The sequence below is a fragment of the Paraburkholderia sp. 32 genome (assembly GCF_050435345.1).
In the GTDB taxonomy this organism is placed as follows: domain Bacteria; phylum Pseudomonadota; class Gammaproteobacteria; order Burkholderiales; family Burkholderiaceae; genus Paraburkholderia; species Paraburkholderia tuberum.
Genome location: NZ_JBNDKD010000003.1, coordinates 1,601,566 through 1,659,236 on the forward strand (window position 1 = coordinate 1,601,566; position 57,671 = coordinate 1,659,236).

General features: G+C 64.8%; 50 protein-coding genes and 1 pseudogene (2 of these 51 only partly in view). 34 read left to right on the forward strand and 17 right to left on the reverse strand.

Features of this window, described 5'->3' with window-relative positions; all coding sequences use genetic code 11:
* From OKW26_RS30100 to purN, 3 genes and pseudogenes are all read right to left on the reverse strand, one after another.
* Positions 1-560, reverse strand: a pseudogene (locus OKW26_RS30100) (hypothetical protein); its annotated part reaches 164 nt to the left of the window's first position; the annotation flags it as partial.
* Between the two features lie 75 nt (positions 561-635).
* Positions 636-1,895 carry an RsmB/NOP family class I SAM-dependent RNA methyltransferase gene (locus tag OKW26_RS30105; protein WP_184058175.1) on the reverse strand — a complete coding sequence of 420 codons (1,260 nt, stop codon included), beginning with the start codon at positions 1,893-1,895 and terminating at the stop codon, positions 636-638.
* The gene (gene purN / locus OKW26_RS30110) at positions 1,892-2,545 is read right to left on the reverse strand and encodes a phosphoribosylglycinamide formyltransferase (protein WP_090801571.1); all 654 of its coding nucleotides are present in this window, start codon (positions 2,543-2,545) and stop codon (positions 1,892-1,894) included. The genes OKW26_RS30105 and purN overlap by 4 nt, the downstream gene beginning before the upstream one ends.
* A gap of 138 nt (positions 2,546-2,683) precedes the next feature.
* Here purN and OKW26_RS30115 point away from each other — a divergent pair, with 138 nt between their 5' ends.
* From OKW26_RS30115 to dut, 6 genes are all read left to right on the forward strand, one after another.
* Entirely contained in the window at positions 2,684-3,679 is a 996-nt protein-coding gene (locus OKW26_RS30115; RefSeq protein WP_187613343.1) for a bifunctional riboflavin kinase/FAD synthetase, read from the forward strand.
* 168 nt (positions 3,680-3,847) lie between these two features.
* The gene (gene ileS, locus OKW26_RS30120; RefSeq protein WP_429356048.1) at positions 3,848-6,685 is read left to right on the forward strand and encodes an isoleucine--tRNA ligase; all 2,838 of its coding nucleotides are present in this window, start codon (positions 3,848-3,850) and stop codon (positions 6,683-6,685) included.
* A complete protein-coding gene (gene lspA, locus OKW26_RS30125; RefSeq protein ID WP_090801573.1) occupies positions 6,685-7,191 on the forward strand; it encodes a signal peptidase II in 507 nt (168 codons plus the stop codon). The genes ileS and lspA overlap by 1 nt, the downstream gene beginning before the upstream one ends.
* Positions 7,192-7,315: 124 nt before the next feature.
* Positions 7,316-8,533 (forward strand): bifunctional phosphopantothenoylcysteine decarboxylase/phosphopantothenate--cysteine ligase CoaBC, encoded by a 1,218-nt coding sequence (gene coaBC, locus OKW26_RS30130; protein WP_187613345.1) that lies wholly within the window; start codon positions 7,316-7,318, stop codon positions 8,531-8,533.
* An 81-nt stretch (positions 8,534-8,614) separates the two neighbouring features.
* Positions 8,615-9,631, forward strand: a complete 1,017-nt coding sequence (locus tag OKW26_RS30135; protein ID WP_429356049.1) for an LLM class flavin-dependent oxidoreductase — start codon at positions 8,615-8,617, stop codon at positions 9,629-9,631.
* 66 nt (positions 9,632-9,697) lie between these two features.
* Complete coding sequence (dut, locus tag OKW26_RS30140) at positions 9,698-10,144, forward strand: dUTP diphosphatase (RefSeq protein WP_018421593.1); 447 nt, start codon at positions 9,698-9,700, stop codon at positions 10,142-10,144.
* A 143-nt stretch (positions 10,145-10,287) separates the two neighbouring features.
* Here dut and clpA read toward each other — a convergent pair whose 3' ends face one another.
* Positions 10,288-12,585 (reverse strand): ATP-dependent Clp protease ATP-binding subunit ClpA, encoded by a 2,298-nt coding sequence (gene clpA, locus OKW26_RS30145; protein ID WP_429356050.1) that lies wholly within the window; start codon positions 12,583-12,585, stop codon positions 10,288-10,290.
* Positions 12,582-12,896: an ATP-dependent Clp protease adapter ClpS gene (gene clpS, locus OKW26_RS30150; RefSeq protein WP_008919570.1), complete on the reverse strand. Its 315-nt coding sequence runs from the start codon at positions 12,894-12,896 to the stop codon at positions 12,582-12,584. Before clpS ends, clpA begins: the two co-directional genes overlap by 4 nt.
* Before the next feature lie 555 nt (positions 12,897-13,451).
* Here clpS and OKW26_RS30155 point away from each other — a divergent pair.
* Complete coding sequence (locus OKW26_RS30155) at positions 13,452-13,658, forward strand: cold-shock protein (protein WP_007180614.1); 207 nt, start codon at positions 13,452-13,454, stop codon at positions 13,656-13,658.
* Positions 13,659-13,840: 182 nt separating this feature from the next.
* Here OKW26_RS30155 and icd read toward each other — a convergent pair whose 3' ends face one another.
* Positions 13,841-15,097 (reverse strand): NADP-dependent isocitrate dehydrogenase, encoded by a 1,257-nt coding sequence (gene icd / locus OKW26_RS30160; RefSeq protein WP_429356051.1) that lies wholly within the window; start codon positions 15,095-15,097, stop codon positions 13,841-13,843.
* Positions 15,098-15,358: 261 nt separating this feature from the next.
* Here icd and OKW26_RS30165 point away from each other — a divergent pair, with 261 nt between their 5' ends.
* From OKW26_RS30165 to OKW26_RS30220, 12 genes are all read left to right on the forward strand, one after another.
* Positions 15,359-15,928: a pseudouridine synthase gene (locus tag OKW26_RS30165; protein ID WP_429356052.1), complete on the forward strand. Its 570-nt coding sequence runs from the start codon at positions 15,359-15,361 to the stop codon at positions 15,926-15,928.
* A gap of 495 nt (positions 15,929-16,423) precedes the next feature.
* Entirely contained in the window at positions 16,424-16,612 is a 189-nt protein-coding gene (locus OKW26_RS30170) for a hypothetical protein (protein ID WP_184058182.1), read from the forward strand.
* A gap of 144 nt (positions 16,613-16,756) precedes the next feature.
* On the forward strand, positions 16,757-17,272 hold the full coding sequence (locus OKW26_RS30175; RefSeq protein ID WP_176078905.1) for a DUF192 domain-containing protein: 516 nt from the start codon (positions 16,757-16,759) through the stop codon (positions 17,270-17,272).
* Positions 17,273-17,591: 319 nt separating this feature from the next.
* Positions 17,592-19,697, forward strand: a complete 2,106-nt coding sequence (fusA, locus tag OKW26_RS30180; RefSeq protein WP_429356053.1) for an elongation factor G — start codon at positions 17,592-17,594, stop codon at positions 19,695-19,697.
* A gap of 202 nt (positions 19,698-19,899) precedes the next feature.
* On the forward strand, positions 19,900-20,427 hold the full coding sequence (locus OKW26_RS30185; protein ID WP_090801585.1) for a cupin domain-containing protein: 528 nt from the start codon (positions 19,900-19,902) through the stop codon (positions 20,425-20,427).
* A 38-nt stretch (positions 20,428-20,465) separates the two neighbouring features.
* Positions 20,466-21,485, forward strand: coding sequence for a HoxN/HupN/NixA family nickel/cobalt transporter (locus OKW26_RS30190; RefSeq protein WP_429356054.1), 1,020 nt, complete (start codon positions 20,466-20,468; stop codon positions 21,483-21,485).
* 387 nt (positions 21,486-21,872) lie between these two features.
* A complete protein-coding gene (locus OKW26_RS30195) occupies positions 21,873-23,546 on the forward strand; it encodes an ABC transporter substrate-binding protein (protein ID WP_429356055.1) in 1,674 nt (557 codons plus the stop codon).
* Between the two features lie 41 nt (positions 23,547-23,587).
* Positions 23,588-24,616, forward strand: coding sequence for an ABC transporter permease (locus OKW26_RS30200; protein ID WP_184058192.1), 1,029 nt, complete (start codon positions 23,588-23,590; stop codon positions 24,614-24,616).
* Positions 24,613-25,509 carry an ABC transporter permease gene (locus tag OKW26_RS30205; RefSeq protein WP_429356056.1) on the forward strand — a complete coding sequence of 299 codons (897 nt, stop codon included), beginning with the start codon at positions 24,613-24,615 and terminating at the stop codon, positions 25,507-25,509. Before OKW26_RS30200 ends, OKW26_RS30205 begins: the two co-directional genes overlap by 4 nt.
* Positions 25,506-27,695, forward strand: a complete 2,190-nt coding sequence (locus tag OKW26_RS30210) for an ABC transporter ATP-binding protein (RefSeq protein WP_429356057.1) — start codon at positions 25,506-25,508, stop codon at positions 27,693-27,695. The genes OKW26_RS30205 and OKW26_RS30210 overlap by 4 nt, the downstream gene beginning before the upstream one ends.
* Positions 27,696-28,115: 420 nt before the next feature.
* On the forward strand, positions 28,116-28,940 hold the full coding sequence (locus OKW26_RS30215) for a hypothetical protein (RefSeq protein WP_429356058.1): 825 nt from the start codon (positions 28,116-28,118) through the stop codon (positions 28,938-28,940).
* Positions 28,941-29,268: 328 nt separating this feature from the next.
* Positions 29,269-29,730 (forward strand): Rap1a/Tai family immunity protein, encoded by a 462-nt coding sequence (locus OKW26_RS30220; protein ID WP_184023091.1) that lies wholly within the window; start codon positions 29,269-29,271, stop codon positions 29,728-29,730.
* Positions 29,731-29,823: 93 nt separating this feature from the next.
* Here OKW26_RS30220 and OKW26_RS30225 read toward each other — a convergent pair whose 3' ends face one another.
* On the reverse strand, positions 29,824-30,669 hold the full coding sequence (locus tag OKW26_RS30225; protein ID WP_429356059.1) for an aldo/keto reductase: 846 nt from the start codon (positions 30,667-30,669) through the stop codon (positions 29,824-29,826).
* 195 nt (positions 30,670-30,864) lie between these two features.
* Between OKW26_RS30225 and OKW26_RS30230 the strand changes: the two genes are divergently transcribed.
* Positions 30,865-31,611, forward strand: a complete 747-nt coding sequence (locus tag OKW26_RS30230) for a GntR family transcriptional regulator (protein WP_013090333.1) — start codon at positions 30,865-30,867, stop codon at positions 31,609-31,611.
* Positions 31,612-31,677: 66 nt separating this feature from the next.
* Here OKW26_RS30230 and OKW26_RS30235 read toward each other — a convergent pair whose 3' ends face one another.
* Complete coding sequence (locus OKW26_RS30235) at positions 31,678-33,087, reverse strand: CoA transferase (protein ID WP_184058199.1); 1,410 nt, start codon at positions 33,085-33,087, stop codon at positions 31,678-31,680.
* 126 nt (positions 33,088-33,213) lie between these two features.
* Between OKW26_RS30235 and OKW26_RS30240 the strand changes: the two genes are divergently transcribed.
* On the forward strand, positions 33,214-34,455 hold the full coding sequence (locus tag OKW26_RS30240) for a citrate/2-methylcitrate synthase (RefSeq protein WP_429356060.1): 1,242 nt from the start codon (positions 33,214-33,216) through the stop codon (positions 34,453-34,455).
* Between the two features lie 35 nt (positions 34,456-34,490).
* On the opposite strand, the gene OKW26_RS30245 is transcribed toward OKW26_RS30240, so the two are convergent.
* On the reverse strand, positions 34,491-34,796 hold the full coding sequence (locus OKW26_RS30245) for a DUF2917 domain-containing protein (RefSeq protein WP_429356061.1): 306 nt from the start codon (positions 34,794-34,796) through the stop codon (positions 34,491-34,493).
* Positions 34,797-34,979: 183 nt separating this feature from the next.
* On the opposite strand from OKW26_RS30245, the gene OKW26_RS30250 reads away from it, so the two are divergent.
* The 3 genes from OKW26_RS30250 to OKW26_RS30260 all read left to right on the forward strand — a co-directional run bounded on the left by OKW26_RS30250 (position 34,980) and on the right by OKW26_RS30260 (position 39,597).
* A complete protein-coding gene (locus OKW26_RS30250; RefSeq protein ID WP_184058205.1) occupies positions 34,980-36,398 on the forward strand; it encodes a PLP-dependent aminotransferase family protein in 1,419 nt (472 codons plus the stop codon).
* A 129-nt stretch (positions 36,399-36,527) separates the two neighbouring features.
* Positions 36,528-37,988: a multidrug transporter subunit MdtD gene (gene mdtD, locus OKW26_RS30255; protein WP_184058207.1), complete on the forward strand. Its 1,461-nt coding sequence runs from the start codon at positions 36,528-36,530 to the stop codon at positions 37,986-37,988.
* A 334-nt stretch (positions 37,989-38,322) separates the two neighbouring features.
* On the forward strand, positions 38,323-39,597 hold the full coding sequence (locus tag OKW26_RS30260; RefSeq protein ID WP_184058209.1) for an EAL domain-containing protein: 1,275 nt from the start codon (positions 38,323-38,325) through the stop codon (positions 39,595-39,597).
* Here OKW26_RS30260 and OKW26_RS30265 read toward each other — a convergent pair.
* Positions 39,553-40,608 carry a sigma-70 family RNA polymerase sigma factor gene (locus tag OKW26_RS30265; protein ID WP_429356062.1) on the reverse strand — a complete coding sequence of 352 codons (1,056 nt, stop codon included), beginning with the start codon at positions 40,606-40,608 and terminating at the stop codon, positions 39,553-39,555. The genes OKW26_RS30260 and OKW26_RS30265 overlap by 45 nt on opposite strands.
* 24 nt (positions 40,609-40,632) lie before the next feature.
* Between OKW26_RS30265 and OKW26_RS30270 the strand changes: the two genes are divergently transcribed.
* The 3 genes from OKW26_RS30270 to OKW26_RS30280 all read left to right on the forward strand — a co-directional run bounded on the left by OKW26_RS30270 (position 40,633) and on the right by OKW26_RS30280 (position 43,234).
* Positions 40,633-40,860: a hypothetical protein gene (locus tag OKW26_RS30270; RefSeq protein ID WP_429356063.1), complete on the forward strand. Its 228-nt coding sequence runs from the start codon at positions 40,633-40,635 to the stop codon at positions 40,858-40,860.
* Between the two features lie 11 nt (positions 40,861-40,871).
* Entirely contained in the window at positions 40,872-41,519 is a 648-nt protein-coding gene (gene clpP / locus OKW26_RS30275; RefSeq protein WP_429356064.1) for an ATP-dependent Clp endopeptidase proteolytic subunit ClpP, read from the forward strand.
* Between the two features lie 164 nt (positions 41,520-41,683).
* Positions 41,684-43,234, forward strand: coding sequence for an NYN domain-containing protein (locus OKW26_RS30280; protein ID WP_429356065.1), 1,551 nt, complete (start codon positions 41,684-41,686; stop codon positions 43,232-43,234).
* Between the two features lie 121 nt (positions 43,235-43,355).
* On the opposite strand, the gene OKW26_RS30285 is transcribed toward OKW26_RS30280, so the two are convergent.
* The 3 genes from OKW26_RS30285 to xseA form a co-directional block, all read right to left on the reverse strand.
* Complete coding sequence (locus OKW26_RS30285) at positions 43,356-43,907, reverse strand: glycine zipper family protein (protein ID WP_429356066.1); 552 nt, start codon at positions 43,905-43,907, stop codon at positions 43,356-43,358.
* Between the two features lie 610 nt (positions 43,908-44,517).
* Positions 44,518-45,096, reverse strand: coding sequence for a superoxide dismutase [Fe] (gene sodB, locus OKW26_RS30290; RefSeq protein ID WP_013090345.1), 579 nt, complete (start codon positions 45,094-45,096; stop codon positions 44,518-44,520).
* A gap of 227 nt (positions 45,097-45,323) precedes the next feature.
* On the reverse strand, positions 45,324-46,703 hold the full coding sequence (xseA, locus tag OKW26_RS30295; protein WP_187614157.1) for an exodeoxyribonuclease VII large subunit: 1,380 nt from the start codon (positions 46,701-46,703) through the stop codon (positions 45,324-45,326).
* A 548-nt stretch (positions 46,704-47,251) separates the two neighbouring features.
* Between xseA and lpxK the strand changes: the two genes are divergently transcribed.
* From lpxK to OKW26_RS30320, 5 genes are all read left to right on the forward strand, one after another.
* A complete protein-coding gene (gene lpxK, locus OKW26_RS30300) occupies positions 47,252-48,268 on the forward strand; it encodes a tetraacyldisaccharide 4'-kinase (RefSeq protein ID WP_429356067.1) in 1,017 nt (338 codons plus the stop codon).
* On the forward strand, positions 48,249-48,452 hold the full coding sequence (locus tag OKW26_RS30305; protein WP_007180583.1) for a Trm112 family protein: 204 nt from the start codon (positions 48,249-48,251) through the stop codon (positions 48,450-48,452). Before lpxK ends, OKW26_RS30305 begins: the two co-directional genes overlap by 20 nt.
* Before the next feature lie 206 nt (positions 48,453-48,658).
* Positions 48,659-49,453, forward strand: a complete 795-nt coding sequence (kdsB, locus tag OKW26_RS30310; RefSeq protein WP_090801617.1) for a 3-deoxy-manno-octulosonate cytidylyltransferase — start codon at positions 48,659-48,661, stop codon at positions 49,451-49,453.
* A gap of 211 nt (positions 49,454-49,664) precedes the next feature.
* Positions 49,665-50,330, forward strand: a complete 666-nt coding sequence (gene adk, locus OKW26_RS30315; RefSeq protein WP_090801619.1) for an adenylate kinase — start codon at positions 49,665-49,667, stop codon at positions 50,328-50,330.
* Between the two features lie 260 nt (positions 50,331-50,590).
* On the forward strand, positions 50,591-51,349 hold the full coding sequence (locus OKW26_RS30320) for a 3-hydroxyacyl-CoA dehydrogenase (RefSeq protein WP_090805443.1): 759 nt from the start codon (positions 50,591-50,593) through the stop codon (positions 51,347-51,349).
* A 127-nt stretch (positions 51,350-51,476) separates the two neighbouring features.
* Here the strand turns inward: OKW26_RS30320 and OKW26_RS30325 are convergent, their stop codons facing one another.
* Both OKW26_RS30325 and murJ read right to left on the reverse strand, forming a co-directional pair.
* On the reverse strand, positions 51,477-52,319 hold the full coding sequence (locus OKW26_RS30325) for a SirB1 family protein (RefSeq protein WP_184058608.1): 843 nt from the start codon (positions 52,317-52,319) through the stop codon (positions 51,477-51,479).
* A 5-nt stretch (positions 52,320-52,324) separates the two neighbouring features.
* Complete coding sequence (gene murJ, locus OKW26_RS30330) at positions 52,325-53,875, reverse strand: murein biosynthesis integral membrane protein MurJ (RefSeq protein ID WP_184023068.1); 1,551 nt, start codon at positions 53,873-53,875, stop codon at positions 52,325-52,327.
* Between the two features lie 508 nt (positions 53,876-54,383).
* On the opposite strand from murJ, the gene rpsT reads away from it, so the two are divergent.
* A complete protein-coding gene (gene rpsT, locus OKW26_RS30335) occupies positions 54,384-54,662 on the forward strand; it encodes a 30S ribosomal protein S20 (RefSeq protein WP_027198671.1) in 279 nt (92 codons plus the stop codon).
* 157 nt (positions 54,663-54,819) lie between these two features.
* On the opposite strand, the gene OKW26_RS30340 is transcribed toward rpsT, so the two are convergent.
* Complete coding sequence (locus OKW26_RS30340; RefSeq protein WP_008923011.1) at positions 54,820-55,167, reverse strand: DUF3579 domain-containing protein; 348 nt, start codon at positions 55,165-55,167, stop codon at positions 54,820-54,822.
* Between the two features lie 505 nt (positions 55,168-55,672).
* Between OKW26_RS30340 and argF the strand changes: the two genes are divergently transcribed.
* Entirely contained in the window at positions 55,673-56,602 is a 930-nt protein-coding gene (argF, locus tag OKW26_RS30345) for an ornithine carbamoyltransferase (protein ID WP_090801624.1), read from the forward strand.
* Positions 56,603-56,737: 135 nt separating this feature from the next.
* Here argF and murB read toward each other — a convergent pair whose 3' ends face one another.
* Positions 56,738-57,671, reverse strand: partial view of a UDP-N-acetylmuramate dehydrogenase gene (gene murB / locus OKW26_RS30350; RefSeq protein WP_429356068.1) — the 3' portion only. The gene runs 107 nt beyond the window's last position; 934 of the gene's 1,041 nt are visible here — the last part of the coding sequence; its start codon lies off the right edge, out of view; its stop codon occupies positions 56,738-56,740.

Here is a 57,671-nt window from a genome sequence, read left to right on the forward strand (position 1 = left end):
AAAAGAGACGCCAGATATTGCAGTTGACGGTCGAGAGCACGCCACGCGTGCCGCTCGCCGCATCTTCGATCCGGAAACCCAACTCGAAGATTAATGCCGTCCCGGCCCCGCCAGCACGAAGGCTGCTCGGCCGACGCGCGCGACCACGACCTTCAGATTCGCGTCGAGCGTCTTCGAGCGCATCAGGCGATCTTCGACCGACGAGCCGAGCCACATCGCGACGATCAACGTGACGGCGACCCACAACAGCCCCGTGATCAGCGACAGCAGCGTCATATGCGCATTACCGACGCCAAAACTCACGCTGTCCATCCACGCGATCACGGCGTTCTGAATGCCCAACAGCGTGAGTACCATGCCGATCCAAACGACTACCGACACGATCTTCTCGACGAGAAACAGCCACGGATGCTCGCCACCTTCGCGGTTGAACACCCGCCGAAGAAGAACACGATGTAGATCAGCCCAATGCCGGCGAGCGGCACCAGCGCCAGATCGAGCAGCGCGGTGTCCATGAACTGGCCGGCGATCGCCCGCGCGAGCCACACCAGTGCCGCGCCGGCATCGATGTCGCCGGAATGGCCGGCGCGCGCGGATTCATCCGCCAATCCGCGCGCCGGCCTGCAGCCGGTTGCCTAGCTCTGGCGCTCGAGCACGGCGGCGAAAAAGCCGTCGGTCGCGTGGCGGTGCGGCCACAGCGACAGGTAGTCGCCCATCTCCAGCTCGATACGCTGCTCGGCAAGGACGTCGCGCGCCGGCACCAGCGCGAAATCAGGGTGATCGGCGAGGAACTGCTGCACGACCGCCTCGTTTTCGGCTTCGAGAATCGAGCACGTAGCATAGACGAGCCGGCCGCCCTTCTTCACGAGACGCGCCGCGCTCGTGAGAATCGACGCCTGCTTCGGCGCCAGCTCGGCGATCGACTCCGGCGACTGGCGCCACTTCAGATCCGGGTTGCGGCGCAGCGTGCCGAGGCCGCTGCACGGTGCATCGACGAGCACGCGGTCGATCTTGCCAGCCAGACGCTTGATCTTCGCGTCGTGTTCGCTGTCGATCAGCACCGGGTTCACGTTCGACAGGCCGCTGCGCGCGAGACGCGGCTTCAGCTTCGCGAGACGCCGCTCGGAGATATCGAACGCGTAGAGCCGGCCGGTCGAGCGCATTGCCGCGCCGAGCGCCAGCGTCTTGCCGCCCGCGCCCGCACAGAAATCGACGATCATCTCGCCGCGCCGAGGCGCGACCAGCGAGCACAGCAGCTGGCTGCCCTCGTCCTGCACTTCGAGCCAGCCCTGCTGGAACGCGTCGAGCTTGGTGAGCGCCGGCTTGCCGACCACGCGCACCCCGAGCGGCGCGAATGGCGTCGCGCCCGCCTCGATGCCCGCCTTCGACAGCGCACCCAGCACGTCGTCGCGGCTCGCCTTGATTGGGTTCGCGCGCAGATCGAGCGGCGCCGGGTAGTTCAGCGCGGCGGCCAGCTGCGCGAGCTCGGCGGCCTCGAAGCGCGAGCTGAGCGCCTGGCTGATCCAGTCGGGCAGGTTCAGGCGAATCCGCAGCGGCAGGCTTTCCGGGTCGATCTTCGCCACGTGTTCGAGCCACGTCGCCTCGGCCTCGGTGACGAACGGCTTGAGCGCCGAGCGTCCGGCCGTCTGCATCAGGCCCAGCAGCGCCATGCGGCGCGCGGGGCTGCCAGTGCCGCTTTCGGCCAGATGCGCGAACTCCATCCGGCGGCGCAGCACGGCGAACACCGCCTCGGCGATCACGCCACGCTCGGCGTGCCCGAGCTTCGGATGCGCGCGGAAGAAGCGGCTCGTGGTGGCGTCGGCGGGGCCGTTCAGCCGCAGCACTTCGGCCAGCAGCGTTTCAGTTTGTCCAATCAGGAAACCATGCAATCTCATGCGCCCTCTCCGGCGGTGTGACCGGCAAAGAGCCATTGCGGCTCCGACGGCGTAAGCGTGACGCGCGAGCCGTCCAGAGCGAGACGCCCTTCGACGAACCAGCGCACCGCGCGTGGATAAATGATGTGCTCGGTGGCGAGCACGCGTGCGGCGAGCGTCTGTGCGGTATCGCCCGCCTCGACAGGCACCGCCGACTGCAAGACGATCGGCCCGTGATCCAGCTTTGATGTGACAAAATGCACCGACGCGCCGTGGAACCGCACGCCGGCGTCGAGCGCCTGCTGATGGGTCTTCAGACCCGGAAAGCTCGGCAGCAATGACGGGTGCACGTTCAGCATGCGCGCTGCGTAGTGATCGACGAAGCGCTCGGTCAGCACGCGCATGAAGCCCGCGAGCACGACGAGATCCGGCGCGATGGCGTCGATCTGCTCGGCGAGTGCCGCGTCGAAGCTGTCGCGATCCGGAAACTGGCGGTGGTCGACCACCGCCGTGGCGATGCCATGCGACGCCGCGAACGCGAGCCCCGCGGCATCGGGACGGTTAGCAATCACGGCGGCGACCCGCGCCGGCCAGCCCTCGCTCGCGCAGGCGCGCACGATGGCTTCCATGTTGCTACCCCGCCCGGAAATCAGGATGACGAGTTTTTTCATGCGCGGATTTTATCATTCGGCAATCGCCGGACCGCGACCGCGCAGCCGTCTGTTGCGCCAAGCGTTTATAATCGATTGTTTTGTGGCACCCCGCCCGCGCCCCTATTGCAATCGCAGCAACGCCTGCAACCCACTATCGTGAGAGTCTTCCGCGGCCTTCCCAATGCCGAGAGCCGCGCGCCGTGCGCGCTGACCATCGGCAACTTCGACGGTGTCCACCGCGGCCACCAGGCTCTGCTCGCCCACGTGCGCGCGGCCGCGAACGCGCGTGGCCTGCCCGTCTGCGTGATGACCTTCGAGCCGCACCCGCGCGAGTTCTTCAACCCGGCCGGCGCGCCGCCGCGCATCGCGATGCTGCGCGACAAGCTCGAGGCGCTGCGCACCAACGGGGTCGACCGGGTCGTCGTCGAGCACTTCAATCACACGTTCGCGAGCCAGTCGCCAGATGCGTTCGTCGAGCGGATCATCGTCAACGGCTTGCACGCGCGCTGGATCATGATCGGCGACGACTTCCGCTACGGCGCGAAGCGCGCCGGCGATTTCGCGTCGCTGCGCACGGCCGGCAAGCAGTACGGTTTCGAAGTCGAACAGATGGCGACGGTCGCCGATCCGACGGGCGCGCGCATCTCGAGCTCGGGCGTGCGCGCGGCGCTGGTCGCGGGCGACCTCGACTCGGCGCGCGCAGCGCTCGGCCGCGACTATCTGATCAGCGGCCACGTCACCCATGGCATGAAGCTCGGCCGCGATCTCGGCTTTCCGACGCTCAATCTGCCGATCGCGCACAAGCGTCCGGCACTGGCCGGCATCTTCGTCGTACAGGTGCACGGCATCGCCGAGCAACCGCTGCCGGGCGTCGCGAGCCTCGGCCTGCGCCCCACCGTCGACGATTCCGGCCGTGTGCTGCTCGAAGTGCACCTGCTCGATTGGCACGGCGACGCGTATGGCAAACTCGTGCGCGTCGAATTTCTGAAGAAGCTGCGCGACGAGGAGAAGTTCGTCGATCTCGAAACGCTGACCGCCGCGATCGCGCGCGACGTCGCCAATGCCCGCGCATGGTTCGCCGCGGTCGGCGCCGGCACGCCGGGCAGCCGTTCCACCGGTTTCGCCACCTCGGCCACCGACCGAATTAGATAACCACCGCGGTTCGGGCCGGCGCGCCGCGCCGCACGAACCGTCGCCGCGCGCATCGAAGGGCGTCCGTGCTTCACGCGGAGCCGCCTGCCGGGCGCGTCCCACGCTCCTCGCGCAGCGCGCAATCCGCGCGCCGCTACGCATAGAAACGAATTCACCGCCACCCACATCATGAGCAACAAGAAAGCTGATTCGAAACCGCAGTCCCGCTACCCGGTCAACCTGCTCGACACACCGTTCCCGATGCGCGGCGACCTGCCCAAGCGCGAGCCGCAATGGGTCAAGGACTGGCAGGAACGCAAGGTGTACGACAAGATCCGCGCCGCCTCCAGGGGCCGCACGAAGTTCATCCTGCACGACGGCCCGCCGTATGCGAACGGCGACATCCACCTCGGTCACGCGGTGAACAAAATCCTGAAGGACATGATCGTCAAGGCGCGCAATCTGGCGGGCTTCGACGCGGTCTACGTGCCGGGCTGGGACTGTCACGGCATGCCGATCGAAATCCAGATCGAAAAGCAGTTCGGCAAGTCGCTGCCGGCGGCCGAAGTGATGCAGAAGGCGCGCGCCTACGCGACCGAGCAGATCGAGAAGCAGAAGGCGGGCTTCCGCCGTCTGGGCGTACTGGGCGACTGGGACAATCCGTACAAGACGATGAACTTCGCGAATGAAGCCGGCGAAATCCGCGCGCTCGCGAAAATCATGGAAAAAGGCTACGTATTCCGCGGCCTGAAGCCGGTCAACTGGTGTTTCGACTGCGGCTCGGCGCTCGCCGAAGCGGAAGTCGAGTACAAGGACAAGACCGATCCGACCATCGACGTGCTGTTCAGCTTCGCCGAACCAGAGAAGACCGCGCAGGCGTTCGGCCTCGCCGCGCTGCCGCGCAACGAAGGCGGCATCGTGATCTGGACCACTACGCCGTGGACCATCCCCGCCAACCAGGCGCTGAACCTGCATCCGGAACTCGTCTACGCGCTCGTCGACACGCCGCGCGGCCTGCTGATCCTCGCTGAGGAACGCGTCGAGGCGTGCCTGAAGCTGTACGGCCTCGAAGGCACGGTCGTCGCGACGACGCCGGGCGAAAAGCTCGTGAACCTGCGCTTCAACCACCCGCTCGCGTCCGCGCATCCGGGCTACAAGCGCACCGCGCCGGTCTACCTCGGCGACTACGTGACGACCGAAACCGGCACCGGCGTCGTGCATTCGTCGCCGGCGTACGGCGTGGAAGACTTCGTGTCGTGCAAGGCGCACGGCATGGCCGACTCGGACATCATCAACCCGGTGATGGGCGACGGCCGCTACATCGAATCGCTCGCGCTGTTCGGCGGCCTGTCGATCTGGGCTGCCAATCCGCAGATCGTCGAGGCGCTGCAAGGCGCCGGCTCGCTGCTGCGCACCGAGAAGTACACGCACAGCTACATGCACTGCTGGCGCCACAAGACGCCGATCATCTACCGCGCCACTTCGCAGTGGTTCGCCGGCATGGACGTGAAGCCGAACGACGGCGACAGGACGCTGCGCGAGACCGCACTCGAAGGCATCGAGAACACGGCGTTCTATCCGTCGTGGGGCAAGCAGCGCCTCTTCAGCATGATCGCGAACCGCCCGGACTGGACGCTGTCGCGGCAGCGCCAGTGGGGCGTGCCGATGGCCTTCTTCGTGCACAAGGAAACCGGCGAGCTGCATCCGCGCACGCTGGAGTTGCTCGAACAGGTCGCGCAGCGCATCGAGAAGGAAGGCATCGAGGCATGGCAGACGGTCGATCCGCGAGAGCTGATCGGCGAGGACGCCAACCTGTACGAAAAGAACCGCGACACGCTCGACGTGTGGTTCGATTCAGGCACCACGCACTGGCACGTGCTGCGCGGCTCGCACAAGGACGAGCTGCAGTTTCCGGCCGACCTGTACCTCGAAGGCTCGGACCAGCATCGCGGCTGGTTCCATTCGTCGCTGTTGACCGCGTCGATGCTCGACGGCCGCCCGCCCTACAACGCGCTGCTCACGCACGGCTTCACCGTCGACGGCGAAGGCCGCAAGATGAGCAAGTCGCTCGGCAACGGCATCGATCCGCATGAAGTCGCAAACCGCCTCGGCGCGGAAATCATCCGTCTGTGGATCGCGTCGACCGACTACTCGGGCGAGCTCGCGATCTCCGAGGAAATCCTGAAGCGCGTGACGGAAGGCTATCGCCGCATCCGCAATACGCTGCGCTTCCTGCTCGCGAACCTGTCGGACTTCGACTTCGCGCAGCACGCGCGTCCGGTCGAAGACTGGCTCGAAATCGACCGTTACGCGGTGACGCTGTCGGCGAATCTGCAGAACGACATCCTCGCGCACTACGAGAAGTACGAGTTCCACCCGGTCGTCGCCAAGTTGCAGACGTTCTGCTCGGAAGACCTGGGCGGCTTCTACCTCGACGTGCTGAAGGACCGCCTCTACACGAGCGCGGCGGATTCGGTCGCCCGCCGCTCGGCGCAGACCGCGCTCTACCACATCGCGCACGGGCTGCTGCGCGTGATGGCGCCGTTCCTGTCGTTCACCGCGGAAGAAGCGTGGAAGGTGTTCCAGCCCAATAGCGAGACGATCTTCACCGAGACGTACCTCGCGTACCCGGCCGTGCCGGACGCGGGCGCGCTGCTCGACAAGTGGACGCTGCTGCGCGCGGTGCGCGGCGACGTGACCAAGGCGCTCGAAGAGGCGCGGGTCGCGAACCTGATCGGCTCGTCGCTGCAGGCGGAAGTCGAAATCCGCGCGAGCGGCGCGCGTTACGACGCACTCGCGAGCCTCGGCGACGACCTGAAGTTCGTGCTGATCACGTCGGCGGCGAACGTCGTCAAGGTCGACAGCGAAGCCGATGAAGGCGTCGAAGTGATCGCGTCGAAGTACCTGAAGTGCGAGCGCTGCTGGCACTATCGCGCGGACGTCGGCGCGAACGCCGGGCATCCGTCGCTGTGCGGCCGCTGCTTCGGCAACCTGTTCGGCAGTGGCGAATCGAGGAGCGCGGCATAATGGCGAGAACCATGTCGAAAACGCGCACCGGAAGCAGTTCGCTCGCACCCTGGCTCGGCATCGCGCTGATCGTCATCCTGTTCGACCAGTTGACGAAAATCGCCGTGCGCAAGGTGTTCGCCTACGGTGTGCCGCACGAGGTCACGCCGTTCTTCAACCTGATTCTCGTGTTCAACCGCGGCGCCGCGTTCAGCTTCCTCGCGATGGCGGGCGGCTGGCAGCGCTGGGCATTCACCGCGCTCGGCGTGGTCGCGGCGCTCGTGATCTGCTATCTGCTCAAGCGGCATAGCGGGCAGAAAATGTTCTGCACGGCGCTCGCGCTGATTCTCGGCGGCGCGCTCGGCAATGTGATCGACCGGCTCGCGTACGGCCACGTGATCGACTTCCTCGATTTCCACGTGGGCGGCTGGCACTGGCCGGCGTTCAATCTCGCCGACAGCGCGATCACGATCGGCGCGATCCTGCTCGTGATCGACGAGCTGCGGCGGGTACGCGGCACACGCTAACGTCGCCGACGTGAGGCACGGTCGCGGCTGCGCGAGCCGTGCCTCAGGTCCGGTTTGAAGCGCGCGGCGACGACGGGCAACGCCCTCGCGCCGCCGCGCGATCACGCTTTGTCGGAGGCTTTCGTTGGCAACCGCAGAACTCGCAGGCAAACACCTCGTCCTCGGCATGACGGGCGGCATCGCCTGCTACAAGATCGCCGAACTCACGCGTCTGCTGACCAAGGCAGGCGCGACCGTGCAGGTCGTCATGACCGAAGCGGCCACCCAGTTCATCACCCCCGTCACGATGCAGGCGCTGTCGGGGCGGCCGGTCTTCACGAGCCAGTGGGACGGTCGCGTGCCGAACAACATGGCGCACATCGATCTATCGCGCGAAGCCGATGTGATCGTGATCGCGCCGGCGTCGACCGACTTCCTCGCCAAGCTCGCGCACGGCATGGCCGACGATCTGCTGTCGACACTGTGCATCGCACGCGACTGCCCGCTGCTCGTCGTGCCGGCGATGAACCGGCAGATGTGGCAGAACCCGGCCACGCAACGCAACGTCGCGCAACTGCGCGCGGACGGCGTCGAGGTGCTCGGCCCGGATTCGGGCCCGCAGGCCTGCGGCGAAATCGGCGATGGGCGCATGCTCGAAGCGGCCGCGACCTACGAGGCGGTCGCGTCGTTCTTCGCGCCGAAAATCCTGTCCGGCCGGCGCGTGCTGCTGACCGCCGGGCCGACCTTCGAACCGCTCGACCCGGTGCGCGGCATCACCAATCGTTCGAGCGGCAAGATGGGCTTCGCGCTCGCGCGCGCCGCGCAGCAGGCCGGCGCCGACGTGCATCTGGTGGCCGGTCCGGTCGCGCTGGACACGCCGTGGGGCGTCTTGCGCGAGGACGTGCAGACCGCGCAGCAGATGCACGACGCGGTGATGCGCGCGGTCGCGGAGGCGGACATTTTCATCGGCGTCGCGGCGGTGGCCGACTGGCGCGTCGACCACGTCAGCGGTCAGAAGATCAAGAAGACCGCCGAGCACGCGCTGCCGAGCTTTTCATTCGTCGAGAATCCAGACATCCTCGCCGCGGTCGCCGGGCTGCCGAAGCCGCCGTTCGCGGTCGGCTTCGCCGCCGAAAGCGACAACCTCGAAGTCCACGGCGAGGAAAAGCGCGCGCGCAAGAACGTGCCGCTGCTGATCGGCAATCTGGGGCCGCAAACGTTCGGGCTCGACGACAACGAAGTGATTCTGTTCGAAGCAGGCCGCGCGACGAAGCTGCCACGCGCCGACAAGCAGACGCTGGCGCGCGCGCTGATCGCGGAAATCGCGAAGCGTCTGCCGCCCGGCATCAGTCCGGTTGGCTGAACGAGCGAGCGGCCGTGGGCCCGTGTGACCCTGCCATCTTTGCGCGGTAAGCCGACCGGAATCACCTGGAGCACTACTGCCATGACGCTACTCTCCGTGCTCGATCAAACACCGGTGATCGCCGGCCATTCGGTGGCGGACGCGATCGCCGCGACCGTCGAACTCGCGCAACTCGCCGACGACCTCGGCTACACGCGCTACTGGTGCGCCGAGCACCACGGCCTGCGCGGCGTGTCGAATCCCTGCCCTGAAGTGATGCTGGCGCGCCTCGGCAGCGTGACCAAACGCATTCGCATCGGCTCGGGCGGCATCATGCTGCCGTACTACAGCCCGTTCAAGGTCGCCGAGCAGTTCATGATGCTCGAGGCGCTGTTTCCGAATCGCGTCGATCTCGGCGTCGGACGCGCGCCGGGCGGCGACATGCGCACCGCGCAGGCGGTCGCCGCCGGCGCTTACAATCGCGGCGAGCATTTTCCGCAGCAGGTCGCCGAGCTGCTCGGCCTCATGCACGGCGCGCTGCCCGACGATCATCTCGCGCAGGGCGTGCTGCTGCAGCCGCAGATCGATACGCGCCCGCAGCTGTGGATGCTCGGCTCGAGCGACTTCGGCGGTTTGCTCGCGGCGCAGCTCGGCATCCGCTTTTCGTTCGCGCATTTCATCAACGCGCATTTCGGCAAACAGGTCGCGCTGGCGTATCGCGAGCGCTTCCAGCCTGGCAAAGACGCGTCGCGGCCGTATCTGGCGGCCGCGGTCTTCGTGATCTGCGCGGATACCGAGCAGGAAGCCGCGGACCTCGAAAAAGCCGTCGATCTGCGTCGCGTGCAGATGGCGTATGGTCTGAACGAACCGATACCCTCGATCGACCAAGGCATCGCGCAGGAATATGGCGAGCGCGAACAGCTCGTGATCGACCGCGAAAAGCCGCGCAGCATCATCGGCACGCCTGAGCGCGTGACCGAACGGCTCACGGATTTACAGCAGCAGTTCCAGGCCGACGAGCTGATGGTGCTGACCGTCGCCGGCAGCTATCGTGCGCGCTTGCGCTCCTACGAACTGCTCGCCGACGCGTTTCAGCTCGGCTCGAACCAGGCGGCTTGATCGCAAAGGCGTTGCCAGTCAGCCGCGTGCCCCTTCACCAATCTCACCCCCAACTATCGAACCTGAATGAAACTCGACCTGAAGATTCTCGATCAGCGCATGCGCGAACAGCTCCCCGCTTACGCGACGACCGGTAGCGCCGGCCTCGATCTGCGCGCCTGCCTCGACGAACCGCTGACGCTGAAACCCGGCGAAACCGCGCTGGTGCCGACCGGACTCGCGATCCACGTCGGCGACCCCGGTTATGCGGCGTTGATTCTGCCGCGCTCGGGTCTCGGCCATAAGCATGGGATCGTGCTCGGCAATCTGGTCGGCCTGATCGATTCCGATTACCAGGGCCAACTGATGATCTCGACGTGGAATCGCGGCGAGACGACATTCGTGCTGAATCCGATGGAACGCCTCGCTCAACTGGTGATCGTGCCCGTCGTGCAGGCCGGGTTCAATATCGTCGATGACTTCGAGGAAAGCGTGCGCGGCGCGGGCGGGTTTGGTAGCACCGGCAAGCATTGATCGATTGCTGCGACGCGGCGGCTGGCGCCTTCAGCGAGCGCCGTGAGAAAAAACCAGAGCATAAAAAAACGGCGCGGGATAAAACCCGCGCCGTTCTGCCTTTGGTGTCCGGCCAGCTCAACCCAACGTCGGCCTGACTGACATCACTCGACTTCCACCGCCTCCGGATTCGGATTGCGCGGCGCCGGATGCTCGTCGAAGGTCAACTGCACCTTGTCCTCGGCATCGACGTCGACCGTCACGCGGCCGCCGTTCATCAGCTTGCCGAACAGCAGCTCGTCGGCGAGCGCGCGACGGATCGTGTCCTGGATCAGGCGCTGCATTGGCCGCGCGCCCATCAGCGGATCGAAACCGTGCTTCGCCAGATGCTTGCGCAGCGCATCGGTGAACAGCGCATCGACCTTCTTCTCGTGAAGCTGATCTTCCAGCTGCATCAGGAATTTGTCGACCACGCGCATGATGATTTCCTCATCGAGCGAACGGAAGCTGATCGTCGCGTCCAGACGGTTGCGGAACTCCGGCGTGAACATGCGCTTGATGTCGACCATCTCGTCGCCCGCCTCGCGGCGGTTCGTGAAGCCGATCACCGACTTGCCCATCGCCTCGGCGCCCGCGTTCGTCGTCATGATGATGATGACGTTGCGGAAGTCCGCCTTACGCCCGTTGTTGTCCGTCAGCGTGCCGTGGTCCATCACCTGCAGCAGCACGTTGAAGATGTCCGGATGCGCCTTTTCGATTTCGTCGAGCAGCAGCACGCAGTGCGGCTTCTTCGTGATCGCCTCGGTCAGCAGGCCGCCCTGGTCGAAACCGACGTAGCCCGGCGGCGCGCCGATCAGCCGGCTCACCGCGTGACGCTCCATGTACTCCGACATGTCGAAGCGGATCAGCTCGATGCCGAGCGTGAACGCGAGCTGCTTCGCGACCTCGGTCTTGCCGACGCCGGTCGGACCCGAGAACAGGAATGCGCCGATCGGCTTGTCGAGCTTGCCGAGGCCCGCGCGCGCCATCTTGATCGCGGCCGACAGCGCGTCGATAGCCGGATCTTGACCAAACACGACGCTCTTCAGATCGCGGTCGAGCGTCTGCAGCTTGCTGCGATCGTCCTGCGACACGCTTTGCGCCGGCACGCGCGCGATCTTCGAGATGATTTCCTCGATCTCGTTCTTGCCGATCGTCTTCTTCTGCTTCGATTTCGGCAGAATGCGCTGCGCCGCGCCCGCTTCGTCGATCACGTCGATCGCCTTGTCCGGCAAATGACGATCGGTGATGAAGCGCGCCGACAACTCAGCCGCCGCCGACAGCGCACCCGACGAATACTTGACGCCGTGGTGCTCTTCGAAGCGCGATTTCAGCCCGCGCAGGATCGCGACCGTCTGCTCGACGGTCGGCTCGGTCACGTCGATCTTCTGGAAACGACGCGACAGCGCCGCGTCCTTTTCGAAGATGCCGCGATATTCGGTGAAGGTGGTTGCGCCGATGCACTTCAGCGTGCCCGACGAGAGCGCCGGTTTCAGCAGGTTCGACGCGTCCAGCGTGCCGCCCGACGCGGCGCCCGCGCCGATCAGCGTATGGATTTCGTCGATGAAGAGAATGGCGTGCGGACGCTCCTTCAGTTCCTTCAGCACCGTCTTCAGACGCTGCTCGAAGTCGCCGCGATACTTGGTGCCCGCGAGCAGCGCGCCCATGTCGAGCGAATACACCTGGGCATCGGCCAGGATGTCCGGCACTTCGCCGCGCGTGATGCGCCATGCGAGCCCTTCGGCGATCGCGGTCTTGCCGACACCGGCCTCGCCGACCAGCAGCGGATTGTTCTTGCGGCGGCGACACAGCACCTGCACCACACGCTCGACTTCCGACTCACGTCCGATCAGTGGATCGATGCGGCCGTCCTTCGCCATCTGGTTCAGGTTCTGCGTGAACTGGGCGAGCGGCGTTTCCTTCTGCGCGGCGGCTTCGTCGGACTCGGCATTCGCATCGCTCGCCTTCGCGGCGTCCGAACTGCTCGTCTTGGCGATGCCGTGCGAGATGAAATTGACGACGTCCAGACGCGTGACGCCCTGCTGCTGCAGGTAGTACACCGCATGCGAGTCCTTCTCGCCGAAGATCGCGACCAGCACGTTCGCGCCGGTCACTTCCTTCTTGCCGTTCGAGGTGGACTGCACATGCATGATCGCGCGCTGGATCACACGCTGGAAACCGAGCGTGGGCTGCGTGTCGACGTCGTCCGTGCCCGGCACGGTCGGCGTGTTGTCATGAATGAAGTTGCGCAGGTTCTGGCGCAGATCCTCGATATTGGCCGCGCATGCGCGCAGTACCTCTGCCGCCGTCGGGTTATCCAACAGCGCGAGCAAAAGATGCTCGACCGTTATGAACTCGTGCCTTGCCTGGCGCGCTTCCATGAACGCCATATGCAGGCTGACTTCCAGTTCCTGGGCAATCATGCTTCCTCCATCACACACTGCAGCGGATGCCCGGCCTGCCGTGCGTGGGTAACGACTTGCTCGACTTTGGTCGACGCGATGTCCCGCGTATAGACCCCACAAACTCCCCTGCCCTCGCGATGCACCTTCAACATGACCTGCGTTGCGGTTTCACGATCCTTATTGAAATATTCCTGCACGATCATCACGACAAATTCCATCGGCGTGAAGTCGTCATTCAGCAGCACCACCTTGTACATGGATGGCGGCTTGAGTTTCTGCTCCTGCCGCTCCAGTACGGTGCCGTCCTGCTTGTCCGGGATAATCGCCATACACCCATTCTAAACAACTAGGACAGGCCCGCAATCCTGTCAGAACCCGGCCGCCCGGCCGATGAGCCCGTTCGCTGCCACCCGGCGGTCACGACGCTGTCATGTTCGGCCAGGCCTGCGCGTTTTCGACGGGCCGATTGCGGTGCCGGCCCCGATCCTGTCATGCGCGGCGCGTGCTGCACCGCGGTCGGATCGAGTATCGCACAACCTGCCGGTACTGGCTGCGAGCGCTCGCCGCGCTGGGCGTCGGCGCCGCGGGCACAGTCAGCATGTGAGTGGATTATGCGACTTTTCAAGCCACGCCGCTTGCGCCACCGCACATACGGAAGCGGTAAAAACCCTGGAAAGCGGCCTGTTTGCAACGCGACAACGACGTCTCAAAATTTTCTTGACACTCGAATAAAGAGCCCCAACAATCAAGCTGGCACTTTTTTCACCAAGCCATAATCTCGAAAAAATGCCGATGGTGAGCTTGTGAGGAGGGAACGACTGCCTCGCGTGGTCGTGGCTTTTCGAGGGCTCGTGGTAGTGACATGAGTTACAGGGGAAGTTGGAATGGCAACTGGTACGGTCAAATGGTTTAACGACGCAAAGGGTTTCGGATTCATCACGCCTGACGAGGGCGGCGAGGATCTGTTTGCACACTTCTCGGCCATCCAGATGAATGGCTTCAAGACGCTGAAGGAAGGCCAGAAGGTCACCTTCGAAGTCGTGCAAGGCCCGAAAGGCAAGCAGGCATCGAACATTCAGGCGCCAGCCTGAAACGTTTCGATACCCGTCCTTTTTGAAACCCGGCTCCGCGCCGGGTTTCTTTTTTGCGGCAGCTTTCTATGGCAACGGATTTTCCGGCCGGAAAGCCGCGCGAAAATTCCGGGTAAAAAAATACCCCGGCCGTTTGCTGGCGCCGGGGGTTTTATGCGAACCGGATAATCCCGGCGCGTCAATTACATATTTTCGATCATCACTTGCCCAAATGCCGAGCACGACACCTGGGTCGCGCCTTCCATCAGGCGGGCGAAATCGTAAGTCACGCGCTTTTGCAGGATCGATTTTTCCATCGAGTTGATTATCAGATCCGCCGCCTCGAACCAGCCCAGGTGGCGCAGCATCATTTCCGCTGACAGGATTTCCGAGCCGGGATTCACGTAATCCTTGCCCGCGTATTTCGGCGCCGTGCCGTGCGTCGCTTCGAACATCGCAACCGAATCCGACAGGTTCGCGCCCGGCGCGATTCCGATTCCGCCGACCTGCGCGGCGAGCGCGTCCGAGATGTAGTCGCCGTTCAGGTTCAGCGTGGCGATCACGTCGTATTCGGCCGGGCGCAGCAGGATCTGCTGCAGGAACGCGTCGGCAATCACGTCCTTCACGACGACGTCGCCGCCGGTCTTCGGATTCCTGACTTTCATCCAGGGACCGCCGTCGATCAGTTCCGCGTTGAACTCCTTCTGCGCGAGCGCGTAGCCGTAGTCGCGAAACGCGCCTTCGGTGTACTTCATGATGTTGCCCTTGTGCACCAGCGTGACCGAGCGGCGTTCATTGTCGATCGCGTACTGGATCGCCTTGCGCACCAGACGCTCGGTACCTTCGCGCGACACCGGCTTGATGCCGATACCCGACGAATCCGGAAAGCGGATCTTCTTCACGCCCATTTCTTCGCGCAAGAACTTGATGATCTTCTTCGCCTGCTCGGATTCAGCTGGCCATTCGATGCCCGCGTAGATGTCTTCCGAGTTCTCGCGGAAGATCACCATGTTGGTCTTCTCGGGCTCGCGCACCGGCGAGGGCACGCCCTTCAAATATCGCACCGGGCGCAGGCACACATAGAGGTCCAGTTCCTGGCGCAACGCGACGTTCAGCGAGCGGATGCCGCCCCCGACTGGCGTGGTGAGCGGCCCCTTGATCGACACGATGTATTCCTTGACCACCTGCAGCGTTTCGTCCGGCAGCCATACGTCCGGGCCGTACACCCGGGTCGCCTTCTCGCCCGCGTAGATTTCCATCCAGTGGATTTTCTTCTTGCCGCCGTACGCCTTTTCGACCGCCGCATCCACGACCTTGAGCATGACCGGCGTGATGTCCAGACCAGTGCCGTCGCCTTCGATGTACGGGATGATCGGCTCGTCGGAAACGTTGAGCGAGAAGTCGGCGTTGACGGTGATCTTATCGCCACCTGTCGGAATCTTGATGTGCTGATACGGCATGATCGGACTCCAGTGAAAGCTGTGCAAAAGCTGATGGGAGACTGCGAAAGAGACGCCCTCGCCGCGCAATGCCGCACCGCCGCGAGCGGCCTGGCCGCTATTCTAGCCCACGTCCCACGCGCGACGCGGCCGCCCCTAGCTCCGGGTTTTCCAACATAGACGGCCTCTCGAACGCGCCACGCTCCTCTATAAGATAGAAGAATCTGCGTCCCGGTTTATGCATTATCATCGCGCCGTATCGCTCTGCCGTATCGCTCTCCTATGCGCCTTCTCGCCCTCAACAAGCCATTCGGCACCATCTGTCAATTTTCGCCACACGAGACGCGGACGTCGCTTGCCGACTGGGTCAGTCTACCCGGCGTCTATCCGGCCGGCCGGCTCGACTCCGATAGCGAAGGCCTGCTGCTGCTCACCGATGACGGCGCGCTGCAGGCGCGCATCGCCGAGCCGCGTCACAAGCTCGTCAAACGCTATTGGGCGCAAGTCGAAGGCGCGCTCGACGACGCCGCGTTGAAAAAGCTCGCGCGCGGCGTCGATCTCGGCGACTACGTGACACGCCCATGTCAGGCGACCTATGTTGAACCGTCCAGCTCGCTGTGGGCGCGCACGCCGCCGATCCGCTATCGCGCCGCGATCCCGACCACATGGGTCGAGCTGTCGATCACCGAAGGCAAGAACCGTCAGGTGCGTCGCATGACGGCGGCGGTGGGTTTTCCGACGCTGCGTCTCGTGCGGGTCGGCATCGGTGCGCTTGACATTTTTTCACTCGGACTGCAACCTGGACAGAGCACGGAGTTGCGAGCGAACGCGCCATGGGATGGCGTCGCCTGAACATTATTTGACGATTGTTCGTTTATCGCCGCAACACCACGTGCCGAACTCACGCACGCGCGAATCAGCCTGGACGTGCTCACTCCAAACCCGTTTCACGGCTGTGACAATCAAGCTAACTCGTTGTAGCAGCACGCAAAATAATGCGTGAAACGCAGGCCCGAAATGCGTGAAACAAGTGGGCTCGCCGCGAGCCTGCGCCACGCGGTTTGATCGCGTGTCATCACGATCAAAATTTCCGCGCAATTCGCGTCAACCGCCGTACAACTCCACGCGTTATCCGACGCAGATGCCGCCGAAGCTATCCGGCATTCAGCCTTAAAGACATTTGCATACGCCGTTTTCGCGGCGAGTACGAAAGTCCGAACGCTAGCAGACGCGTCGAAAAATTTGTTCGATGCGGCTGTCAACCGAAAGGTGGATGGCACGTTTACCGACATGACTCTACATATGCCGGGTCATTTGGTTAATTAACTCAAGCTGAGGATTCACAAAATGAACAAACTGATCGCCGCTCTGGTCGCTGGCCTCTTCGCAACGGCAGCATTCGCACAAGCTTCGGCACCGGAAGCAGCTCCGGCAGCTCCGGCAGCAGCAGCTTCGTCGGCAAAGAAGACCACCAAGCACGCTCACAAGAAGTCGCACAAGAAGGCAGCAGCTGCAGCTTCGGCAGCTTCGGAGTAAGTTGCTTGTAAAAACGCAGTAAAGAACCAGCTTCATTGCCGTTCTTACGGCGTTGTAAGGCAGATCACCGCAAGGCGATCTGCCTTTTTGTTTTTGACGCGCTCGCGTAACATGCGCGAGTCAATTTCAGCAAGGAGTCTTGCCGTGCGATTTTCCATGCGCTCGTCGATGGCGCGTTTCGCCATTGCCGTAGCACTGCCGCTCGCGGCGCTGTCGTTCGTCGTCACCACGGCTCCCGCCCAGGCGCAGCAGATGCCGCCGGGCGCCAAGCAGCCGAGCGAGTTTCCGCGCGTCAAGCTGACCGCTGGCATGTTCGTGATCGACGCGGCCGTCGCCGCCAACGACGCGGACCGCGAACAGGGCTTGATGTATCGCACGAAGCTCGCGCCGAACGAAGGGATGCTGTTCGTGTTCAACGAGAACGCGGGCCACTGCTTCTGGATGAAGAACACGCTGATCCCGCTGTCGATCGCATTCATGCGCGCCGACGGCACGATCACCGACATCGACGAGATGCAGGCCGAGACCACCAACAACCACTGCCCAACGCACAACGGCGTGTTCGCGCTGGAAATGCCCAAGGGCTGGTTCTCGGCGAAGGGCATCAAGCCGGGCATGCAGGTCCAGGGCTTACCGCCGGTGCCGGGTATCACGCAGTAAGACCCTCTCACCGCCGGTCCGCGTGTCCGTGCAGCCCCGTAAATGGCCCCGGAGCGGCCTCCGAGCGGGGGCACCGTCCCGCCACGCTATCCCGCGAAAAGCCGGCGTCTCGACCCGAGGCGCCGGCTTTTTTTCGCCCGCTCAGCCCCGCGCCACCAGCCTTCGCGCCGGCTGGCAGGATTCATGCAAAAGACCAATCGACGCGCTATCCTTGTAATCTCGATAAGGTAACGCCAGATAAAGCACCACTCAGACTCCCCGGGCGGCCCACGCGGTCGCCCGGCATGCGTTTCAGGCGCGCCATTACAAGGAGATTCACGTGCCCCGCAAGACTCCCATCGAGCGCTACCGGAATATCGGCATCAGCGCTCACATCGATGCCGGCAAAACCACCACCACCGAACGGATCCTGTTCTACACCGGCGTGACCCACAAGATCGGCGAGGTTCACGACGGTGCGGCGACGATGGACTGGATGGAACAGGAGCAGGAGCGCGGCATCACGATCACGTCGGCGGCCACGACCGCGTTCTGGAAGGGCATGGCCGGCAACTATCCCGAGCATCGGATCAACATCATCGACACCCCCGGGCACGTCGACTTCACGATCGAAGTCGAGCGCTCGATGCGCGTGCTCGACGGCGCCTGCATGGTGTACGACTCGGTCGGCGGCGTGCAGCCGCAATCGGAAACCGTGTGGCGCCAGGCGAACAAGTACAAGGTGCCGCGCATCGCATTCGTCAACAAGATGGACCGCGTCGGCGCGGACTTCTTCCGCGTGCAGCGGCAGATCGGCGATCGTCTGAAGGGGGTCGCCGTGCCGATCCAGATTCCGATCGGCGCGGAAGAGCACTTCCAGGGCGTGGTCGACCTCGTCAAGATGAAGGCGATCTACTGGGACGACGACAGCCAGGGCATCAAGTTCGAGTACCGCGACATCCCGGCTGAACTCGCGGCCACTGCGAAGGAATGGCACGACAAGATGGTCGAGGCCGCGGCCGAGGCGAACGAGGAACTGCTCGAGAAGTACCTCGGCGGCGAACCGCTGAGCGAAGCCGAAATCAAGCACGGCATCCGCGCGCGCACGATCGCCAACGAGATCGTGCCGATGTTGTGCGGCAGCGCGTTCAAGAACAAGGGCGTGCAGGCGATGCTCGACGCGGTGATCGACTATCTGCCGTCGCCGGTCGACGTGCCCGCGATCACCGGTCACGACGAGCACGACAAGGAAATCGAGCGTCATCCCAACGACGACGATCCGTTCTCGGCGCTCGCCTTCAAGATCATGACCGACCCGTTCGTCGGTCAGCTGATCTTCTTCCGCGTGTACTCGGGCGTCGTCAACTCGGGCGACACGGTCTACAACGCGGTCAAGGAAAAGAAGGAACGCCTCGGCCGGATCCTGCAGATGCACGCGAACGAGCGCAAGGAAATCAAGGAGGTCTACGCGGGCGACATCGCCGCGGCCGTCGGCCTGAAGGAAGCGACCACCGGCGACACGCTCTGCGATCCTAATCATGTGATCATCCTTGAAAAGATGATCTTCCCGGACCCGGTGATCTCGCAGGCCGTCGAACCGAAGACCAAGGCCGACCAGGAAAAGATGGGCATCGCGCTGAACCGTCTCGCGCAGGAAGACCCGTCGTTCCGCGTGCAGACCGATGAGGAATCCGGACAGACGATCATCTCCGGCATGGGCGAGCTGCACCTCGAAATTCTGGTCGACCGGATGAAGCGCGAGTTCGGCGTGGAAGCGACCGTCGGCAAGCCGCAGGTCGCGTATCGCGAAACCGTGCGCAACAAGGTCGAGGACGTCGAAGGCAAGTTCGTCAAGCAGTCGGGCGGCCGCGGTCAGTATGGCCACGCGGTGATTACGCTGGAGCCGTCCGAGCAGGGCAAGGGCTACGAATTCGTAGACGCGATCAAGGGCGGCGTGATTCCGCGCGAATTCATCCCCGCGGTCGACAAGGGCATCGTGGAAACGCTGAAAGCCGGCGTGCTCGCGGGCTATCCGGTCGTCGACGTGAAGGTCACGCTGACCTTCGGTTCGTACCACGACGTCGACTCGAACGAAAACGCGTTCCGCATGGCCGGTTCGATAGCGTTCAAGGAAGCGATGCGCAAGGCGAAGCCCATCCTGCTCGAACCGATGATGGCCGTGGAGGTGGAAACGCCCGAGGACTTCATGGGCAACGTGATGGGCGACCTGTCGAGCCGACGCGGCATGGTGCAGGGCATGGAAGACATCGCGGGCGGCGGCGGCAAGCTGGTGCGCGCGGAGGTGCCGCTCGCCGAGATGTTCGGCTATTCGACGTCGCTGCGCTCGGCCACCCAGGGCCGCGCGACCTACACGATGGAGTTCAAGCATTACGCCGAGACGCCGAGCAATGTCGCCGAGGCCGTGATCAACACGAAGAAACAATGACGCTGACGCGGCGGCGTTGAGCGCGACAAGCCGAAGCCCGCTCCCTGTGAGCGGGCTTTTTTTATGGCGCCGTTTGCATCGTCGAGCCACGCACCCGTTTTTTGAACGTGCCAGAATGTTGATCAGCCATGCGGCACGCCCCTGAATCGTAAGACCGAAGCGAACGACTCGAACGCGGCACGCCAGCCGAGGAGGAGACACGATGAGCCACGATCACGAACATCCGCATTACCGGGCCGAGCACGACGCCGCCGAAGCCAGCCAGCAGATCGACTGGCGCGAACACGGCGTGAAGGTCATCCGCGGCGATCAGCTCGACACCAACACCGCGCAAACGCCGGGCATGAACCGCGCGGCCGCGATCAACGCGGCGCGCGTCGGCGCGCAGAAAATCTGGGCCGGCACCGTGACGATCCATCCGAATGCGAAGACCGGCGCGCATCATCATGGCGCGCTCGAAAGCGTGATCTACGTTGTGCGCGGCCAGGCGCGCATGCGCTGGGGCGAGCATCTGGAATTCACCGCCGAGGCCGGTCCCGGCGACTTCATCTTCGTGCCGCCCTACGTGCCGCATCAGGAGATCAACGCGAGCACCGACGAGCCGCTCGAATGCGTGCTCGTGCGCAGCGACAATGAAGCGGTCGTCGTCAATTTGAACATCGACGCGGTCGAGCAGCCGGAAACCGTCTACTGGGTCGATCCGATCCACAAGCATCCGCACGATCACTAAGCCGCTCATCAACCTATCCATTCATCCGCTCGTGCCACATGACGCCTAACGCCTCGCTGCGCCCTCGCCTCGTCGCGCTCTACGCGGTGCTGCTCGCCGCCAACCTCGGCGCATGGCTGTGGGCGCTAATCGCGTTTCGCCACTACCCGCTGCTGCTCGGCACCGCGCTGCTCGCGTATGGCTTCGGTCTGCGTCATGCGGTCGACGCCGACCACATCGCGGCGATCGACGCCGTTACGCGCAAGCTGATGCAAACCGGCATGCGACCGGTCGGGATCGGGCTCGCGTTTTCGCTCGGCCATTCGACGATCGTGATCGCGGCGACGATCGGCATCGCCTGGACCACGCATTCGCTGAATGGGCGCTTCGAGAGCTTCAAGGAAGTAGGCGGCACGCTCGGGACACTGGTTTCCGCGTCGTTCCTGCTGGTGCTCGCGGCGGTCAATCTCGTGGTCCTGCGCGACGTGTGGCGCCGCTACCGGCACACGCAACGCGGCGACGTTGCGAGCACAGCGTCAGCCGATGCGCTCGCCCCAGCCGGGCTGCTGTCGCGCGCATTGCGGCCGCTGTTTCGGCTGGTCACGAAAAGCTGGCACATGTATCCGGTCGGCGTGCTGTTCGGGCTCGGCTTCGACACCGCGACCGAGGTCGGCCTGCTCGCGATCGCTGCGTCGCAGGCCAGCACTGGCCTGCCGCTCTATTCGATCCTCGTGTTCCCGGCGCTCTTCACGGCCGGCATGACGCTTGTCGATTCGACCGACAACGTGCTGATGGTGCACGCGTACGGCTGGGCGATGGACGACCCGAAGCGCAAGCTTTACTACAACGCGAGCATCACGTTCGTGTCGGCGATGGTCGCGATCGTGATTGGCGGCGTCGAGGCGCTGGGGCTGCTGTCGGATCGCTTGGGCTGGAGCGGCGGGGTGACGGATGCGATCGTCGGAATCAACGATCATTTCGGCGCGCTCGGCTATGCGATCGTCGCGGCCTTCATGGCGTGCTGGATCGGCTCGGTGCTGTTTCATCGCTGGAGACGGCCGGATACGGCGGCACGATAAGTGATCTGGCCTACCGGGAAACCGATCTACACCGTAGGTTTCTTTGAGAGTTCCACCTTGTGGAGTTCGAAACCGCATTTCGCACCGTGTTGCTCCGCCAATCCGTCCACAATCGCGGCCGCCCCTCGCGAGCACGCGTCCGGTAACCGTTGTGACGACGACACACCACGCGTCATTTATCGGCCGATCGACTAGCGCGGCGCGCCCCCGGTGCGCCAGAGCCGCGAGCAATCGCTTACACTGAGACCGCTCTGCACAGCGTTGCCCTTTCGCGATAGCGGCCCCACCACATCCCATCGCCCATCGGAAGGCGCGCTGCCCTCGCGCCGTCGCGCGGCTCGCGCGACGCCTCCGAACCAGCAACAGAACGGGTTGGACACGCCATCGATGAAAACGCCAGCGGACCGATTTCTCGCACCTGACGCATTGGACGCAGCCCGCCTCACAGCCGACGCCTACGGCAACCACGCCCTCGACGAGTTTGTCGCCGGCCGCATCACGCGCCGCGAGCTGCTACGACATGCGAGCGTGATCGGTCTGTCGCTCGCGGGTGGCGGCCTGCTCGGCGCGCCGCGAGCGCGGGCGCAAGGTGCACCGCCCACGTCGAACCAGACGATCCGCGTCGCGCATCTGACGCCGGCGGGCGCCGTCGATCCGCTGACGGTGACTGACGCCGCGAGTCTCGCGCTGCTGAACCAGACCGGCGAATTCCTGATCGACGACGACGGCGAGAAGCTGATGCTGAAGCCGGCGCTCGCGCTGTCGTGGAAGCCGAACGACAAGGGCGACGTGTGGACCTTCAAGTTGCGCCCCAACGTGAAATTCCACGACGGCCAGAGCTTCGGCGCGAAAGACGTAGTCGCAACCTTCGACCGTCTCGCCGATCCCGCGAGCGGCTCGGCCGCGCTATCGGTACTAAAGGGCGTGCTGTCGAAAGGCGGCGCGAAGGTCGTCGATGAACACACGGTGGAGTTTCATCTCGACGCGCCGACCGGCAATTTCCCGTACTACGTTTCCTCGGATAATTACAACGCGGTGATCCTGCCCGCGAACTTCGCGGGCAACTACGAAAAGAGTTTCATCGGCACGGGTCCGTTCAAATTCGAAAAGTATCAGCCGAAGGTTGGCGCGTCGTTCGTGCGCAATCCCGACTACTGGGGCGAAAAAGCGTTACCGCAACGCGTACAGTTTTCGTTCTACGCCGACGAGCAGGCTCAACTGCTCGCGTTGCAAGGCCATCAGGCCGACGTGATGGGCACGTTCACCGTGCAGGGCGGCGCGGCCATCCTGAACAATCCGGACTACAAGGCGGTCGGCGTCAAGTCGAGCGCGCACCGCCAGATTCACATGCGCAACGACAGCCCGCTCTTCAAGGACAAGCGCGTGCGTCAGGCACTCGCGTTGTCGCTCGATCGCGACGTGATCGTGCGCGGTCTCTTCAAGGGTCGCGCACAACTCGGCAACGACAGCCCGTTCGCGCCGGTGTTTCCATCGTCGGATGCGGGCGTGCCGCAACGCAGGATCGACGTCGCGAAGGCGAAGCAACTGCTCGCGCAGGCCGGCGTGCCGAACGGTTTCGACGTCACGCTGACCACCGAAAAATACATGGAGATCCCCGACCTCGCGGTCGTCGTGCAGAACGCCGCGAAGGCGATCGGCGTGCGCATCAATCTGAAGGTCGAGAGCCAATCGCTCTACTACGGCGCGGGCACGCCGGGCAAATCCGACTGGCTCGACTCGCCGCTCGGCATCACCGATTACGGCCATCGCGGCGTGCCGAACGTGTTCCTCACCGCGACGCTGACGAGCAACGGCACATGGAACGCCGCGCACTTCAAGAATCCGCAATACGATCAACTGGTCGCGCAGTTCGTCGCGGCGATCGATCTCGCCACGCAAAAGAAAATCTCCGGGCAGATCCAGACGCTATTGCTCGACGAAACGCCGCTGATCATCCCGTTCTTCTACGATCAGCTGATCGCGATGCGCAAGGGCGTGAACGGCGTGCGCTTCACTGCGCTCGCGCAACTGTATTTCGATCGCGCGACGCTCAGCGCGTAAGCAGCGCGCTGTCCGTCTCGCTTTTCGCAGGAGAACTCACGATGTCGGCTCCGGCACCCTCTCCCGCCTCGAATACATCGCGTCCGCCGCGCGCGACGAACGGCAACGCGGGCCGCGTCGCGCGTTTTCTCGCGACGCGCGCGGGTCTTTCGCTGATCACGCTGTGGCTGCTGTCGGTGATCGTGTTCGCGGGCGGCCAGCTGCTGCCCGGCGATATCGGCCGCGCGGTGCTCGGGCCGCTCGCCGATGCGCGCGCGGTCGCCGCGCTCGATCATCAGCTCGGCGCCGACCGGCCGCTGCTCACGCAATACATCGACTGGATCACGCATTTCGTGCGCGGCAACATGGGGCTGTCGTACGCGTATCGCGAACCGGTCAGGCCGTTCATCGCCGATGCGCTCGGGCATTCGGCGAAGCTCGGCCTGCTCGCGTTCATCGTCGTCGTGCCGCTCGGCATCGCAGGCGGCGTGTGGTCGGCGATGCATGCGGGGCGCTGGCTCGATCGCACGATCAGCATCGCCGGTTTGTCGGCGACCGTGGTGCCGGAGTTCGTGTCGTCGATCGTGCTGATTCTCGTGTTCGGCGTGTGGCTGCGCTGGCTTCCGATCGAGGCCTCATCTCCGCCCGATGCGAGCGTGCTCGAACAGCTGCGCCATCTGGTGCTGCCGGTGCTGCCGCTCGTCCTCGTGTTCTTCGGCTACATCGCGCGAATGGCACGCGCGGGCACCGTCGAAGCGCTCGACGCCGACTACACGCGCACCGCGATCCTCAAGGGCCTGCCGCGCCACGTCGTGATCTGGCGGCACGTGCTGCGCAATGCACTGCTGCCGACGATCACCGTCGCCGCCACCCAACTCGGCTACATGATCGGCGGACTCGTGGTGGTCGAGACGCTGTTCCGCTACCAGGGCATCGGCTCGCTGATCTACAACGCCGCCAAGGCGAAGGATTTTCCAATGCTCGAAGCGGGCGTACTGACGATCGGCGTCGTCTATACGCTCGCGAATCTGGTCGCCGATGCGCTGCACGTGCTGCTCAATCCGCGACTGCGGGTAAGGACCGCCGAATGAATACGACCGTGCCGCCGGCTTCATCGACGCCACCAGGCTCGCCCGCGCCAGGCGCACCGGGCTCCGAGCCGCGTTTCCCGCGCCTCCTCCTGCTGCTCGGTTCGCCGACCTTCATCGTGGGCGCGCTGATCGTCGCGTGGTGGATCGTCTGCGCGATCGCCGGGCCGTGGTTCGTGCATCTCGATCCATACGCGTCCGATCCGCTCAATTCGCTGACGCCGCCCGATCGCACACACTGGTTCGGCACCGATCAGCTCGGCCGCGACGTATTCTCGCGCTTGATCGTCGGCGCGCGCGACATCCTGACGATCGCGCCGCTCGCGACACTGCTCGGCACCGCGGCGGGCACCGCGCTCGGCCTGGTGGTCGGCTACTTCGACGGCTGGGTCGACGACGTGATCGGCCGCATGATCGACGCGGTGCTCGCGCTGCCGCTCGTGATCGTCGCGCTGCTCGCGCTCGCCGCGGTCGGTGCGTCGAACTTCACGGTGATTCTCGTGATCGGCACCACCTTCACGCCGATAACAGCCCGCACCGTGCGCGCCGCCGTGTTCGCAGAGCGGCATCTCGACTATGTGGCCGCCGCGCAGCTGCGCGGCGAACGCGCGCCGTACATCATGTTCGCGGAGATCCTGCCGAACGTGCTGCCGCCGATCGTCGTCGAAGCAACGGTGCGGCTCGGCTATGCGATCTTCGCGGTCGCGACGCTGTCGTTTCTCGGCTTCGGCATCCAGCCGCCGTCGGCCGACTGGGGACTCGCGCTGTCCGAGTCGTACACGTTGATGGCGGGCGGCGCGTGGTGGACCGTCGTGTTTGCGGCGGGCGCGATCGCGTCACTGGTGGTCGGCGTCAATCTGATCGCCGACGGCGTGCAGGGAGTGCTCGACCAATGAACGGCCCACCGCCCTCCTCGTTCGCCGCGTTCGACGTGTCGAAAAGCGATCGCACCGATGCGCTGACCGTGGTCGGCCTGACGGTCACCTACCGGATCCGCGGACGCGATCGCGAAGTGCTGCAGGACGTATCGTTTCGCGTGCGACGCGGCGAGGCGTATGGGCTCGTCGGCGAATCCGGTTGCGGCAAGTCGACCGTGGCAATGGCGACGCTGCGCTATCTGCCGCGCAATGGCAAGGTGAAGGCCGGCAAGATCGTAATCGCCGGTGAGGACGTGCAGAAGCTGGGTGCCGACGCGCTGCGCAGCATGCGTGCGACGACCGTCTCGATGGTCTACCAGGATCCGGGGCGCGCGCTGAATCCATCGCTGACGATCGCCCGTCAGGTTTCCGAAGCATTCGAGGCGGCCGGCGTCGCGCGCGACGAGGCGCTGCAACGCACGCTCGAGATACTCAAACGCGTCCGCATCGCGGCGCCCGAGCGCGTGATGAACAGCTATCCGCATCAATTGTCGGGCGGCATGCAGCAGCGCGTCGTGATCGCGATGGCGCTCGCGTCGAACCCCGCGCTGCTGATTCTCGACGAACCGACTACCGGCCTCGATGCGACCGTCGAAGCGGAAGTGCTCGACCTCGTCGCACGGTTGCGCGAGGAACTCGGCACCGCGGTGCTGTTCATCAGCCACAACCTCGCGGTGATCGGCCGCATGTGCGAACGCGTCGGCGTGCTGTACGCGGGCAAGCTGGTCGAGGAAGGCGCGACCCAGGACGTGTTCGCACGGCCGCGTCATCCGTACACGGTCGGGTTGCTGCGCTGCCTGCCGACGGCCGGACGCAGCAAGGACAGCGAGCGGCTCGATACGATCGCGGGCGGCCTGCCTCTGCCGGGCTCGGTCACGCAGGGCTGCATCTATGCGGAGCGCTGCCGTCTCGCCGACGAGCGCTGTCGCCGCGACGCGCCGCCGCCCTATCGCCTCGGCGCCCGGCATGGCGATCAGATGGCGCGCTGCCACTATCACGAGCGTGCGATCGAACTGCCGCGTGCGACATCGAGCGCGGCGCCGGTGGCGGCCGCATCATCCAACGCGGCGCCGCGCGCGCCCTCTGGGCCGGTCTTGCGCGCCCGGAACCTGTCGAAAACATTCCACGTATCGGGCGTCCCGCTGCGCGCGGTCGACGACGTGTCGCTCGAACTCGCGAGCGGCGAGACGCTCGGCCTCGTCGGCGAATCGGGCAGCGGCAAGACAACGCTCGCGCGGCTGCTGCTCGGCCTGCTCGCACCCGATGCCGGCAGCGTGCTCGAACTCGACGGCGCCCCGCTCGCCGCGCGCGTCACGCGACGCAGCGACGAGCAGCTGAAATCGCTGCAGATCGTGTTCCAGAATCCGGACTCGGCGCTCAATCGCGCGCATTCCGTCAAGCGGCTGATCGGCCGTGCGCTCGCGCGCTTCACCGCGCTGCGCGGGCCCGAGATCGACGCACGGCTCGCCACGCTGACGGACGCCGTGCGGCTGCCCGAGCGCTATCTGGATGCACGTTCGCGCCAGCTTTCGGGCGGACTCAAGCAGCGCGTCGCGATTGCGCGCGCGTTCGCCGGCGAACCACGCGTCGTCGTGTGCGATGAGCCGACTTCATCGCTCGACGTGTCGGTGCAGGCCGCGATTCTGAACCTGCTCGCCGATCTGCAGCGCGAGCGCGGCGTCAGCTACGTATTCATCTCGCACGATCTGCACGTGGTCCGCTATGTGTCGGATCGCATCGCGGTGCTCTACCTCGGCCGGCTGCTCGAAATCGGCCCGGCGGCGGCCGTGTTCGATGGACCGCAGCATCCCTATACCGAGGCGCTGCTGTCCGCCGTGCCGACGCTGCCGGGCGACGGCGCGTGCGGCGAGGTGCATCAACGTACGCGTATCCGTCTCACCGGCGAGTTGCCCGGGCCCGGCGCGATGCCGTCGGGCTGCGTGTTTCACACGCGCTGTCCGCGCAAGCTCGGCGCGATCTGCGAGCAGCAGGACCCGCCGTTTCTCGACGCGGACGGCGCCGCCGATTCGTCTTCCGCGCACCGGATTCGCTGCCATATTCCGATCGCCACACTTCGCGAGCTGCAAAGCGAGCCGCGCGACGACAACGCGAGCGACCCAACGAATGGCGGCACCTCCGACGATGCGTCGGAAAACGCCAGCTAGCGTCGACTCGAACCTCATCGACGCACACCGCCCCTCTTAACGAATCCCGTGTCGGAACACGCTTTTGCGTCCGCGCGTTTCATCGTCGCAACGTTTTGAGGCGTTTTTCCGGCGTGCGCATCGCACATCCCGATATCGCCCGTGTCGCTTCAAGGCTTTGCGACGCGTGGCATGGATATCGCTAAATTAGCGGCCAGAGATTCGAAGCCAAACCGGGCGCGCAACGCCGCGCATATCCGCACGACGAGCGTCACCACGCGATGGCGCGACCTCGCGCGATCAGCACGGCAGCGACGCACGGACAACTTCGACACAACGGACCGGGGGTTCGACAAGACCCGCGTGCAGACAGGTTGGCCGGCGCTGGGGCAGCTCGCGAAGGCGGCAGCGAGGTACCGTCCTTCGCTCTGGAGACGCGCGATGAAGACCGGAAAATCAGATCAGTACTACTGTGCAATGATGCGCGGCGCGGTGGTCCTCGCGGGGGTCGCGGTGTTGGCGGGCGGGACCGCGTACGGGGCGTCGACGGACGTGATCCCTCGCTGGATTGTGCTGGCCGACGCGTTGCGGGTGCAACCCGGCGATTCAACGCCGCTGCTGCTCACGCAGAACGACGGCGCGGCAACCGGCGCCGAGGCTGGCACGGCCACGGCCGCCGACGATGCCGCCTCGGTGTTCGCGCCGGCCGGCTGCGGCGGGCTCGGCGGTCCGGGCTGCGGGCGGCTCGGCGGCGGCAGTGGCAACGGCAGCGGTAATGGCGGCGCGGCGGGTTCGAGCAATAGCGGTGCTGGCGCAAGCGGCAACAGCGGCGCCGGGGCGGCGGGTTCAGGGAGCGGAAGTGGGAGTGGCGGTGCGGGCACGGGCAGTAAGGGAAATAGCGGTAGTGGTGGTGGCGGTGGAAGCGGAGGCGGAGGCGGTGGAGGCGGTGGAGGCGGTGGAGGCGGTGGAGGCGGTGGAGGCGGTGGAGGCAGCGGCGGTGGAGGCAGCGGCGGAGGCGGAAGCAGCGGCGGCAGCGGGAGCGGCGGCTGCGGTTGCGGAGGCTCCAGCGGTGGCCCAGGCGGTGGCCCAGGCGGTGGCTTTGGCGGTGGCCCTAGCGGTGGTTTCGGCGGTGCGAATGGTGGCGGCTTCGGTGGTGGCTTCGGTGGCGGGTTCGGCGGAGGCTTTGGCGGAGGCTTCGGCGGCGGTCACGGAGGCAAGGGTGGCGGCAGCGGCGGCAGTGGCAACGGTGGCGGGAACGGGCACTAGGCGTCGCCCGTTGCCCCGGGTAGGGAGCCCCCGCGCCCTACCCGCCAGCGACATGTCCCGGCATACTGTCCGCTATCCGCTGGCAACGGCGGTGATGTCCCGATCCCCCGGTCGGGCGTCACCGCCGGAGGCCGGTCGGAGCGGCCCGCCCGCCTTCGGCGCGCGCTGACGGAATGGCTCGGAGCGCGCGCGCGCCGCGCCTCGCGCCATCGCGCGAACCGCACCGCGAGCGGCGGGAACACAACCTCCATTGCGTGCGAGTGTTATGGAACCAATCCGAGACGACCGCCTCATATCAAATTCATCGTTCGATATGAGGGCCCACAACATGCATAGAAGCGTCCCCCCCTCCGCGACCCGCACGGCAGCCGCCGTGCTGACCGCTGCCGCCCTGGGCCTCGCATCGCTCGCCAATGCGCAAACACCCGCGCAGCCAATGGCGCAAACCTTGTCGCAAGCGGCACCACCGGTCGACCCGAGCTTCTCCGCCTACTCGCTCGTCCAGAGCTGCAAACAGCGCCACGACAACGTCGCGCAAGGGCAATGCGTCGGCGCGATCCGCGGCATCATCCACGGCTATCAATACGGCGTGCTGTTCCTCTCGCAACGAGCAACCCTCCCCGCCAACGAAACGCAGCGCGTGTCGCTATGCCTGCGCGACGTGGCGGTGTCGTCGATCGTCGACGACTTCCTCGCCGATGCCGCCCAGGTGCCGGACGACGCGCTGCAGCACACCCCCGCCGAAGTCGCCGTGCTCGGCTCCGTGCATCAGCACCATCCTTGCACCTGAGCGCCGCGTCAGCGCGAGCGGCGTCATCGACGCCCACAGCGCTTCGAGCCTCGCGCGCCGCCGTTGCGCAACGGACGGCGGCCGCGCCGGCGCTTACAACATCTCCAGCGCACGCTTGCCGCGCGGCGGCTTGAAGTACGCGTCGAGCTCGGCGAGTTCGCCGGCTTCCAGCACCAGTTGCGACGCGCGATGGTTGTCGCGCACATGCTCGACGCGCGCCGCCTTCGGAATCGCGCACACATTGGGCTTGCCCAGCACCCACGCGAGCGCCACCTGAAACACCGAGACGCCGCGCGCGTCGGCGATATCGTCGAGCGGCGAGCGTTTCGGCAGCCGCGCATGATCGACCGGGCTGTACGCCATCGCCGGCATGCCGCGCGCGGCGAGCCACGGCAACAGATCGAACTCCGGCCCGCGCCGCGCCACGTTATACAGAATCTGGTTGGTCGCGCACGCGTCGCCGCCTGGCGTCGCGACGAGTTCTTCCATGTCGTCGGTATCGAAGTTGCTGACGCCCCAGTGACGGATCTTGCCCGCGCGCCGCAGCGCCTCGAAGCCGTCGACGGTGTCCGCGAGCGGCACCGAGCCACGCCAGTGCAGCAGATACAGATCGAGCCGGTCCGTTTTCAGACGCTTCAGGCTCTGCTCGCACGCGGCGATCACGCCGCGCCGGCTGGCGTTGTGCGGATACACCTTGCTGACCAGAAACACCTTGTCGCGCAAACCCGCGAGCGCTTCGCCGAGCAGCGACTCGGTCGCGCCGTCGCCGTACATTTCGGCGGTATCGATCAGCGTCATGCCGAGTTCGATGCCGCAGCGCAGCGCATCGATTTCCGCCGCGCGTCGTGCCCGCTGCTCGCCCATTTCCCACGTGCCCTGCCCCAGTGCTGGCATGCGCTCGCCGCCCGGCAGGCTCACGCTTGCGATCTCGCTCGTCATGCTGACTCCTCGAAAGTGGCTCGATCCAGATGCGAAACGCTGGCCCGCCGCCTCATCACGCAACGCACGCTACTAAAAACCTGGCGACGAGTTTAGCGGCTCCGCGGCCTCACAACGTCGCGCCTGGCAAAAGCCAGCTATAACAGGACGCGCCGATGTTTTAAAATTGCCGCTTGCCCATCTTGCGTGAGCCCCATGACCTCTGCCTCGGAAGACCGCTGGCGCGACCTGCGCCCGGACCCGGAAAACGACACGCCGCTCTATCTGCAACTTGCCCGCAAGCTCGGCAGCGCGATCCACGAAAACCGCTGGAACGCCGGCGAGGCGCTGCCTTCGGAGCGCGTGCTGTCGGAGGCGCTCGGCGTGTCGCGCATCACGTCGCGCAAGGCGATCGCGCTGCTCGTGGAGCAGGGTTTGATCCGCCGCACCCAAGGCGCGGGCAGCTTCATCACGCCGCGCTACGAAGATCCGTTATCGCGTCTGTCGAGCTTCAGCGAAATGCTGCGGCGGCGCGGCTTCACGCCGAGTTCGAAGTGGCTGTCGCGCGAAATCTCGCCGGCCAATCGCGACGAGGTGATCCAACTGGGGCTGTCGCCGGCCGCAGCGGTCACGCGGCTGCGGCGGCTGCGGCTCGCCGACGGCATCGTGATGGCGGTCGAGAATTCGACGTTCCCGGCCGCGGTGATTCCCGATCCACAGGCAATCGGCGACTCGCTGTACACGTATCTGGAGAATCGCGGACTGACGATCGTGCGCGCGTTGCAGCACTTCCGCGCGGTGAACGCGAGCGACGAGATCGCGCAGCAGATGAGCATCGCGCCGAACGAGGCGTTGCTGTTGATCACGCGCGTGGGTTATACGGCGGATCAACGCGCGATCGAACTGACGGACACGTACTGCCGCAACGATTACTACGACTTCGTGGCGGAGTTGCGAAAGTAAGCTGCGACACGGCGGGCGGTCAGGTACGCCGCGTTCCCAATCTGAACGCGCCGCCCGCTCCAACCGTCACGTCCACCGGGCTTCGTGCGCGCCGATGCGCGCCGGCGGCAGCGCATAAAACGCAGGCGTCTGCTCCAGTTCCTCCGCCGGCAGCACGCCAAGCACCCGCCCGAACTCCGATTGCACGCTCGCGACGCAATCGCGCACATCGTCGAGCGACACCTCGGGCGCCTGCTGCCCATCGGCCAGCAGCCCGAACGACCGCAGCCAACGCCCCGTCTGCGCAAGAGACACCTTCACATGCCAGCTGCCGCCCTCGCGAGCGCGCCGCGCGAGCGCGACCATCGCGCCGAACGCGGCCAGATAGCCGGTCGCGTGATCGAGCGCCTGACACGGCAGATGCCGCGGCTCGGCTGAACCCGCCGCCGCGCGCTCGGTCCACGCGATGCCGCTCGCCGACTGCACCAGACTATCGAAGCCGCGTCGCTGCGCCCACGGCCCTGTGTGCCCGTACGCGCACACCGAGACATAGACGATGCCGGGCCGCAGCCGCGCCAGCTCGTCCGGCCCGAAGCCGCGCGCCTCGAGCGCGCCCGGACGATAGGCCTGCAGGAACACGTCGGCGTCGCGCGCGAGTCCGCGCAACGTGTCGCAGCCTGCCGCCTCGCGCAGATCGACGATTGCCGAACGCTTGCCGCGGCCGTTGTCGATCACGAGCGGCGCGATGTTCGGCAGATGCGGCCCGTTGATCGTCAACACGTCCGCGCCATGATGCGCGAGCGCGCGGCCGGCCACCGGTCCCGCGATGATCCGCGACAGATCCAGCACCCGCACACCTGCGAGCGGGCGGTCGATACCGGGGTCAGCGCCAGCGGCGGCGTGGCGCGGCGGCTCGGCCGGGGCGTCGCCGATGCGCTCGATCTCGAACAGCGGCAAGCGCGCGATCGCTTTGGCCTGCTCGAGCGCGGCCCATTCGTCGGGCGTGCGAATCAAGGCGGCGCACAGGCCCGCGTCGGCGAGCGTTTGATCGAGCGTCGCGCCCTCCCAGCCGCGAATCGCGGCCGCCACCGAGGGCCGCCCATTGTCACAACCGAGCACCTCGAGCACGCCCTTCAAGTGATGCGCGAAATTCGTATGCAACTGGATCCAGCGGCCGTCGCCCGTTTCATAGAAGCCGGTGACCGGATCGCGCAGCGCGGGCGGCGGCCCATCGTCGATCCGCAAATAGCGTTCGCTGCGAAACGCCGCCAGCGCGCGACGCATCTGCACCGACACCTGTTGCAGGCGAGCGCTGCGCAAGCGCCAGTATTCGGCGGCGGCGAGGCCCGTCGCGGCGATGGTCGACGCCGCGAGGCTGCCGACACGGTAGACCGACGGCAAGCCGGGATCCGCGCCGGCGAGCGACACGGCGTGCAGCGCGACCGGATCGCAGCCGGCGAGGGTCCAGATGTGCTTGAGGGCGAGTTCGGGCGTCATGGGATCGGGCGCGCTGGCCGCGCGGACAGGAAGCAGGTACACCGAGTCTAAATTTGAGCCTTGCGGCAATCAATCTTGATTATGATAATCAACATATATTGATTTCTTCGGTTTATACGCACTTTTATGCCAGCCCCGATTTACCTGAGCGCCGCCGAAGCGGCCGCAACGCTCGGCGTCAGCTTGCCGACGCTGTACGCGTATGTAAGCCGAGGCATGCTCGGCTCGTCGCCGGATGCGCAAGGCAGGCATCGGCTCTACGATGCCGCCGAGGTGCGCCGCCTCGCGCGTCGCAAGGCGGACGGCAAACGCGCCGGCAAGGTCGCGCAGAAGGTGCTCGACTGGGGCGTACCGGTGCTCGAATCGTCGATCACGCTGGTCGCGGACGGTCGGCTGCTGTATCGCGGGCACGATGCGATCGAGCTCGCGCGCAGTGCGTCACTCGAAGACGTCGCGGCGCTGTTGTGGGAATGCAGCGCGCGGCGCATCGCCGATGCGCCCGTCGTGCCGCTCGCCCCCGCGCAATGGGCCGCGTGGCTCAAGCTGTGGAGTGACAGCGCGCCGCTCGATCGCGCGCTGGTGCTGTTGCCGGCCGCCGCCGCGCAGATGCCGCGCGTGTGGGCGCTCGGCCGCGATGCGCAGCTCGACACCGCGTGCGCCGTGATGCGGCTGCTGGCCGCCGCGATGCTGACGGCGGCGCCGTCGAACGAACCGCTGCATCGGCAGATCGCGACGGCCTGGCGGGTGCGCAGCCGTCAGCAAAGCGGACTGCTGCGCGCGGCCTTGGTCGCCTGCGCGGATCACGAACTGAACGCGTCGACGTTCACGGTCCGTTGCATCACGTCGACGGGCACGCACCTGTTCGGTGCGGTCGCGGGCGGGCTCGCGGCGCTTTCTGGGCCGCGTCACGGCGGCGAAACCGTGCGCATCGCCGCGCTGCTCGATGAGGCATCGCGCTCGCCCGAGCTGGACCGCTATCTGGCGAACCGTCTCGCGCGCTACGAGCACGGCGCGCAAGGGCCGGTGCTGTCGGGCTTCGGTCATCCGCTCTATCCGGACGGTGATCCGCGCGCGCGATTATTGCTGGCGATGCTCGCCGACTGCGCGCCAGCCCGCTCGCCGCTCAACGAGGTGCTGCAGGTCGCGCGAGCGGTGCGCGACACGACCGGCGCGGAGCCGACGGTGGATTTCGCGCTTGCCGCGATCGAGCGCGTGCTCGCCTTGCCGAGCGGGGCCGCGTTCACGCTGTTCGCGCTCGGGCGGGTGGTCGGCTGGATCGCGCACGCGATGGAGCAGGCGCGCGATGGCCGGTTGATCCGGCCGCGGGCGCGGTATATCGGGGAGTATGAGGCGGGAGGTGCTGCGTAGGGACCAGGAAGAGGCGGCTCGCCGTTCGCCCTGCATCAGACCACGCCCGGCCGACGCGCCAGCCAGGCCGGCATCGGCCAGCCGAATAGCAGCGTCGGCAACCGGCGTTCCGAGCCGCTCGCCAGCGCAAAACACGCCCCGGCCCGCCCGGCGCTGATCCATGCCACCGATCCACGCGCCAACTCGATCGACTGCCCCTCCGCCAGCCAGTGATCCTCATGCTCGCCCTCGACGGTCAGCCAGACGTTGCCGCTGATCACCTTGAAAATCGTCGGACGCGCAACCCGCCAGGCCCTGACGGGCTCGCCATGTTCCAGCTCGAAAACTCGCACTTCTCGCATCGCCGTTCTCCTCGATGAACTTTCTGTTGTACCGATTATTGACGTGCGATGATCGGAGACCCATGCACAGTTCCGAACACTTTCATCGGAACTGTTCAGTCAAAAAACCGAACAGTTGGCATGGCTCGCGCGGCGCAGGTTCAAAACTTTCGCGTTCGCAGGCCGGCGACAGAAGGCAAGCGTATGAAACTCGAAATCCAGCTCGATCGGGACAACGGTGTGCCGCTGACCGAGCAGATCGTCGCGGGCGTCTCGGCGTGGATCCGCTCGCGCAATGCGCATCCTGGCTCAAAGCTGCCGTCGATCCGCCAGTTCGCCGCCGACTTCGACGTAAGCCGCTTTCCGGTGATCGAGGCATACGACCGGTTGGTGTCGCTCGGCTATGTCGACTCGCGCCACGGCTCCGGCTTTTACGTCGCCGATCGCCAACCGACCGACATGCGCTGCCAGGGCACTTCGGACCCGCGCCGCGCCGATGTCGAGTCGGACCATCTGCTCGAGCAATTCAACTTTCCGGGCGAAACGCTGAAGCTCAGCACCGGTTTCATCCCCGAAAGCTGGCGCGACATCGATGGCATTGCGCAGGCGATCCGCCACGTGTCGCGAACCGATCCGGCTAGCATGGTCGAGTACGCGACACCGCTCGGCAACCCGGTCTTGCGCGAACAGTTGCGCGGCCGCATTGGCCAGTTGGGCATCCAGGCAGACGCATCGCAGATTCTGATCACCAATGGCGCGAGCCAGGCGTTCGATCTGCTGGTGCGCTACATGCTCAAGCCAGGCGACACGATCTTTGTCGAGGACCCCGGTTACTACAACCTGTACGGCCTGTTGCGCCTGCACGGCATGAAGCTGATCGGCATTCCACGCACCGGCAATGGTCCCGACCTCGACACGATGCAGGCGCAACTGAAGCTGCACCGGCCCAGATTGCTGCTCATCAACACCGTGTTCCACAATCCGACCGGCACCACGGTCGCACCGCAGGTCGCATTCCGTTTGCTGCAAATGGCGCGAGAGCATGGCTTCCAGATCATCGAGGACGATATCTACGCGGATTTTCAGACCGAGCTCACCGACCGCCTGGCCACCCTCGACCAACTCGAACAGGTGATCTACATCGGCGGATTGTCGAAAACGCTGTCGTCTTCGCTGCGGGTCGGCTACGTGGTTGCGAGTCACGCGATCATCAAGGACCTGGTCGACATCAAGATGCTGACGAGCATCGGCTGTTCGCGCTTTGCCGAAGCGGTGGCGGTGTCGATGCTGGAGCGCGGCGCATATCGCAAATATCTGGAGCGACTGCGCCGCCAGATGCGCGGCGCGCTCGGCTCGACCGTCCAGACACTCGAAGATGCCGGCTGGGAGATCTTCGAAGAACCAGCGGGCGGCAAGTTCGTGTGGGCACGCGTGCCGCATGTCGCGGACGCCGAGCGGCTCGTTGAATGCGGCGTGCCCCTCGGAGTGACGGTGCTGCCTGGACAACACTTCAGGCCGAACCGGGAGGTGAGCCCGTGGATCAGGATTCATGTGGCGTTTGGCAACGAGCCACGGGCGCAGGCGTTTTTTCATGCGGCGGCGCAGTTGCCGCCTGATGCGTGAACACGGCGCGGAGCGCGGCCGTGACGCAGCGCCGACACCCGCGCAACGCTGCGCCGCCCGCTGCGCCGGGACCCGCTTTTCCCTAGAATAGCGAGTCCCAACCCGACCGAGCGCGCCCAGCCGCCTCATATGTCCACGACGCCGCCTCCGCCCGCCCTCGCTCCCGATATCCCCTCGGGTCCTTCGCCCCGCTCGCTGACCGTGATGCTGTGGCTGGTCGCCACCGGCTTCTTCATGCAGACGCTCGATTCGACGATCGTCAACACCGCGCTGCCCGCGATGGCGACAAGCCTCGGCGAACTGCCGCTGCGCATGCAATCGGTGGTGATCGCCTACTCGCTGACGATGGCGGTGATGATCCCCGTGTCCGGCTGGCTCGCCGACAGACTCGGCACGCGGCGCGTGTTCTTCAGTGCGATCCTCGTGTTCGCGGTGGGCTCGTTGCTGTGCGCGAACGCGCATACGCTGAACCAACTGGTGCTCTTTCGTGTTCTGCAAGGCGTGGGCGGCGCGATGCTTCTGCCGGTTGGGCGGCTCGCGGTGCTGCGAACCTTCCCGGCTGAGCGCTATCTGCCGGCGTTGTCGTTCGTGGCGATTCCGGGGCTGATCGGACCGTTGATCGGACCGACGCTCGGTGGCTGGCTCGTCAAGATCGCGTCGTGGCACTGGATCTTTCTGATCAACGTGCCGGTGGGCATCGTGGGCTGCATCGCGACGTTCATCTTCATGCCGGATAGCCGCAACGAACACACGAGCAAATTCGACCTTGGCGGCTACCTGTTGCTGGTGGTGGGCATGGTGGCGATTTCGTTCGCGCTCGACGGCCGCACCGAGTTCGGCATTCAACATGCGACGGTGCTGGTGCTGCTGATTCTGAGCATGGCGTGCTTCGTTGCGTATGGGCTGCACGCGGTGCGCGTGCCCGCGCCGATCTTCCCGCTCGATCTGTTCAAGATCCACACGTTTAGCGTTGGGCTGCTCGGTAATCTGTTCGCGCGGATCGGCAGCGGCTCGATGCCCTACCTGATTCCTCTGCTGTTGCAGGTGAGCCTCGGCTATAGCGCATTCGAAGCCGGGCTGATGATGCTGCCCGTGGCGGCCGCGGGCATGGCGACGAAGCGCCTCGTGACGAAGCTGATTCTGAAGTACAGTTACCGGCGCGTGCTGATGGCGAACACGATTCTGGTCGGTCTGATGATGGCGAGTTTCGCGCTCACGAGCACGCATCAGCCGCTGTGGCTGCGGCTCGTGCAACTGGCGATCTTCGGCGGCGTGAACTCGATGCAGTTCACCGCGATGAACACGTTGACGTTGAAGGACCTCGGCACCGGCGGCGCCAGCAGCGGCAATAGCCTGTTTTCGCTCGTGCAGATGCTTTCGATGAGTCTCGGCGTGACGGTGGCCGGTGCGTTGCTGACAACCTTTACCGGCATCATGCAACGCGCGACTGGCGCCAATTCGCTGCCCGCGTTTCATGCGACGTTCCTCTGTGTCGGCATCATCACCGCATGCTCGTCATGGATCTTTGCGCAGTTGTCGCCGGAGATTCGCACGCCCGCGAAAAAGACCGATCCTTCGGAGCGAACTTGAAAGCCGCACGAGCCAGGACGACGCATCCTTGTGCACTCGCGAACGGATTTCCGGGCATCGCTCCACGCGCGCCGCACGCAGCACGCAGCACGCAGCACGCTTGCACAGCGTCGCCGACCCGCAACAGGGCGCATCCCGCACCAGCGAAGTGCGCGTTATCGCCTTCGTACCGCGTCGGGCGCACAACGATTTCCTCGGAGCATTGCTGGTGGACGCTCGAGCTTTGTTCGAACACGCGCATAGTTCTTGCTCGTCTATCCTGTAAACTCTTGGTCTGCGCGCGCGAACTCCTGCCTGGCCCAGCAAGCGCCGCCATTTCCACACGACTGACACGATGAGCATGATCGAACTCGATCCTCCCGGCTTCCAGCCACCACGCCCGATGGCCGGCGACGAAGGCTCCCGGCGTACCGTTCTCTATGGCGGCTACACTGTTTTCAGCGTGTTTCAGCCGGTCTTTTCGGTATCGCACCGGCGCGCGATCGGGTATCACGCGTCGCTGCGCGTGCACGACGAGCATGAGCGGCAAGTGCCCTCGCACGAAGTCTTTACGCAGGCCGCGCGACGCGGCGATCTGCTGGAACTCGGACGGCTGGCCGAATCGCTGCACCTCGGCAACTTCAACGCATTCGACAGCCACGACGAATGGCTCTTCCTCAGCCTGCATCCGGCCGCACTGATGGACACCAGCTACGGCGACGCGCTGCTTGCCAGCCTGAAGGCGCTCGGCCTGCCGCCGCAGCGCGTGGTGCTCGAAGTATCCGAACAGGCTGGCGGCGAAACCACGCGCTTCGCCGAAATCGTCGATTCGCTGCGCAAGGCCGGTTTCCTGATCGCGCTCGACGGCTTTGGCGCCAAGCATTCGAACATCGACCGGGTGTGGAATCTGCGGCCGGACATCGTCACGCTCGACCGCTGCATCCTCGCGCAAGCGAGTGAACACTCGCATATCGAGCGCGTGCTGCCGGGCCTCGTCTCTCTGTTGCACGAGTCTGGGCAACTGGTGCTGATGGGCGGTCTGAGCACCGAACGTGATGCGCTGATCGCGCTCGAATGCAATGTCGACTTCGTCCAGGGCGCATTTTTCGCGGGTCCGAGCGTCGAACCCGTCAAGCCGCAAGTTGCCGCTGGCCTGATGGATTCGCTCTCCGCTTCGCTGCGCGAACGCGTTGCCGCTCGAGAGAAAGCGCAATCCGCGCGGCTCGCGCCGTATGTCACGGCGCTCGAGGCAGCCGCCGCGCAGCTGGTTGCCGGGGAATCGATCACGCAGGCGAGCGCACCTCTGCTCGCGCTCGGAGAAACGGCGCGCTGCTTTGTTTTGGACGGTTCGGGGCGGCAAATCGGCGACAACGTGCTGCCGCCGGGGCGCACATCGCAACGCGCAAAGCGCTTCAGCCCGCTGCTGCATTCCGAAGGCGCGAGTTGGGAGCGCCGCCCGTACTTCATTCAGGCGATGCGTCAACCGGGGCGGGTTAATCTGACGCCGCCGTATCTGTCGATCAACGAAGCGCATCTGTGCGTGACCGCCTCGATTGCCGCGCACACGTCGCATGGTACGCAGGTGCTATGCGTCGACATCAACTGGGAAGTCGCGGCTCACCGTAACTGACGCCCCCGGATGGTCCTTGATGCGGGCAAGCAGTTCCGTGACCGCATCACGGCCCAGCATCCGGTTGGCCGCCTGCAGATGCGCGGCGCTGGTCAGGATGCGCAGCGAGACGATTTTCGCCGAAAGGTCCGTTTTTCCATCCGTCACCACGTCGATTAACCCGACGATCTCGCCGTCGCAGAACAGTGCGATGCACACCGCACCCGCCATCGACACCACCTCCGCATGGCTCGCCTGTTGCGCGAGCGATGTGACTACAGCCATCCACTTCGGACCTGAACCCGGTTCGCGGTCGCGTTGCGCTTCGGTTTCAGGCGTTGGCCCTTGTGCTCGAAGGGCCGGGTTGGCTGTGGGGAACCGAGGGGGCGGAACGTACAAAGGTACGTCGCTGATCAGTTGCGGCGCATCGCTGAAAAGCTGTAGCAGGCCCGCCCGGTCTTGCGCTTCGAGCGCCGCGCGCAAACGCTCGACGATTCGCCCATGCACCGCCGGATCGGGCCGCTCCAACGGCGCCCCCGCACGTCTCAGACGCTCCTTGGCGCGATGAACCATTTGCCGGCAAGCGGCCGGCGTGCGCTCGAGAATCGAGGCGATTTCCGCATAACCGCACTCGAACGCTTCATGCAGGACGAGCGCCGCACGTTCGTCTGGTTTCAGATGTTCGAGAAGCAGCATCACGCCGTACGACATATCTGCCGCTCGCAACGCCAACTCCTCCGCCGATGGCGCGACCTCGTCGAGCCACGGCTCCGGCAACCAGCCGCTAGCCTGTGACGCACGCTCGCGCTGAGCATGCCGCAGACGGTCGATCGCCGTGCGCGTGGTGAGCGTGGTGAGCCACGCGACCGGCGTTTGCACCGCCTGCGTATCGGCCAGGTGCCATTTGAGCCAGACATCCTGCACCACGTCTTCGGCCTCCGCGCGACTGCCGAGCATCCGATATGCGAGTGCCAGCAGACGGGCGCGCGCGGCCTCGAAACCGGATGCCTTGTCGATTCCCTGTTCCGTCATGCGTAGACCTCCCGATGGTGCGTGGTGAAAAAGCGGCTGCATACCGGTGGCATGGCTCAGGCGCGCGTCATGCTCGGTATTCCTGAGCTTGACGCATGGGCAACCGGTGATGTGACAGCGCGGCGCAAAAAAAAATTCTCTGTCACAACGCCAGCGGCTGCTTCGTCAAATGAGCAACAACCGGCGCATGTCACGCGGCTTCTGATCCGCGGCGGCCTGCGCATCCCGGAATGCCCGCGCCATCCATCCTGAACGAGGAATCCATGCCTTCCAGTTACCCGTCTGTCTCCGGCCTCGGCCTTGTGCCCACGGTGATCGAACAATCCGGCCGGGGCGAACGTGCCTATGACATCTACTCCCGCCTGCTGCGCGAGCGCATCGTCTTTCTTGTCGGGCCCGTGAACGAGCAGTCAGCCAGTCTGATCGTCGCGCAATTGCTGTTTCTCGAATCGGAGAACTCCGACAAGGATATTTCTTTTTACATCAACTCGCCCGGCGGCTCCGTGTATGACGGCCTCGCGATTTACGACACCATGCAGTTCATCAAACCGGAGGTCTCGACCTTGTGCACGGGTTTTGCCGCGAGCATGGGCACCTTTCTGCTCACCGCGGGTCAATGCGGCAAACGGTATGCGCTACCCAATGCGCGCATCATGATTCACCAGCCGTCGGGCGGCGGTCAGGGCACCGCGGCGGACATCGAAATCCAGGCCAAGGAGGTGCTGTATGTACGAGCGCGTCTCAATGCGATGATGGCCGAGCGGACCGGACGCAGCATCGAAGAAATCGCGCGCGATACCGACCGCGACAACTTCATGTCGGCGCTCGAAGCGAGGGAATACGGATTGATCGATGACGTGCTGGAAGCTCGCGCGACATGGAACAACGCAGGCCGTCGCGACACCCTGTAACGGAACTGACATCGAGCCGCCCGCTGAACCACCGGTTGGACCGCTGGCTGCAAATTCCCACCTACCGATCGGTGCGAGCGCACCACAAAAGCTGCTCACCTTCGCTGGAATCGCTATCATGTCGCGATTCGTCGACTTCGACGACCGCTTCAATGGAGATACACATGGCGTCATCCAACGAAAACGTCAGCATGGCGCTGTTCTGCGACTTCGAGAATGTCGCGCTTGGCGTGCGCGACGCGAAGTACGACAAGTTCGACATCAAGCTGGTGCTCGAGCGCCTGCTGCTGAAGGGCAGCATCGTCGTCAAGAAAGCGTATTGCGACTGGGACCGTTACAAGAGCTTCAAAGGCGCGATGCACGAGGCCAATTTCGAGTTGATCGAAATTCCACACGTGCGCCAATCGGGCAAGAATTCCGCCGACATCCGGCTCGTCGTCGATGCGCTCGATCTCTGTTATACGAAATCGCACGTCAATACGTTCGTCATCATCAGTGGTGATTCGGATTTCTCGCCGCTCGTGTCGAAGCTGCGCGAGAACGCCAAACAGGTGATCGGCGTCGGTGTGCAACAGTCCACCTCGGATCTGCTGATTGCGAATTGCGACGAGTTCTTCTTTTACGACGATCTTGTACGCGAAAGTCAGCGCGCAGTCGCGAGGCCCGAATCGTCGCGTCAGCAGCAGAACACCCAGCAGGCAGCCAAACGTGCGCCTGACGAAGAGAAAGCCCCGCCCAAGGAAGATCTGGAGAAGCGCCGCAGCAAGGCCGTTGAAATTGCGGTGCAGACATTCGACGCGCTCGCTTCCGAACGTGGCGACAGCGGCAAGATCTGGGCGTCCGTGCTGAAGAACGCGATCAAACGGCGCAAACCGGATTTCAACGAGACGTATTACGGGTTTCGCGCTTTCGGCAATCTGCTGGAAGAAGCGCAGGCGCGCGGGCTGCTCGAATTCGGCCGCGATGAAAAGTCAGGCGCGTACGTCTATCGAAGCACAGCCGTGAACGTTGCGAGTGAAGCGGCAAGTGAAACCATCGGCGAAACCGCGGCGGAGTCTGCCGAAACGGGGTCGGCTGAAGCGGTATCGGCCGAACAGGCGGCCGAACATTCGTATGAAGCGCAGGCGGCGCAAGCGGCCGCGTCCGAGTCGGGCGGCAAGCACAAGTCGCGGCGCAAGGAGCGCAACAACCGCAAGCTGGGGCGGGGTCAGCAGGAGGCCGCGCACGGCAAGCGCGGTCACCACGAAACGGCTGATGAAGAGCATGCGGCTACCGCTCCGGCTCTCACCGAACACGCGGAACCCGCCGAAGAGATCGAGCGGCAGGAACCGCGTGAACACGCGCCGCTCCCACGTGAGTTCGTCACTGAACCGATAGCTGAAGCGTCCAAAGCTCGCGCTGTAACAGCGCAAGCGGATACAGCCGCTGAACAAGTCGTATTCGGCCAAGGAACCGACCATTCCACCGACAGCGACCAACCCGCGCTGCGTCAAAGCGCCAAAAAGCGCGCATCGCGCAAAACGGCCGCGAAGAAAGTGAAGAAAAGCACGCCAGGCACGATCGAGGAAGTACCTGAGATCGCAGCGCCGGCCGCGCCCCCTGCTCCAGCAATCAACTCGGAAGAAGGGTCTGAGCCCGCCAGGAAGGCAGCCCGTAAAACGGCGTCCCGGAGCCGTCGCCCGCGCAAAGCGGCATCGACCGACAGCGCGGAATAAGGAGCGGCACGGATTCGACGATCGTCGCTAAAAGCTACCGCCCAACCGTCCTTCGGACTTGAAATGCAGTACCGGCCGACAATGCAAGACAAGCAAGCCGGCCGATCTCAGCTATCACCGCTCAGTAAGCCGGATAAGGCGCGTACATGACGGGCGGAGGCGGCGCGTAATAAGGACGGGGCGCGACGTACACCGGCTGCGTCGAATAGTAAGGCTGCGGCTGAACGATCGTCTCACCCTTCGAGGTCATGCACTGGGCGTAGGCGGTGTCGTAGCGCGCCTGCATGCCGGCCGCCGAATACTGGGCGCCATTCGCGCCGTTCGCGCCCCCGATCAGCAGACCGCTGCCGGCGCCGATCGCCGCGCCCGCGCCGGCGTTGCCCGCCGCGGCGCCGAACAGCGCGCCGATCGCCGCGCCGCCGAGCGTGCCGAGCGCCGCGCTGTTCACGCTGTTCGTGGTGGCCGCCTGCGCAGCGCCGGACGGATTCGTCGATTGATTCGCGTAGTCGCGGCACGCGTAGTCGTTCTGCTGGAATTGGCTGAGCGGCTCGCCGCTGCGCGGCATCGCGGCTATGCTCGGGCCGCTCGGTGGCGCCACTGCGCAACCGCCTAACGCGAGCGCGATGACGGCGGCGGGAGTCGCCAGGCTGATCGTTTTATTGCTGGGAATCATGGTGGTGCACTTCGGAGGTTTGGAGTTCAAACGTTAGGCTAATCGCGAAATTCCGTGGTTACGGCTCAGTTACAGAAAGTTTTTTGCCCGGCTGGCTGGCCTCGACCTTGCTGCGAGTCGCTGCGGCGATTGGTAGGTTATATCAAGTAATGCTTGTAGATGAGCTGGCAATCGATTGACACGACGCCGGCCGCGCCGAACGTCGTACTCCAGCAACCGGACGCGACGACCTTCCCGAGCGCCGCGACCGCGCAGAACTTCCAGTATATGAACCATCCGCCACCAGCGCCCGCCCTCGCCAGTTCGGCGAAGTCGACGGGCGCGGACCGGGCTCATCGGCATCGACAGATGTCCACGAATTCTGGCCCCGACGATTAGCCGCAGGGCTTAGCGCCGCGCCCCGCCAAACCGCAGTTACCAACTGTGACAAACTTCTTTCAGGAGCGCGTAAGAAGGACATCCCTCGGTGGTAAGCAATACCAATCCATCCCCTTCCAATCGCCTCCAGAAAGAAAAAGCCCTCGCGATGGAGGGCTTTCGTCTCTGGCTACCATCTTCAATCGCGACCGCAAGGATCACGACATCAGACGGCGAGCCGCAACCGGCAATCTCAAGCGAAGTTTTTCGCTGCGAAGTCCCAGTTGACGATGTTCCAGTACGCCTCGACGAACTTCGGACGCGCATTGCGATAGTCGATGTAGTAAGCGTGCTCCCACACGTCGATCGTCAGCAGAGCCTTCGCGTCGGTGGTGAGCGGCGTGGCGGCGTTGCTCGTCGACACGAGGTCGAGCGAACCATCAGCCTTCTTCACGAGCCATGCCCAGCCCGAGCCGAACGTGCCGACCGCGGTCTTCGCAAACTCTTCCTTGAACTTGTCGAACGAACCCCACTTCGCGTTGATGGCGTCAGCCAGCGCGCCGGTCGGTGCGCCGCCACCTTGCGGCGACAGGCTGTTCCAGAAGAACGTGTGATTCCACACCTGAGCCGAATTGTTGAAGATACCGCCCGACGACTTCTTGACGATCTCTTCCAGCGACAGGTTCTCGAACTCGGTGCCCTTGATCAGATTGTTCAGGTTGGTCACATAGGTCTGGTGATGCTTGCCATAGTGAAACTCGAGCGTCTCTTCCGACATGTGCGGAGCGAGCGCGTTTTTCGCAAACGGCAGCGGCGGGAGCGTATGTTCCATGGTGCTTTCCTTCTCTGTATCTGTTGTGGGGAGTCTGCGGATGACGCTATCGAGCACTCGATTGTAGGCGAGTTGGAATAACCCCGCAAACCAACGGCCTTTATGTCCGGCATGTCGAACACGCCGTGCGCAAGGCCCATGAGAAGCGCGCGCATGGCGCGTGCCCGGCTCGTCGGAAGACAGTCGGAAGACAGTAAACAGGGCGTCACGCGCCCACCGGCGAAACGTCAGAAACCGTCGGTCAGACGCGCCTGCACGTCGGCGAGCGCGACATCGGCCGAGCCTTCGGCGAGATGCATCGTCAGACGACGTCCAGGTTTCAGCGACGACGGCGTGCGAATCGCCCGACCGCTTTGCGCATCGAGCACGGCCGCATAACCGCGCTCGAGCGTGCGCTGTGGACTCAGCACTTCGAGTCGCGCGCTGAGCATGTCGATGCGCGCGACCTGTCGTTCATGCCGGCGCGATAGCGCCGCATTCAGACGCTGCGCCAACACGTTGACGCGCGTGCGCTCGGCCGCGAGATCCGGACGCCAGCGTTGCCAGCGCATCTGCAGCAGCGAAAATCGCGCACGAGCGTCGCGCACCGGCCGGGCGCCCGCCGACGCGAGCCGAACGCGCAACTGCTGCAGATGCGTGCGCTGCCGAGCGAGCCGCTCGGCGGGCGACACGAGCCGGCGCGCCAGCCAGTCGAGCTGCTGCGCGCGCCGCTCCATCATGCGGCCGAACGCGCGCGCGAGCGTCGCGTGCCGATGATCGAGTTCGCGCAGCAGCATGACGCGCTGTGGACTGACGAGTTCGGCGGCACCGGTCGGCGTCGGTGCACGTACGTCGGCGGCGAAATCGGCAATCGTGAAATCGGTCTCGTGACCGACGCCGCTCACCACGGGTATGACGCTTTCGGCAATCGCGCGCGCGAGCACTTCTTCGTTGAACGCCCACAGATCTTCGATCGAGCCGCCGCCGCGACACACGATCAGCACGTCGACCTCGCGGCGCGCGCCAGCCGCCTCGATCATCGCCGCGAGCTTCGCGCTGACGCCCGCGCCCTGCACCGGCGCCGGATAAACGATCACCGGAATATGCGGCGCGCGACGCGACAGCGTCGTCAGCACATCGCGCAATGCGGCCGCCTGCAACGACGTGACGATACCGATCGCGCGCGGATGCGTCGGCAGCGCGCGCTTGCGCTCGGCGGCGAACAGCCCCTCGGCCTCGAGTTGCGCCTTCAACCGCAGAAACGCTTCGTACAAACGCCCCTGGCCGGTGCGGCGCACCGCTTCGACATTAAGCTGCAGTTCGCCGCGCGGCTCGTACATCGTGACGAGGGCGCGCACTTCGATGCGATCGCCTTCGCGCGGCATGAATTCGGCGTACTGAGCTCGACCGCGGAACATCACGCAGCGCATCTGCGCCTGCGCGTCCTTGATCGAGAAGTACCAATGGCCGCTCGCGGCGCGCGTGAAGTTCGACACTTCACCCGCGACCCAAACGAGTGGAAACGAGCGTTCGAGCATCGTGCCGATCGCGCGATTGAGCGCGGAGACGGGAACGACGACCTCACCGCCAGGTGCGGCCGCAGAAGCAAAAGGATTTTCGGGGTTCATGCAAGGAATAAATAGCGCTGGCCGGACAGACGATAGACCGAGCGAAGAGCGGCGTCCAGCCGGAATCGCAGGATTGTTAAAAGTGTCCACATGGCGGGAACCGCCTGACGAATTCCGCCAGAACGCCCGCCAACGTCAATAAATTCCTGGCAGAGCCTTGATTTATATGGCGTTTGCATCTCGATAGCGAGCGAGTACTACGATCCAAAGCGCACGGAATGGCCCTTCGGGACAATCGGACGGCAGGTTCTCCACAAAGTTATCCACAGACTGTGAGCAACCGCACATAGCGTGGAGCGGCGTGCGTTGGACCTTACGCGACTTGCCGGGCGGGACGCCCGCGCGCTACAGTGCCGGGTTCGACAGCATGTCGATCGCGCAGCGCGGCGGAGAGCTTGCCCGGCCCGAGGCCACTGGGCGCGGGCCTTTCGCCGCGCCGCTCGCACCTCATTTTTCGACCCGTATTCGCATTCGATTGTCCGGAGAACCGCGTTGATGTTGACCCCGCGTAGTGCGCACGGCGCGCAGTCCGTGCTCGCAACCCGCCCATGAGCGAACTCAGCGACCGTCTCGGAGCGCGCGTCGCGCGCGAATGGCAGCAACGTGGACCGCTCGCCTGGGCGCTGACGCCGCTCGCCTGCGTGTTCGGCGCAGTCGCGGCCTCGCGCCGCGCCGCGTTTTCGCTCGGCTGGCTCAAATCGGTGCGCGTCGGCGTGCCGGTGGTGGTGGTCGGCAACGTGACGGTCGGGGGCACCGGCAAGACGCCGACCGTCATCGCGCTGGTCGAAGCGTTGCGCGCCGCGGGCTTAACGCCCGGCATCGTGTCGCGCGGCTACGGCGCGCGCGTGAGCACGCCGACCCGGGTCACGCCCGGTTCGTCGGCACGGGTCGGCGGAGACGAGCCGTTACTGATCGCGCGCCGCACCGGCGCACCCGTGTGGGTCTGTCCGGACCGCGTCGCCGCCGCGCAGGCGCTGTGCGCCGCGCATCGCGACATCGACGTGATCGTCAGCGACGACGGCTTGCAGCACTATCGCCTCGCGCGCGATGTCGAACTCGTCGTGTTCGATCACCGGCTCGGCGGCAACGGTTTCCTGCTACCGGCCGGGCCGCTGCGCGAGCCGCTGTCGCGCCGCCGCGACGCGACGCTGATCAACGATCCGTATGCGCGCACGCTGCCCGCGTGGCCGAACACGTTCGCACTGCAGCTCGCCCCTGCCGACGCGTGGCATCTCGACAATCCCGCACTGCGCCGCCCGCTTGCGCAATTCGCCGGTCAACGCGTGCTGGCCGCGGCCGGCATCGGCGCGCCGGAACGCTTTTTCGCGACAGTGCGCGCGGCCGGCCTCGCGCCCACGACGCGCGCGCTGCCCGACCACTACGCGTTCGAGCGCAATCCGTTCACCGACGTCGACGCCGACGCGATCCTGATTACGGAAAAGGATGCGGTAAAATTGGGGGCCTGGCACGACGCGCGCATCTGGGTAGTCCCGGTCGAAGCCGCGCTTGATCACCGCCTCACTGCATTAGTTGTGGAGAAAGTCCGTGGACGCTCGCCTGCTTGAAATCCTCGTCTGCCCGATCTGCAAGGGCCCGCTCAGCTACGACCGCGCCGCGCAGGAACTGATCTGCAACGCGGACAAGCTCGCCTATCCGATCCGCGACGGCATTCCCGTGATGCTCGTCGACGAAGCGAGGCAGACCGTCGAAGGCACGCCGGTCGATCTGAATCCAGGCTCGGTCGCCTGACCCGCCGCGTCGCGGCACCGAGGCGCCGCGACGTCTCGCTCGCGCGCGGGTCAAGGCAGGCTTCATCGATGCCACCGCCCCCTCCCCGCATGCGCTCCAATATCGATCCGCAGCCGTTTTCGCCGCTCCGGCTCATGTCCGACCCTGCGTGAGCGTCGCGCGCGCAGCCTCTTCCTCCGGCCTGATCGCCGACCGTTCCTGATCCGATGATCCACACCACCCCTCATCCGTTTATCGCCGTCGTGCCGGCCCGCCTCGCGTCGACGCGTCTGCCCAACAAGCCGCTCGCGGACATCGGCGGCAAACCGATGGTCGTGCGCGTCGCGCAGCGCGCCCGCGAATCGGGCGCACAACAGGTGCTGGTCGCGTCGGACGCGCAGGAAGTGCTCGACGCGGCGCGAGACCACGGCTTCGACGCGGTACTCACGCGCGCCGACCATCCGTCGGGCACCGACCGTCTCGCGGAAGTGGCGACGCGTTTCGGCTGGAGCGACGACACGATCGTCGTCAACGTGCAGGGCGACGAGCCGCTGATCGACCCGGCGCTCGTGCGCGGCGTCGCCGCGCATCTGGCAACGACGAGCGACTGCGCGATCGCGACGGCCGCGCATCCGATCACCGATCCCGCCGAAATTTTCAATCCGAACGTCGTCAAGGTCGTGCCCGATGCGCGCGGCGTCGCGCTGTATTTCTCGCGCGCGCCGATCCCGTGGGCGCGCGACGCATGGCAACCGCACTGGCCCAACGTCGCATCGATGCCGACGCCGGCCGCGCCCGCCGTCGTATACCGGCACATCGGCCTGTACGCGTATCGCGCGAAATTTCTGCGCACGTACCCGAGCCTCGCGATCTCGCCGATCGAGCAGGTCGAAGCGCTCGAACAACTGCGCGCGATGTGGCATGGCGAGCGCATCGCGGTCCTCGTCACGCAAGACGTACCGTTGGCGGGGGTCGATACCCCCGCCGATCTCGCGCGCGTACGGGCCTTATTCGGGTCTTGAGCGCGGGAAGCCGTGGCATAATCGAACGGTTATGCGCGCCTCCCAGCGCAGGCGACACTCGGGTTATCCCGGTCGCGCCGTGCGGATCTTGCAGCGCCGTCGTATTCGACGTGCAGCGCGAGGTAGCCAACGGTAGCCGATGCGGAACCTGCGAGAATCGCCGGGAAGCATGCCGCGTCAACAAAGAATTCACATAGATCTGGAGATATCCATGCGTTTGATCCTGTTGGGTGCACCGGGTGCCGGCAAAGGCACTCAGGCCAACTTCATCAAGGAAAAGTTCGGCATCCCGCAAATTTCGACCGGCGACATGCTGCGCGCGGCCGTCAAGGCCGGCACGCCGCTCGGCCTCGAAGCAAAGCGCTTCATGGACGCCGGCGAGCTCGTCACGGATGAGCTGATCATCAACCTCGTGAAGGAACGTCTGCAGCAGCCGGACTGCGCGAACGGCTATCTGTTCGACGGCTTCCCGCGCACGATTCCGCAAGCCGAAGCAATGAAGCAGGCCGGTGTCGCGATCGACTACGTGCTCGAAATCGACGTGCCGTTCGACGAGATCATCGTGCGCATGAGCGGCCGTCGCTCGCACCCCGCGTCGGGCCGCACCTATCACGTGACGTTCAATCCGCCGAAGGTCGAGGGCATCGACGACGTGACCGGCGAGCCGCTGATCCAGCGCGACGACGACAAGGAAGAAACGGTCAAGAAGCGTCTGGAAGTGTACGAATCGCAAACCAAGCCGCTGATCGAGTACTACAACGGCTGGGCGAAGAACGGCGATACGTCGAGCTCGGTGAAGGCGCCCCAATATCGCCGCATTTCGGGCCTCGGCAGCGTCGATGAAATTCGCGCCCGCGCGTTCGACGCGCTGAAGTAAGCCGGCTTGGTCCAAACATTACCGCTGTTTTCGTTTGACCAAAACCCGCCCACGTTGGGCGGGTTTTTTATTTGGCTCGGTGCGCAAACCAAAAGCGGCAAGCGGTGGGGAACGCCCAGCGGAACCAGTTAGGTTTCCATAGCGCTTGCATGCCGGCGCCCGCTTCGCTTTCCGCAGCGCAGCACAGCCGCTACAATCGATCGTCGTCGAAAAATGCTTCGCTCGATACCGCACTGAACAACCGTAGCAAAGGAGAAGACATGGAAATTCGTGACAACGTGTTCCTGATCACCGGCGGCGCATCAGGGCTCGGCGCTGCCACCGCGCGCCTGCTCGTCGAGAACGGCGGCAAAGTCGTCCTCGCCGACCTGAATCTGGACGCGGGCGAGGCGCTCGCAAAGGAACTCGGCGGCGCTTTCGTCAAATGCGACGTGAGCCGGGAAGAGGACGCGCAACAGGCCGTCGAAGCCGCGACGAAGCTCGGTACGCTGCGCGGTCTCGTCAACTGCGCGGGCGTCGCGCCGGCCGCGAAGACCGTCGGCAAGGATGGCCCCCATTCGCTCGATCTGTTCACGCGCACGATCTCGATCAATCTGATCGGCACGTTCAACATGATCCGGCTCGCCGCGGTGCAAATGTCGAAGAACGAGCCGAACGCCAACGGCGAGCGCGGCGTGATCATCAACACCGCATCGGTCGCCGCGTTCGACGGCCAGATCGGCCAGGCGGCCTACTCCGCGTCGAAGGCTGGCGTGGTCGGTATGACGCTGCCGATCGCGCGAGACCTGTCGCGCAACGCGATCCGCGTGATGACGATCGCCCCCGGCCTCTTCGAAACGCCGATGCTGCTCGGCATGCCGCAGGAAGTGCAGGACGCGCTCGGTGCGATGGTGCCGTTCCCGCCGCGCCTCGGCAAACCGGCCGAATACGCGATGCTCGCCAAGCAGATCTTCGACAATCCGATGCTGAACGGCGAGGTGATCCGGCTGGACGGCGCGATCCGCATGCAGCCGAAGTGAGGATCGCTTAGCGATCGATCTGGTCGCCGATGCTAGGCCAAGGCCTGCATACGGCGATAAAAAAACGCCTGTGCATGTGCGACATGTGCAGGCGTTTGTGTTTTATGCAGCGTGAAAACGCGCGTCGCTATTCGCCGCCATCATGCCGCGTGCGCTGCCGCAATTCATGCAACTGCGACTCGACCACGGTGGCATCTTCCGCATCGGGGCGATCGCCGAGATAGCTTTCGAGGTCCTCGAGCGCGGGCCGCAGATAATCGAGCCGCGCATACGCGAAACCGCGATCCCGCACTTCCTCGATATTGTCCGGCAGCAGAATGACGAGCCGTTGCTGCACCGCGAGCAGACGTTGCCAACGCTCGGTCTGCAGATAGATCGCCTTCAGGTTGCGCAACATCCGCGCGACGATCTCGCGATGCGTGGCCGGTTGCAGCAGCATGCGTAGCGCGCGCCCGACCGAATCGCCAGCCGACGCGACGTACGGCTCGAGCATCTCGACCATCTGCGCTTCGGACAGCGAATGACCGCTGGTCGGATCGAGCATCACGTCGCCGTCGGGCATCGTCACGCGCAGCAGGAAGTGGCCTGGAAACGACACCCCACGCACCGGAACGCCGAATTGCTCGGCCATCTCCAGATAGAGCACCGCGAGCGAAATCGGAATGCCGCGGCGGCGTTTGAGTACGACGTTCAGATGGCTGTTGTCGGGGTCGTAGTAATCGTTCAGGTTGCTCGCGAAACCGAGTTCGCGGAAAAAGAAACGATTGAGGATGCCAACCTTCTGACGGATGTCGGCATCGTCGGGCATGCGGCGCCGCAGCCGCAGCACCAGCTCGTCGATCTCGGCGAGCACCGACTGCAGATCGAGGTCGGGATAGGCATCCTGCGCGATCGAGAGCGCCGTCTCGGTCAGCGGCAGGCTCTCGTCTTCGGCGACGAGCGTACTGAAATAATCGAGAACCCGCGACATGGTGATCACTTCACTCGCCTTCTGAAATACGCGTACTTGAAGCCCATCAGCCAAAGCATACCGAAATACAGCGCGGCGAACAGCACGAGACACGCACCGAGCAACACCATGCGGCTGACCGGCTGGGTATGCATGCCGATCCAGTCGAAGCTGATCGCGAGCCAGCGCATCACGCCGGCGAGCACGAGGCACGCCCCGAGCAACTGCACGAAAAACTTGAGCCAGCCGCTCGACGGCATATAAATGCCACGTTTGCGCAGACCAATGAATAGCAGCAACGCATTGACGCAAGCGCCGAGCCCGACGCTCAGCGTGAGACCCGCATGCGCGAACACCGGCACGAACACGTAGTTGCTCAACTGCGTGACGACCAGCACGCCGATGCCGATCTTCACTGGCGTCTTGATGTCCTGCTTCGCGTAAAAGCCCGGCGCGAGGATCTTGATCAGGATCAGGCCGATCAGGCCGACTCCGTAGGCGGCGAGCGCGCGGCTCACCATCACGACCGCATTGCCGTCGAACTTGCCGTAGTTGAACAGCACCGCTGTCAGCGGCTGGGCGAAAAAGAACAGCGCGATCGCGCTCGGCGCGGCGAGCAGGAACGTGACGCGCAGTCCCCAGTCGAGCAGCGACGAATACTCATGCGAGTCGGCATCGACGTGCGCCTTCGACAGGCTCGGCAGCAGGATCGTGCCCAGCGCGACGCCGAGCAGCGCGGTCGGAAACTCCATCAACCGGTCGGCGTAGTTGATCCACGACACCGCGCCGGGGCCGATGTGCGACGCGATGTTGGTGTTGATGATCAGGCTGATCTGCGCGACCGACACCGCGAACATCGCCGGCACCATCTTCGCGAGCACCCGCTTTACGCCGCGATGCGCGAGCGCGCGCAGCGGGTTCAGGCCGATGAGCGGCACCATGTCGATCTTCTTGAGGCCCGGCAGTTGCACGACGAATTGCAGCACGCCGCCGACGATCACTGCCCAGGCGAGCGCATAGACCGGCGTTTGCAGGCGCGGCGCGAGGAATACGGCGGAGACGATGAACGCGACGTTCAGCAGCACGGGCGCGAACGCGGGCAACGAAAAGTTCTTGTACGTATTCAGCACGCCCGACGCCAGCGACGTCAGCGAGATGAAAATGATGTATGGGAACATGATGCGCGTCATCGCGACCGCAAGCTGGTACGCGTGGCCCTCGTGCGCAAGGCCCGACGCGACGACGAACACGACGCCCGACGCGCCGACCACGCCGATCACTGACAGCACGGCGAGCGCCCACGCGAGCACGGTCGAGGTCGCGTCGACGAGCGCCTTGGTGGCGTCGTGGCCTTGCTGGTTCTTGAACTCCGCGAGGATCGGCACGAAGGCCTGCGAGAACGCGCCTTCGGCGGAAATGCGACGCAGCAGGTTCGGAATGCGAAAGGCGACGTAGAAAGCGTCGGTGTATTGACTGGCGCCGAACGCACGGGCGATCAACGTTTCACGGGCCAGTCCGGTCACGCGCGACAGCAGCGTGAAGCCGCTGACCGTCAGCAGGGCTCGTAATAGATTCATGGGGCGCTTATTATACGGGTCCCGCCAATGCGGGCGACGAGCCAGAACGCGATTCGGACCGATTTGCCACGCGGACGTTCGCCGCGATCGGCTGGAAAGCGCGATTTTTCGTGTTTTCTGCGGTCTTCCCGGCAGCGCCCCCGCCTTCCATCGGCGCCCTCGCAGGAGGGCCAGCACATACGCGCCGACATGACGCCGGTCCGGTCATTGTGGCGCCGGCGCGTGTTATCCGTTGTCACGTGCCTGATTTTGTTGCTATAATCGTCGGTTTCGAAGCTTGCTCAGTTTTCGAATGGTCTTCGGACGCGGTTCTCAGGTTGGCGCAGCGCCGCCTGTCAATACATCCGGATGCCTTGAAACACGGGCCCGCCTTCGCGTAGTTCGATCGATTTTTTCGACACTTTTGCGCCCTTGGGCAATCGCTTCCAAGGGTTCGGATCGAGAAGCAGCACCTCGCCTCATTATTGAAGGCCGGGTACTGGAAACAGGAACAGGATAAGGAACCGTCATGGCTAACTCCGCACAAGCACGCAAGCGCGCCCGCCAGGCCGCGAAGGCAAACTCGCACAACTCGGCACTGCGCTCGAAGTTCCGCACGGCTATCAAGGCTGTCCGCAAGGCAATCGACGCAGGCGATCACGCTAAGGCCGCCGAAATCTTCAAGGCATCGTCGAAGACCATCGACATCATCGCCGACAAGAACATCGTTCACAAGAACAAGGCAGCTCGCAACAAGAGCCGCCTCGCTGCAGCCGTCAAGGGTCTGCAAGCGCCCGCAGCGCAGTAATTCCGGTCGGCCCGCTTCGGCGGGCTACCTCCTGTTTCCGCTGCACAAGAAGCCCGCTTTGGCGGGCTTTTTTGTTTGGGTTGAATTGCCAGCCACAAAAAAACCCGCTGCTTGCGGGTTTTTGTTTTTTTGCTTTTGCCGATCCGGTCGACTTACATCAGATGACGTGCCGTTTGGCTTGCGGCGCAGGCGCATGCTCGAGTTCCAGCTCACACGCCTCGGTGACCAGCAGGTCGTTGTCTTTCGCGAAGTTCATAACGAAATCGAAGGCCATTGGTTCGATGTCGCGCAGCCGCGAATCGAGAATCACGCATTTGAGGTCGCCGATCATGGTCGGCCGCACGTACAGCGAGTACTGCATATAGGCGTTCGGCCCCTTCCTCACGCCGGGCCCGAACGACGACATGACGCCCGCGAGCCGCTCCGACCAGTCGCTCGGCCGAAATTTTTTTCCGGTCGACGTAATGCCCTGAATGAAATATTCGATTGGAGCTGCTTCGGCCATGTAGAAATACCTGTGTGACTGCCCAGCGGAATGACGACCAACCGGCGACGCCAGTTGTACGCTCGAACTCACCGCAAGCGGCATGTACGGCAAGCGCTTGCAGCCACCTGCGACGTGCGTGGGATCTGGCGCTAACGCAACAATGACGAACCGCACCACGAGAACCGCTGCGGCGAACCGGCTGAACCGCTCTGGCGTCTGTCATGACGGCCACGCCGTGACAGGCTTTCCGCGCCGCGCGAGCCGCGTTTCTTCAAGCGAAACGCCGGCCTGCTGGGCTTTGGGATAACCCGGAGATTATAGCGCAGCGGGCCCTTTTCCGCAGCGCACACAAGCGCCTTCCGACGACCCCGCGAAGCCCGGTACGACGCTTTCGAATCGCTTGCGGCGCCTTCCCGCCGACTCGTCAAACGAGGCGAAATCCTTTATGCTGCATGGAGTTACCACCATACCGACGGCGGCGCAGTCCGGCAACCCTGCCGGGTGAGACCGCCGTATTTGTTTCATGACCGCCAAGAAAATTCGCCACTACCTGCAGTTCAAGGACTTCTCGCTGGAAGACTACGAGTACGTGCTGGAGCGCGCGCGCATCCTGAAACGCAAATTCAAGAACTACGAGACCTATCACCCGCTGCATGACCGCACGCTGGCGATGATCTTCGAAAAGAATTCGACACGCACGCGCCTGTCGTTCGAAGCCGGCATCTTCCAGCTGGGCGGCCACGCCGTGTTCATGAGCACGCGCGACACGCAGCTCGGCCGCGGCGAGCCGATCGAAGACGCCGCGCAGGTCATCTCGCGCATGGTCGACATCATCATGATCCGCACGTTCGGCCAGGACATCATCCAGCGCTTCGCCGAGAATTCGCGCGTGCCGGTGATCAACGGGCTCACGAACGAATACCACCCGTGTCAGGTGCTCGCAGACATCTTCACGTACTTCGAGCATCGCGGTCCAATTCGCGACAAGACGGTCGCGTGGGTCGGCGACGCGAATAACATGCTGTACACGTGGATCGAAGCCGCGCAGATTCTCGGGTTCAGGCTGCGCCTGTCCACGCCGCCCGGCTACAAGCTCGACCGCGCGCTCGTCGCGGCGCAAAGCGCGTCGTTCTACGAGGAATTCGACGACCCGAACGAAGCCTGCACGGGCGCCGATCTCGTCACCACCGACGTGTGGACCAGCATGGGCTTCGAGGCCGAGAACGAAGCGCGCAAGAAGGCCTTCGCAGACTGGTGCGTCGACGCCGACATGATGGCGCGCGCGAATCCCGACGCGCTCTTCATGCACTGCCTGCCCGCGCATCGCGGCGAAGAAGTCAGCGCGGAAGTGATCGACGGACCGCAGAGCGTCGTGTGGGATGAGGCGGAAAACCGTCTGCACGTGCAGAAGGCGTTGATGGAATACCTGCTGCTCGGCAAGCTCAATCACTGAGCGAGCCGCTGGTCCATACACGCGCCGGAACCGCGGGCACAAAAAAGGCGCCGGGAGGAAACTCCCGGCGCCTTTTGCGTTCGTCGGCGGCGACGCTCCGCGGGGCAACTCAGCGCGAAAAGAGAGAACTGCCGCTCACAGGCAAACTGGCTCCGCCTCCAGTTCCACGCCGAATCGCTCGAACACGTCCTGCTGGATCGCCCGTGCCAGCGCCAACACTTCCGTGCCGCTCGCGCCACCGCGATTCACCAGCACCAGCGCCTGTCGCTCATGCACGGCCGCCGCGCCCATCGCGCGGCCCTTCCAGCCGCATCGGTCGATCAGCCAGCCGGCCGCCAGCTTCACCCGCCCATCCGCTTGCACATACGACACGACTTCCGGCTCGCGACACTTCAGCGCCTCGAACTGGGCGGCATCGATTACCGGATTCTTGAAGAAGCTCCCCGCGTTGCCCAGTTCGAGCGGATCGGGCAGCTTCGCACGCCGCACGGCGACGACCGCATCGAAAATGGCTTGCGCGGTCGGCTGCGCGGCCGCACCGTCGGCTTGGCCAGCGCTCGCCGCATGACCGCGCGCCGCCAGCTCGCGCGCGAGATCCGCGTAGCCCGCGCGCGGCTGCCACGCCTTCGGCAAACGGAACGTCACCGACGCAATAACGAAGCGCTCGCGCCCTTCCCGCTTGAAAAGGCTGTCGCGATAGCCGAACCGGCACGCATCGCCGTCGAGTTCGACGGCCTCGCCGGTCACGAGCTCGATCGCCCGCAGCGACGCGAAGCGTTCGCACATTTCGAGCCCGTACGCGCCGATGTTCTGGATTGGCGCCGCGCCGACCGTGCCAGGTATCAGCGCGAGATTCTCGAGGCCGGGCATGCCCTGCGCCAACGTCCACGCGACGAACTCGTGCCACGGCTCGCCGCCAGCCGCCTCGACATACCACGCCTCCTGATCCTCGCGCACCACGCGGCGCCCGCGCAGCGCCACCAGCAGCACGAGCCCGGCGAAGTCGCCGGTCAGCATGACGTTGCTGCCACCGCCCAGCACGAGGCGCGGCAGGCCCTCGACGCGCGGA

Coding starts and splice junctions, on each gene's coding strand:
- mdtD (WP_184058207.1), top strand. CDS start 36,528: ATGTCCACGACGCCGCCTCCGCCCGCCCTCGCTCCCGATATCCCCTCG.
- clpP (WP_429356064.1), top strand. CDS start 40,872: ATGCCTTCCAGTTACCCGTCTGTCTCCGGCCTCGGCCTTGTGCCCACG.
- clpS (WP_008919570.1), bottom strand. CDS start 12,896: ATGGCGATTATCCCGGACAAGCAGGACGGCACCGTACTGGAGCGGCAG.
- OKW26_RS30205 (WP_429356056.1), top strand. CDS start 24,613: ATGAATACGACCGTGCCGCCGGCTTCATCGACGCCACCAGGCTCGCCC.
- OKW26_RS30265 (WP_429356062.1), bottom strand. CDS start 40,608: ATGACGGAACAGGGAATCGACAAGGCATCCGGTTTCGAGGCCGCGCGC.
- OKW26_RS30285 (WP_429356066.1), bottom strand. CDS start 43,907: ATGATTCCCAGCAATAAAACGATCAGCCTGGCGACTCCCGCCGCCGTC.
- murJ (WP_184023068.1), bottom strand. CDS start 53,875: ATGAATCTATTACGAGCCCTGCTGACGGTCAGCGGCTTCACGCTGCTG.
- lspA (WP_090801573.1), top strand. CDS start 6,685: ATGGCGAGAACCATGTCGAAAACGCGCACCGGAAGCAGTTCGCTCGCA.
- OKW26_RS30250 (WP_184058205.1), top strand. CDS start 34,980: ATGAAACTCGAAATCCAGCTCGATCGGGACAACGGTGTGCCGCTGACC.
- OKW26_RS30260 (WP_184058209.1), top strand. CDS start 38,323: ATGAGCATGATCGAACTCGATCCTCCCGGCTTCCAGCCACCACGCCCG.
- OKW26_RS30225 (WP_429356059.1), bottom strand. CDS start 30,669: ATGACGAGCGAGATCGCAAGCGTGAGCCTGCCGGGCGGCGAGCGCATG.
- OKW26_RS30165 (WP_429356052.1), top strand. CDS start 15,359: ATGCGCCTTCTCGCCCTCAACAAGCCATTCGGCACCATCTGTCAATTT.
- OKW26_RS30230 (WP_013090333.1), top strand. CDS start 30,865: ATGACCTCTGCCTCGGAAGACCGCTGGCGCGACCTGCGCCCGGACCCG.
- OKW26_RS30245 (WP_429356061.1), bottom strand. CDS start 34,796: ATGCGAGAAGTGCGAGTTTTCGAGCTGGAACATGGCGAGCCCGTCAGG.
- OKW26_RS30220 (WP_184023091.1), top strand. CDS start 29,269: ATGCATAGAAGCGTCCCCCCCTCCGCGACCCGCACGGCAGCCGCCGTG.
- OKW26_RS30190 (WP_429356054.1), top strand. CDS start 20,466: ATGACGCCTAACGCCTCGCTGCGCCCTCGCCTCGTCGCGCTCTACGCG.
- adk (WP_090801619.1), top strand. CDS start 49,665: ATGCGTTTGATCCTGTTGGGTGCACCGGGTGCCGGCAAAGGCACTCAG.
- xseA (WP_187614157.1), bottom strand. CDS start 46,703: ATGAACCCCGAAAATCCTTTTGCTTCTGCGGCCGCACCTGGCGGTGAG.
- argF (WP_090801624.1), top strand. CDS start 55,673: ATGACCGCCAAGAAAATTCGCCACTACCTGCAGTTCAAGGACTTCTCG.
- OKW26_RS30155 (WP_007180614.1), top strand. CDS start 13,452: ATGGCAACTGGTACGGTCAAATGGTTTAACGACGCAAAGGGTTTCGGA.
- OKW26_RS30210 (WP_429356057.1), top strand. CDS start 25,506: ATGAACGGCCCACCGCCCTCCTCGTTCGCCGCGTTCGACGTGTCGAAA.
- OKW26_RS30170 (WP_184058182.1), top strand. CDS start 16,424: ATGAACAAACTGATCGCCGCTCTGGTCGCTGGCCTCTTCGCAACGGCA.
- dut (WP_018421593.1), top strand. CDS start 9,698: ATGAAACTCGACCTGAAGATTCTCGATCAGCGCATGCGCGAACAGCTC.
- clpA (WP_429356050.1), bottom strand. CDS start 12,585: ATGATTGCCCAGGAACTGGAAGTCAGCCTGCATATGGCGTTCATGGAA.
- ileS (WP_429356048.1), top strand. CDS start 3,848: ATGAGCAACAAGAAAGCTGATTCGAAACCGCAGTCCCGCTACCCGGTC.
- lpxK (WP_429356067.1), top strand. CDS start 47,252: ATGAGCGAACTCAGCGACCGTCTCGGAGCGCGCGTCGCGCGCGAATGG.
- rpsT (WP_027198671.1), top strand. CDS start 54,384: ATGGCTAACTCCGCACAAGCACGCAAGCGCGCCCGCCAGGCCGCGAAG.
- OKW26_RS30200 (WP_184058192.1), top strand. CDS start 23,588: ATGTCGGCTCCGGCACCCTCTCCCGCCTCGAATACATCGCGTCCGCCG.
- OKW26_RS30185 (WP_090801585.1), top strand. CDS start 19,900: ATGAGCCACGATCACGAACATCCGCATTACCGGGCCGAGCACGACGCC.
- OKW26_RS30195 (WP_429356055.1), top strand. CDS start 21,873: ATGAAAACGCCAGCGGACCGATTTCTCGCACCTGACGCATTGGACGCA.
- OKW26_RS30340 (WP_008923011.1), bottom strand. CDS start 55,167: ATGGCCGAAGCAGCTCCAATCGAATATTTCATTCAGGGCATTACGTCG.
- icd (WP_429356051.1), bottom strand. CDS start 15,097: ATGCCGTATCAGCACATCAAGATTCCGACAGGTGGCGATAAGATCACC.
- kdsB (WP_090801617.1), top strand. CDS start 48,659: ATGATCCACACCACCCCTCATCCGTTTATCGCCGTCGTGCCGGCCCGC.
- OKW26_RS30215 (WP_429356058.1), top strand. CDS start 28,116: ATGAAGACCGGAAAATCAGATCAGTACTACTGTGCAATGATGCGCGGC.
- OKW26_RS30280 (WP_429356065.1), top strand. CDS start 41,684: ATGGCGTCATCCAACGAAAACGTCAGCATGGCGCTGTTCTGCGACTTC.
- purN (WP_090801571.1), bottom strand. CDS start 2,545: ATGAAAAAACTCGTCATCCTGATTTCCGGGCGGGGTAGCAACATGGAA.
- OKW26_RS30105 (WP_184058175.1), bottom strand. CDS start 1,895: ATGAGATTGCATGGTTTCCTGATTGGACAAACTGAAACGCTGCTGGCC.
- OKW26_RS30240 (WP_429356060.1), top strand. CDS start 33,214: ATGCCAGCCCCGATTTACCTGAGCGCCGCCGAAGCGGCCGCAACGCTC.
- OKW26_RS30325 (WP_184058608.1), bottom strand. CDS start 52,319: ATGTCGCGGGTTCTCGATTATTTCAGTACGCTCGTCGCCGAAGACGAG.
- OKW26_RS30135 (WP_429356049.1), top strand. CDS start 8,615: ATGACGCTACTCTCCGTGCTCGATCAAACACCGGTGATCGCCGGCCAT.
- sodB (WP_013090345.1), bottom strand. CDS start 45,096: ATGGAACATACGCTCCCGCCGCTGCCGTTTGCGAAAAACGCGCTCGCT.
- OKW26_RS30235 (WP_184058199.1), bottom strand. CDS start 33,087: ATGACGCCCGAACTCGCCCTCAAGCACATCTGGACCCTCGCCGGCTGC.
- OKW26_RS30320 (WP_090805443.1), top strand. CDS start 50,591: ATGGAAATTCGTGACAACGTGTTCCTGATCACCGGCGGCGCATCAGGG.